Annotated in this window: 37 protein-coding genes (1 of these 37 running past the window's edge); 15 read left to right on the forward strand and 22 right to left on the reverse strand. The window is 57.6% G+C overall.

The window, feature by feature from the left end; all coding sequences use genetic code 11:
• A complete protein-coding gene (locus VEH04_03085) occupies nt 1-1317 on the reverse strand; it encodes an IS110 family transposase (protein HYG21741.1) in 1317 nt (438 codons plus the stop codon).
• An 804-nt stretch (nt 1318-2121) separates the two neighbouring features.
• Nucleotides 2122-5631 carry an ATP-binding protein gene (locus tag VEH04_03090; GenBank protein HYG21742.1) on the reverse strand — a complete coding sequence of 1170 codons (3510 nt, stop codon included), beginning with the start codon at nt 5629-5631 and terminating at the stop codon, nt 2122-2124.
• Nucleotides 5632-5924: 293 nt separating this feature from the next.
• On the opposite strand from VEH04_03090, the gene VEH04_03095 reads away from it, so the two are divergent.
• Complete coding sequence (locus VEH04_03095) at nt 5925-6848, forward strand: PEP-CTERM sorting domain-containing protein (GenBank protein HYG21743.1); 924 nt, start codon at nt 5925-5927, stop codon at nt 6846-6848.
• An 81-nt stretch (nt 6849-6929) separates the two neighbouring features.
• On the opposite strand, the gene polX is transcribed toward VEH04_03095, so the two are convergent.
• A complete protein-coding gene (polX, locus tag VEH04_03100; protein ID HYG21744.1) occupies nt 6930-8687 on the reverse strand; it encodes a DNA polymerase/3'-5' exonuclease PolX in 1758 nt (585 codons plus the stop codon).
• Nucleotides 8688-8823: 136 nt separating this feature from the next.
• On the opposite strand from polX, the gene thiD reads away from it, so the two are divergent.
• Nucleotides 8824-9624 carry a bifunctional hydroxymethylpyrimidine kinase/phosphomethylpyrimidine kinase gene (gene thiD / locus VEH04_03105; protein HYG21745.1) on the forward strand — a complete coding sequence of 267 codons (801 nt, stop codon included), beginning with the start codon at nt 8824-8826 and terminating at the stop codon, nt 9622-9624.
• 17 nt (nt 9625-9641) lie between these two features.
• On the opposite strand, the gene VEH04_03110 is transcribed toward thiD, so the two are convergent.
• The 9 genes from VEH04_03110 to VEH04_03150 form a co-directional block, all read right to left on the reverse strand.
• On the reverse strand, nt 9642-12107 hold the full coding sequence (locus VEH04_03110) for an alpha-L-arabinofuranosidase C-terminal domain-containing protein (protein HYG21746.1): 2466 nt from the start codon (nt 12105-12107) through the stop codon (nt 9642-9644).
• A gap of 40 nt (nt 12108-12147) precedes the next feature.
• Nucleotides 12148-13236 carry an arabinan endo-1,5-alpha-L-arabinosidase gene (locus VEH04_03115; protein HYG21747.1) on the reverse strand — a complete coding sequence of 363 codons (1089 nt, stop codon included), beginning with the start codon at nt 13234-13236 and terminating at the stop codon, nt 12148-12150.
• A gap of 41 nt (nt 13237-13277) precedes the next feature.
• Nucleotides 13278-15749 (reverse strand): alpha-L-arabinofuranosidase C-terminal domain-containing protein, encoded by a 2472-nt coding sequence (locus VEH04_03120; GenBank protein HYG21748.1) that lies wholly within the window; start codon nt 15747-15749, stop codon nt 13278-13280.
• Nucleotides 15750-15775: 26 nt separating this feature from the next.
• Nucleotides 15776-18208, reverse strand: a complete 2433-nt coding sequence (locus VEH04_03125; GenBank protein HYG21749.1) for a LamG-like jellyroll fold domain-containing protein — start codon at nt 18206-18208, stop codon at nt 15776-15778.
• Between the two features lie 134 nt (nt 18209-18342).
• Nucleotides 18343-21174: a LamG-like jellyroll fold domain-containing protein gene (locus VEH04_03130; GenBank protein HYG21750.1), complete on the reverse strand. Its 2832-nt coding sequence runs from the start codon at nt 21172-21174 to the stop codon at nt 18343-18345.
• Between the two features lie 52 nt (nt 21175-21226).
• Entirely contained in the window at nt 21227-21964 is a 738-nt protein-coding gene (locus VEH04_03135; protein ID HYG21751.1) for a prepilin-type N-terminal cleavage/methylation domain-containing protein, read from the reverse strand.
• Nucleotides 21965-22068: 104 nt separating this feature from the next.
• The gene (locus VEH04_03140; GenBank protein HYG21752.1) at nt 22069-23241 is read right to left on the reverse strand and encodes a DNA-binding transcriptional regulator; all 1173 of its coding nucleotides are present in this window, start codon (nt 23239-23241) and stop codon (nt 22069-22071) included.
• Between the two features lie 158 nt (nt 23242-23399).
• Complete coding sequence (locus tag VEH04_03145; protein ID HYG21753.1) at nt 23400-24668, reverse strand: MFS transporter; 1269 nt, start codon at nt 24666-24668, stop codon at nt 23400-23402.
• Nucleotides 24669-24785: 117 nt separating this feature from the next.
• On the reverse strand, nt 24786-24995 hold the full coding sequence (locus VEH04_03150; protein HYG21754.1) for a DUF2892 domain-containing protein: 210 nt from the start codon (nt 24993-24995) through the stop codon (nt 24786-24788).
• A gap of 114 nt (nt 24996-25109) precedes the next feature.
• Here VEH04_03150 and VEH04_03155 point away from each other — a divergent pair, with 114 nt between their 5' ends.
• The 11 genes from VEH04_03155 to VEH04_03205 all read left to right on the forward strand — a co-directional run bounded on the left by VEH04_03155 (nt 25110) and on the right by VEH04_03205 (nt 35580).
• On the forward strand, nt 25110-26006 hold the full coding sequence (locus tag VEH04_03155) for a LysR family transcriptional regulator (protein HYG21755.1): 897 nt from the start codon (nt 25110-25112) through the stop codon (nt 26004-26006).
• A 180-nt stretch (nt 26007-26186) separates the two neighbouring features.
• The gene (locus VEH04_03160; GenBank protein HYG21756.1) at nt 26187-26738 is read left to right on the forward strand and encodes a prepilin-type N-terminal cleavage/methylation domain-containing protein; all 552 of its coding nucleotides are present in this window, start codon (nt 26187-26189) and stop codon (nt 26736-26738) included.
• Nucleotides 26739-26751: 13 nt separating this feature from the next.
• Nucleotides 26752-27405, forward strand: a complete 654-nt coding sequence (locus VEH04_03165; GenBank protein HYG21757.1) for a prepilin-type N-terminal cleavage/methylation domain-containing protein — start codon at nt 26752-26754, stop codon at nt 27403-27405.
• Nucleotides 27402-29252 (forward strand): hypothetical protein, encoded by a 1851-nt coding sequence (locus VEH04_03170; GenBank protein ID HYG21758.1) that lies wholly within the window; start codon nt 27402-27404, stop codon nt 29250-29252. The genes VEH04_03165 and VEH04_03170 overlap by 4 nt, the downstream gene beginning before the upstream one ends.
• Nucleotides 29239-29856: a hypothetical protein gene (locus tag VEH04_03175; protein HYG21759.1), complete on the forward strand. Its 618-nt coding sequence runs from the start codon at nt 29239-29241 to the stop codon at nt 29854-29856. The genes VEH04_03170 and VEH04_03175 overlap by 14 nt, the downstream gene beginning before the upstream one ends.
• 159 nt (nt 29857-30015) lie before the next feature.
• A complete protein-coding gene (gene pilM, locus VEH04_03180) occupies nt 30016-31080 on the forward strand; it encodes a pilus assembly protein PilM (GenBank protein HYG21760.1) in 1065 nt (354 codons plus the stop codon).
• 1 nt (nt 31081) lies between these two features.
• Nucleotides 31082-31747: a hypothetical protein gene (locus tag VEH04_03185; GenBank protein HYG21761.1), complete on the forward strand. Its 666-nt coding sequence runs from the start codon at nt 31082-31084 to the stop codon at nt 31745-31747.
• The gene (locus VEH04_03190; GenBank protein HYG21762.1) at nt 31744-32340 is read left to right on the forward strand and encodes a hypothetical protein; all 597 of its coding nucleotides are present in this window, start codon (nt 31744-31746) and stop codon (nt 32338-32340) included. Before VEH04_03185 ends, VEH04_03190 begins: the two co-directional genes overlap by 4 nt.
• Entirely contained in the window at nt 32337-32786 is a 450-nt protein-coding gene (locus VEH04_03195; protein HYG21763.1) for a hypothetical protein, read from the forward strand. Before VEH04_03190 ends, VEH04_03195 begins: the two co-directional genes overlap by 4 nt.
• A gap of 247 nt (nt 32787-33033) precedes the next feature.
• A complete protein-coding gene (locus tag VEH04_03200; GenBank protein HYG21764.1) occupies nt 33034-34683 on the forward strand; it encodes a secretin N-terminal domain-containing protein in 1650 nt (549 codons plus the stop codon).
• A gap of 21 nt (nt 34684-34704) precedes the next feature.
• Nucleotides 34705-35580 (forward strand): hypothetical protein, encoded by an 876-nt coding sequence (locus VEH04_03205; protein ID HYG21765.1) that lies wholly within the window; start codon nt 34705-34707, stop codon nt 35578-35580.
• 92 nt (nt 35581-35672) lie between these two features.
• On the opposite strand, the gene VEH04_03210 is transcribed toward VEH04_03205, so the two are convergent.
• Together VEH04_03210 and VEH04_03215 are read right to left on the reverse strand one after the other, a co-directional pair.
• A complete protein-coding gene (locus VEH04_03210; protein ID HYG21766.1) occupies nt 35673-36047 on the reverse strand; it encodes a hypothetical protein in 375 nt (124 codons plus the stop codon).
• Nucleotides 36048-36198: 151 nt separating this feature from the next.
• The gene (locus VEH04_03215; protein HYG21767.1) at nt 36199-36873 is read right to left on the reverse strand and encodes a response regulator transcription factor; all 675 of its coding nucleotides are present in this window, start codon (nt 36871-36873) and stop codon (nt 36199-36201) included.
• Between the two features lie 140 nt (nt 36874-37013).
• On the opposite strand from VEH04_03215, the gene VEH04_03220 reads away from it, so the two are divergent.
• Nucleotides 37014-39635 carry a glycoside hydrolase family 9 protein gene (locus VEH04_03220; GenBank protein HYG21768.1) on the forward strand — a complete coding sequence of 874 codons (2622 nt, stop codon included), beginning with the start codon at nt 37014-37016 and terminating at the stop codon, nt 39633-39635.
• Between the two features lie 20 nt (nt 39636-39655).
• On the opposite strand, the gene dnaG is transcribed toward VEH04_03220, so the two are convergent.
• The 3 genes from dnaG to VEH04_03235 all read right to left on the reverse strand — a co-directional run bounded on the left by dnaG (nt 39656) and on the right by VEH04_03235 (nt 43820).
• Nucleotides 39656-41461 (reverse strand): DNA primase, encoded by a 1806-nt coding sequence (gene dnaG / locus VEH04_03225; GenBank protein ID HYG21769.1) that lies wholly within the window; start codon nt 41459-41461, stop codon nt 39656-39658.
• Nucleotides 41462-41512: 51 nt separating this feature from the next.
• Nucleotides 41513-42121 (reverse strand): CvpA family protein, encoded by a 609-nt coding sequence (locus VEH04_03230; protein HYG21770.1) that lies wholly within the window; start codon nt 42119-42121, stop codon nt 41513-41515.
• Between the two features lie 67 nt (nt 42122-42188).
• Nucleotides 42189-43820, reverse strand: coding sequence for a tetratricopeptide repeat protein (locus tag VEH04_03235; protein HYG21771.1), 1632 nt, complete (start codon nt 43818-43820; stop codon nt 42189-42191).
• An 81-nt stretch (nt 43821-43901) separates the two neighbouring features.
• Between VEH04_03235 and VEH04_03240 the strand changes: the two genes are divergently transcribed.
• Complete coding sequence (locus VEH04_03240; GenBank protein HYG21772.1) at nt 43902-44912, forward strand: DUF362 domain-containing protein; 1011 nt, start codon at nt 43902-43904, stop codon at nt 44910-44912.
• A gap of 69 nt (nt 44913-44981) precedes the next feature.
• Here VEH04_03240 and eno read toward each other — a convergent pair whose 3' ends face one another.
• The 5 genes from eno to VEH04_03265 form a co-directional block, all read right to left on the reverse strand.
• Nucleotides 44982-46271, reverse strand: a complete 1290-nt coding sequence (eno, locus tag VEH04_03245) for a phosphopyruvate hydratase (GenBank protein HYG21773.1) — start codon at nt 46269-46271, stop codon at nt 44982-44984.
• A 344-nt stretch (nt 46272-46615) separates the two neighbouring features.
• Nucleotides 46616-47068 (reverse strand): 8-oxo-dGTP diphosphatase MutT, encoded by a 453-nt coding sequence (gene mutT, locus VEH04_03250; GenBank protein ID HYG21774.1) that lies wholly within the window; start codon nt 47066-47068, stop codon nt 46616-46618.
• A gap of 82 nt (nt 47069-47150) precedes the next feature.
• Nucleotides 47151-48440 carry a UDP-glucose/GDP-mannose dehydrogenase family protein gene (locus VEH04_03255; GenBank protein HYG21775.1) on the reverse strand — a complete coding sequence of 430 codons (1290 nt, stop codon included), beginning with the start codon at nt 48438-48440 and terminating at the stop codon, nt 47151-47153.
• 28 nt (nt 48441-48468) lie between these two features.
• The gene (locus VEH04_03260; protein ID HYG21776.1) at nt 48469-49197 is read right to left on the reverse strand and encodes a tetratricopeptide repeat protein; all 729 of its coding nucleotides are present in this window, start codon (nt 49195-49197) and stop codon (nt 48469-48471) included.
• 1087 nt (nt 49198-50284) lie between these two features.
• Nucleotides 50285-57671, reverse strand: partial view of a tandem-95 repeat protein gene (locus VEH04_03265; GenBank protein HYG21777.1) — the 3' portion only. It continues 7193 nt past the right edge of the window; only the last 7387 of its 14580 coding nucleotides appear in the window; the start codon falls outside the window, past its right edge — the gene reads right to left on this strand; the stop codon is at nt 50285-50287.

The raw sequence follows: 57671 nt of genomic DNA on the forward strand, positions 1-57671 counted from the left end.
TCATGCAGCGGGTTGGTGTGGAAGAAGGGCAGCGTAAAGGCTCTCGTAGAGTGTGACTCCGCGGCGCTGCAAGCTCCGCAGGTATCTAGCCTCGTCGTAAGGGGTGTTTTCTTTCCAACAGCGGAAAATGATTCGCAACCACTTGAAGGCGACCATTCGAATCGCGGCGAATTTGCTCTTTCCATTGCTCAACTGGTCTTCGTAGAGAAGCCTCGCCCAATCACAGAAGCGGATCGAGCATTTGGCAAACTCGATGATGCTTTGGTGGAGGAAGATCGGTCGCGCTCTGCGAAAATGAACGGTTTGTGTCTTTCCGCTTTGCTTGCGCACGGGCGCCACCCCGCTCCAGCACTGCAACTGGCCCGCCTCCGTCCAGTTCTCTCGCCGCGTGCCGAAAAAGGCCGCCACGCGCGGTGCCAGCACCGCTCCGGCTCCCGGCAGCGTGTCAAAGATTGTCCTGTGGCTGTATTGCTGGAAGGTGTTTGAAATTCGGGCGTCAAACTGGGCAATCGACGCTTGCACAGCGGCGATTTGCCGGAGCAGACACTGCATTTTGAGTTCCAAGGCGTTAAGGATCGCTGGATCATCGGTCAGGCTTGCGGCGCTTTTGATCGCATCCAGACGTTGCTGGATTTTTTCTTCCGATCGGCTGTTATGCTTGTAGAAGAAGGCGCGCAGAGCGCTCGGCTTGGCGCGTCGCAAGCTGGCCAGGTTGGGCCACCGGCGCAAAAACTCAAGTGCCATGGGACCTTCCAGTTGCTCCCCGACCAAATCCAAAGCCAGAGGATAGTAGCTCTTGAGGGTGGATGTGAGTTGGTTCATGCAAGCGGTTCTTTCATCCACAAAACCTCGTCGCGCTTCGACCTCCAGGCGCAACTGGCGTGTGATTGCGTCCTCTGGTTGCAGCGGACGCAAACGATCATGGTGTTTGGCTCCCAATTCGCAGAGCAGATCCGCGTCACGAGGATCGGATTTGGCTCCGCTGATTGTGAAGGCCCGGCGGAAGTCAGCCAGACTGCGTGGATTGACCGGGTAGATGACCACAAAGTCATACTTCATCAGCGCGTAGATGACCGGTCCTCGGGCCTGTTCGATGCAAACGCCCAGCTGGGCTTGCGAATGTTCCGTGTGCAGTTTCAGGAAGAAGGCGTCCAGCGATGCCGGCTTTTGATCGACGAAATGACGCGACAAAGCGCCGGCATTTGGAGCCTGCACCACCAGGCAGTGCTCCTTGTCTGCCCAATCCAGGCCGATCCAAACCACCGGTTTGACCGGTGCATTTTCGATTGCTTTGTTCGATTCAGAGTTGCTTTGCATCTTTATTGTTCTCCGTGCAGTTTGTTTGAAGCGCCACGCGCAACCTTGCTCCAGCGAAAGCCTTATAGAGGGCCGTTTGGTCGGCAACCTCTGAGTATTCGTCAAAGAGCAAGGCGCAGGGCTGGGAGCGAAAGTCTCTCCCGATTCGTCGAGCGACATGGGTGGGGTGATTCGTCTTCCCGGCCCGCGCGTGGCGCTTCTGTTGAAGAAAAAATCCATCTTGTTCACAACTCGGAAATTTCCCGGCGCGAAAGTTGTTCACATCGGCTGCGGCAAGCTGATCCAAAGGCTTCCTCGCCGATATTGAATAACTTTCGGAACAGCTATAAGGGTGCGCTGATTCCTTCTACAGCGTGACGTCGTTCCCAAGCTCAAACGCGCCTCCTCTCCCCAGCCCTCTCCTCCGCTCGGAGCGGAAGAGAGGGAGTTGAATGGGGCTTTACACGCAGATCAGGGCGCTCGTTTTCAGGCTGATTTTCTCCCCTCGCCTGCGACGCAGGAGCGGGAGAAGAACAGGGGGAGAGGGTGCTCTGATTCGTTCTACAGCGTGACGTCGTTCCCAAGCTCAAACGCTCCTCCTCTCCCCGGCCCTCTCCTCCGCTCGGAGCGGAAGAGAGGGAGTTGAATGGGGCTTTACACGCAAACAGGGCGCTCGTTTTCAGGCTGATTTCGGGAGCGTAAATTTGATCGCGTTTGCTGCACCCGGGACGGGGCACTCCGGGAATCTCGCGCCTGGGATGGTCCATATCGGGCACCGCAACGCGCGAGAACCCTGCCTGGAAAAGGGGGAACGGCCGGCTTGGATCAAGGTCGCTGCGCCCGGGGACGAGCGGACTCCTGCTCAGAAGTCTGTTCCACGGGAATCTCCAGCGTAAACGTCGCTCCCCTGCCCTGCCCTTCACTGGCCGCGCTCAAGCGCCCGCCCAGCTCCTTGGCTGCAATCGCCGCGCTGTGCAATCCAAAGCCGTGCCCATTTTTGCGAGTGGTAAACCCGTGGGAGAACAGGCGTTTCATGCTTTCGGGCGAGATGCCCACGCCGTTGTCCGCTACCTCGATCACGACAGCACTTTTGCCATTCGGCTGGATTTTCACCGTCACCTGTTTGTGCTCAGCCGGACCTTCATCGCACGCGTACTTGGCGTTGTGCAACAGGTTCACAAGGATCTGCAGAACCTTGTGGCGGTCAGCGAGGACGAGGGGCGCTGACTGAAATTCGCGCACGAGATGAACCTGATGCCGCGCAAAAGCACCCGCATGCATCTTAATCGCGCTCTCCACAAGCTCGCGGGGATCAACCTTCTCCAACACGCCGGAAACCCGCGCGTATGTTTGCTGCATCGCAACGATCTCTTTGATGTGTTCCACGTTCTCGCCGAGATCCTTCACTTCCGTGAGCAATTCCTGTCGCTGATGGTCCAGGTGCGTCGCCAGTTTCTCGAGGTAATCGGGCACGCGGCGCAACGGATCGTCCGCGGCCAGTTCCACGCCCAGGTTGGCCGTGCGGCGAGTCAGGAGTTCAGCGGCTTTGTTGACGTTGTTGATCTGCCAGCCCTGCAGGCGGCTGATCAACAGCCCGCTCGAAACATTCACGCTATTGAGCACGTTCCCCACGTTGTGCAGCACGCTCGACGCAACCTCCGCCTGCCCCGCCTGGCGCGACGCCACCATCAATTGCCTGTGGATCGCTTCGACCTCCACTTCCATCCGCTTGCGTTCCTCGATCTCGATTTCGAGTCGATTCTTCTGCTCGCCAAGTTCGGCATGAAGCTGGATGCGCTCCTGGATCTCCTTCTGCAGTTCGCCCGTGCTGCGCTGAAGATCTTCCTCCGTGCGTTTGCGGGTTTCGATCTCGTCCCGCAACTCCCGGGTGCGCAGATCAACGCGGCGGCGCAACGCCGTGATCCAGACAGAGGACAGCACCAGGAACAGGGTCATCGCGCCCATTGCCAGCAACGTATGCTGCAGCGTCCACCACGCAGGTCGGCTCAACACTACCAAATCGGATGGCGAATTCAGGAAGAGTTCGAAGGGCTGAGGTGAATTGGAATGATTCGCGTGGCCTGCCAGCAGGGAATACAGCCCGGAGATTCTGACCTGGCTTCCCATCGGCACAAGCGGCAGGAATCCTGACTGGTTGTTGAGCCGCGCGGTGAAGGTGTGGGAATCAGCCTGCAATTCCAGCAGGTAATCCGATTGATTGGTGCGAATGTTCAACAGCGTTGCCTGAACGGCGACCAGGGTCGAATCATGCGCGCGATTCAGCAGGTCGTCGCCCGCGAGATCCTGGAACTCCGGCAACGGACACCTGCCGGCAGCCTTCACCAAACTCTGGCGCATCACTGGCGCAAACCCTTCCGTTTCTGGAAAACCAACCACCTCCACGAGATCGCCCACCGAAAACTCCTGTCCCGCCCGGGCAACGAAACGCATGCCGTTGGTCCCATCCATGATGTAGCCCATTCCATCCCGAACGTGCACAACCTGCCCATGGGTTCGCACCCGGTACAGGGAAGCTGCATTGGGATCGAAGAGGAACAGATCCGCGATGCTGCGGCCAGGCGTGGTGAAGGGATCGGCCGGGGCGGAATCTTCAACCGTGATTTGGGCGGGTGACGTGACCTGGAGCAGAACGCGTTGCAGCTGGCGTTGTGATCCCGAAAACGCGCGGACAGTGCCGCGAACACGAATCACGGAATCGAGAAGTTGCGTCAGGTCGCCGCCGGCCGCATCGAAAACTCGCGCCGTGACTTCGCCGCCGCGCACGCCCAGGATCAATTCGGGACCGTTGACGCGCAGAACCACGCCCTGCAGTTCTATCCATTGCGAATCCAGGCTGCCGTTCATGAGACGACTCCAATCCGGACGCAACGGTTCCGGCATCTGGCCCGGCCCAAGAACAGTTCGCTGGCGATAGGTGACGACGGGTGAAAATGCGCCGCGCGATGAATAGCCTTCGAAATCACACAAATCGCCCACGCGCAGAGGCTGCGGTTTGTTGTTCACACATGACACGTAAATGCCTTCTGCATCACCCTGAACATGCGCGCGCAGGCCGCCGGGAAATACGAAGGTGACAACCCCCTGGAATTTCAGCGGATACGATTGCGTCACCTCCTCCGGTTTGAGACGCCGAATTTGTTCGATGGTCGTGAGCGTCGGCAGCGCGCCCCGCTGGAGCGGCTCCGGCTGCGCATCCTGACGCACAGCTACGTGCGACATTCCAGGCGCAAGCATCCACCCGGCCATTCGCCCCCCGCTGGGTGACGATACCGCCCGGCACAGTCCCGTGATTCGGACACGGCGGTTCAGGAGCGCGGAGGCAGCGTCCGCGGCGGCATTGGCGATGATGACTTGAATCCGGCCGGTTTCGGCGGTGACTTCAAGATGCAGGCGGCCTTCGAATGCCCCCGCGTGCCTGACAAAGCCCTCGATTTCTGCCCAAACCGATTCAGGACGATTATTCCAAAGCTGCCCCGGCACGATCCTTGTCGGCCCGGCCAGCGCTCCGCCGCCAAGCACTTCAATTTTTGTCTCGGACGGTTGCTCCAGTTCGAAGCGAAGGCTGTCATCGGCCCGCATTTCAAAAACATATTCGCCGGGGTCAACGACATCCAGGAATCCGGAGAACCGCAGCACGAAATTGGAAGCCGCCGAGGCGACGTTTACGTCAAATTCGCTCGTGATACCAGCGCTGGAAGGCGACGTCAGTTCCCAGCCGTTGGTGACGTTGGCAAAGGCGGCATACTGAAACCCTGATTTCCATGTGCCCGTGGTTTCATCTCGACGCTTCAGGAACGCGGACGGGATATTGGTGAGCTCCTGGCCGGGCAGTTGCACCTTCACACTCAGATTCATCGGACCGTCGAGTTGCCGGTAGAGCAGCGTGAAGGGATGCTTGCCTGTGTCCAGAAACACGCGACAGCGGTCGAGACCTCCGCGCGTGTTGTGGGGTTGATCGATCAATTGGGAAGACCCGAGGATTACCCGTCCATCGCCAACCACGGCTTTTCCGCGAAGAGAAACGAGGGAGCCGGTCTCGATATGCGGCGGGAGCATGGGAGCTTCAATCCAGAGACAACCGGACGAATCCTGGACAGCCAGCGCTCCATGGACAGCATCGACGCCTAGGACTGTTGCCGTGAGATGGATCGGGACGAGTTCCTTTACCTGGGAATTGGCGAGTGCGTGAACGTCCGAAATCGCGGCGATCTCCTCGGCGACTGGAGCGGCCATGAGCGGAGCCGATGCAGCCGTGGTGAAAAGAACCGCGACTGCGCTCACTCCGAGGTTGCAAAGGCGGATCAGAACAGGCATCCCGTGCTTATCGGTGCCGCCGCGGCCGGGCTTGAAAGAAAGAAATGTTGCGGGAGATGCGGAGGGACGCCGCTATACCCAATCACGCGATCCGTTTACGTCAAAGCGATGTTCGAGCGAGTCCATTCGCCGGCGGATCTCCTGCGGCCGTATTTCCCCGGAGCATTTTTTTCAATCCTCTTTGCAGAATTTAACAATGCTCCAGATGGGAGCTGGATGATACAAAACACACAATCAGTTGAACCAAAACCCGGAATAAGCGTTTTTAACGCTTATTCCATCCAAGGAAACATATGACGTTCAAACGTGCGGTGCGGTATTCGGCAGCGGCAATCGCGTTGGCGGCGGCAACTACTCCAGTCTCATCGGCGCCCTTCGCCGGTTCTGCCCGTGAAGATTTCAATTATCCAGCCGGAACTGCCATCACGACCACCACGGCTTTGAACGGCGGCACAGGGTGGAACCCGGCCGGCAATTCAGGCCAGGCGAACACCACAAGCTGGGGCGCCACGGTCCCGAACAATGCGAGCGGCAATGGAATCAGCGTGGCGGCGGGAAGCCTTTCGTATGCCGGTCTCCTTACAAGCGGCGGCAGGGCTCTTGTTGATGCCACAGGCGCAACGACCGCCATCGGCCGCCTGTTTGGCGAGAATGTTGATTCCGGCACCTTCTACTTCAGCTTCCTGATGTCGAAAACAGTGGAGACGGAACGAACCTTGAACGTTTCGTTCTTCAGCCACGCAGACGGCACTGGCACGCCGAACGAACGATTCGCGATTGGCCAGATCGGCGGCGGCGCGAATGACAGCGATGGGAACTTTGCGGTGTTGGTGAGTAATTCCGGGACGGATAACGGTCTGCGTCTGGCGGCCACGCCGATTGACCTAGGGCTCGATACAGCCCATCTGGTTGTCGGACGCCTTGATTTCAACGTTTCTGGAATTACCGATCGTTTGTCGTTGTTCATCGATCCGAGCCTCGACGCCGAGCCGGCAACGCCGTATTTAACTGTTGAGACTGACTTTCAGGTTCTGCGCGGCTTCCGCATGTTTGCCGGCGGCTCATCCGCGCCGTTCACACCCGCCGCGCAAGGGGCGTTTGACGAGTTCAATTTTGGAACATCCTGGGCGGCGGTAACGCCCGTTCCGGAGCCCGGAACTTTCACGATCCTTGGCTTCGGCGTATTTGCACTGCTCGCCATGCGCCGCCGGAATTAGCAAGCGCGGACCCGAACCTCATTCCTGTCGACGCGCCGATTTCCCGGCGCGTCGATGACCAGTCGAATAGCGGAAGCCGCACTAAGTGCGAGCCCGTTTGCGTGCAAGTTCCTTGATTAGGCGGTCGAACGGCAATGTGTTTACCACATCAGCCTTCGTCAGCCCCCCTTTCCGCGCCACATTAGCGCCCAGGCGCAGGAACCCAACATCTTCGAACCGGTGCGCGTCGCAGTTGATCACGCACTTCACTTTTCTTGAGCGGGCATAAGGCCAATGCCGCCAATCCATGTCGAGCCGATCGGGCGAAGCGTTGAGTTCAATCCACGTGCCCGTTTCCGCGCACGCATCGATCACGGCCTGCACATTCACCTTCTGGGGCTCGCGGGCGAGCAGCAGGCGGCCCGTTACATGGCCCAGCATGTGAACGTATCGATTCTCGGCCGCACGGATAATTCGCCTCGTGTTCTCCGCCTCGTCGAGCGCCAGCCGCTGATGCGCACTTGCCACTACAACGTCGAGTTCCGCAAGCAGGTCGTCAGGAAAATCGAGACGGCCCTCTGACAGGATGTCCACCTCGGTTCCGCTCAGCAGCCGGAAATCGATTCCCTCGTTCGCCATCCGCTCGTTGATCGAGCGCACTTCCCGAATTTGTTTTCGCAAGCGAGCCGCGTCCAGGCCGTTCGCCTGGATCGAAGATTTCGAATGATCCGTGATCCCCCAATAGGAAAGTCCCATTTCCATCATGGCCTTGACGATTTGTTCCAGGCTCAGCACGCCGTCGCTCCAGTCCGAGTGGTTGTGCAACGAGCCCCGCAAGTCGCTCCATTCGATCAGGCGCGGAAGCGGTCCTTCCTCGGCAATGCTGAATTCGCCGCAGTCCTCCCGCATCTCCGGTGGAATGGAGTGCAGGCCAAGTTCCTGGAACACCTCCTCCTCCGTGTTGCAGCGCACGAGCAGCTTGGGATCGCGCGTCTCCTCGCTCGAACGGAACAGACCATATTCGTTCAGCCGCAACCCGCGTTCGATGGCGCGCTGCCGCATGACGATGTTGTGCTCCTTGCTGCCAGTGAAATAAAGCAACGCAAACGGAAATTCCGCGTCAGTGACGACGCGCAGGTCGGCCTGTATTCCCCCTTCGACAATGACGCTGGCTTTCGTGGGGCCTTTTGCGAGAACGTTCAAGGTTCCTTCCCGCGCGGCGAAAAACTCGATGATGCTCGCAGGGTCCTTTGAAGAAACCACGAAGTCCATGTCGCCGATCACTTCGCGATTGCGACGCAGGCTCCCCGCGGTGCTGCATCGAATGACGCGAGGATGCGCGCGCAAGTCGTCAAGGATTGATGCCGCCACCAGCAGCGCGTCACTCAGGAGGTGCTTCGACGCGTAGGCCCGCCGGCGCGTGATCCCTTCGCAAATATTGAGAGCTGTCTTCTCACCGAAACCCTTCAGCTTTCCCACCCGTCCGTCTTTGCAAGCCGACTCGAGTTTATCCACGGAATCGACGCCAAGCTGTTCGTAGAGCACCTTGATCTTCTTTGGACCGACGCCAGGCACCTGCATCATTTCGAGCAGCCCGGGTGGAACCGACGCCTTGAGGTTCTCGTAATACGGGAGGCGCCCTGTTGTGACAAGTTCCGCGATCTTTTTCTGCAGCGCGTCACCGATTCCAGCGAGGTCGCCGAGGCGATTTTCGGAGACAATCTTTTCGATGGGTTCAGTGAGTCCTTCAAGAACCCTCGCGCCGTTGAAATACGCCTTTGTCTTGAAGGGATTCTCTCCTTTCAATTCGAGCAATGTGCCAATCTGGTTGAGAACGTCAGCAACCTGATATTTATCCATGGCGCCCAATATGCGATGGCGCCCAGGGAGTTCCAAGCGGGGATACAGCAGACTTGGAACTTTGCACTGCCCTTGCGAGGATTCTTCGACGATGGCGGCCGGGAATCGCAGCGCGCCAGAAACAGAATCAAATGGCATGAGAAAGAATCAGCGGCGACGCATGCAGGTGGCACTAACCATTGCCGGCTCTGATAGTGGCGGCGGCGCGGGGATCCAGGCTGACCTGAAAACCTTCGCGGCGCTAGGCGTGCATGGGACGACGGCAATCACCTGCCTGACTGCGCAGAATCCTGCGGGCGTCGCCGCCGTCGAAGCCGCGTCACCTCACCTGGTGCATCAGCAGATGAAGGCGGTCTTCGCCGAACTGCCGCCTGCGGCTGTCAAGACAGGCATGCTGTTCTCTGCCGAAATCATCAGAACCGTGGTGGAGTTCTTCCAATCAGGAGAACGTCCGCCGCTCGTGGTTGACCCAGTGATGGTCTCGACTTCAGGTGCGCGTCTGCTCCAGGAATCCGCAATTGAATTTCTGGTGGAGCGACTGCTTCCGCTTGCGACGCTCGTCACTCCGAACCTCGATGAAGCGCAACTCCTGGTCGAAGGCGAGCTGAAATCGATTGAAGACCTGCGCGCGGCGGCACGGTTCATCTACGAGCGCTGTGGATGCGCGGTGCTGGTGAAAGGCGGTCACCTGCGCGGTGGCAAAGAGGCGGCGGACATTTATTACGATGGGAAGACGGAACTCCTTCTTGCGGCGCCTTTCGTGCGGGGCGTCAGCACACACGGAACGGGGTGCACGTATTCCGCGGCGATCACCGCCCACGTCGCGCGCGGTGCAAACCTGCCGACGGCGGTTCAACTCGCGAAGCAATACATAAGCGCCGCCATCGCACAGAGCCGCAAGGTGGCTCGGCACTCAGTGCTCGACCACTGTGTTTGACCGTTCGCCCGCCTCGCTCACCGCTCCGGAATGCGCAGCGTCGTGAGCGAAAACGGCTCAATCGTAAACGAGAACTGAGCTGATATCCCCGAAAGCCCCGAGGTCTTTGGAGCAACGTTTTCGGGGCGCTCCAATGTGTTCTCTGCTTCGAGGCTGGAATGCGCAAGCGTTGTAACGGTTGCCTTCGATCCCAGCTTCCCGGCACCCGCCAACTCGATGGATACAGGCATGGCGGTGGCAAACGGGTTCACAAGTTGCATCACAACTTCGCGGGCGCGATTGTCCCGGCCGGCAACAGCGTAGAAGGACGCTGTTGATTTCGTGTTCACATCGTGCAGCAGCTTGCCGTCGAGGTAGGCTTTGATTCTTCTTGCAATCGCTTCTATGCGGATGTCATACCAGCGGTTGTTGTCGATTCTCCCCTGCACGCGCTGTTCCGTGACCGAGTCGCCCTGCAGGCCGTGCTCCGTGTTGCGCCAGCCGCCGAGGTTCCACCACGTGGGATTCTCAATGCCCGGTGTCTGGAAGAGGATCAGGAATCCCTCGTCGCCACCGACCTTTCGTGCCTTCAACGTCAACGTATAATCCTTCCACGAAGGATCTCCGACAACTGCACGGATGTCCTCGCCGCCCGCGCGCTGGCGAAGCACTCCATCCGCGGCGACCCAATCGCCGCCGGACGTTTGCCATCCATCAAGTCCGCGGCTGAAATCGCCCTCAAACAAAATGCGCCCGTCCGCTGCCGTCACCTTGATGTCCTTGTACTCCGCCTGCGTGTTCCACGTTCCCACACCGATCATCCCCGCGGGCGCACTTTCCAACGTTGGCGCTTCGAGCGTGACGGGCAGGACGACATCGGGAAGGTTGCGTCCGAATTGCGCCTGCACATGATAGGACGGCGTCAGTGCGAGCCGGGAGTTGTCGAACCAGATCAAGTTCGGGTGCCATTGCGAGCGGCCGATCTTCCCGAGCAACGGAGCATACGACGCCATGATTACGACATCGGAATTCTTCAACAACCCTGTCATGTAAGCCGCCTCAGCGAGACCCGCGCGAAGATTGTTGCGCTTCGCCCTGCCGTCGTGCGCTGCGAATTCACCGACAAAGATCTTTGGGCCGTTGCGATCGAAGTTCGCATAACGATCCACGTTGTTGAACAGCCAGGTGGGTGGAACGTAGTAGTGTTCATCAACCACATCCGCAGGCGTGCCCGTGCGGAACTTCTCCCACGCGAAATGCCAATGCTGATCGCTCGCAGCCGGGCCGGAACTGCTGATGATCTGAATCTCCGGATATTTGTCGCGGATGGCTTTGTGAAATAGTTGATAGCGATCGAAGTAAACCTGCTGCCATTGCTCGTTGCCCACGGCGAGATGCTTCATGTGGAACGGCTTCGCATGGCCCATGGCTGCGCGGCGGGCGCCCCACGGGCTGGACGCCGGGCCGTTCGCAAATTCAATCAAATCGAGCGCGTCCTGAATCCACGGCCCAAGCTCATCCATGGGCACCACTGGACCTCGCCGGGCCTGGCAGCTCATGCCGCAATTCACCACAGGCACAGGCTCCGCTCCAATGTCTTCACAGAATTGAAAATACTCAAAGAACCCCAACCCGAACGTTTGGTGATACTGCGGCGACTGGCCGTTCTGCCAAAGGTTATAGTTCTGCTTGCGCTCAGCAACGTCGCCAATCGTGTCCTTCCATCGATACGCATTCTCACAATCGCGTCCTTCCACGATGCAGCCGCCCGGGAAGCGCAGGAACCCGGGCTTCAGGTCCGCAAACGCCTGGGCGAGGTCAGGCCGCAGCCCGTTCTCTCTGTTCTTGAACGTCTTTTGGGGAAACAGCGAGACCATGTCGATATCAACCGTTCCGGGGCGCGTCGTCGCAACTGCAATGCGCGCGCTCGTGACATCCCGATTGCCGGTGAACTTCACTTCGTATTTTTTCCAGGCCGTGGTGAGTTCCTTGATCGTTTGTTTCGTCAGAATTTCCCCCGCCGAATCCTCAAGCCAGACCTGCAGGCCGTTGGAGTCTCCGGCGCGAATGCGCGCGTAAACGCTGAAGCGATAGCCGTCGCCATCGCGGATCACGATCCCATCAAACCCGGCATTCGCCGCGCCGAAACCCGCGCGCGCCGCGTGCAGACGAAGGAATGCCGGGTTGTTTGCGTTGAGCGGCATCTCGGATTCCACCGTCAGCCGGCCCTTCGCGCCATCCTTCGTCGATTCGAACCATGAATACATCGGATTGGCGTGTTCGAAGGAACGGTTCTGCACCAGTTCGGCGTAAAGTCCGCCATCGGCAGCGTAGTTGATGTCCTCGAAAAACAACCCGTGCATGGTGCGCGCCACGGGCTTTCCCGGCTCATCCAGACGCACCGTCAGACGCACGGAATTGTTGGTGTCCGCTCCGCAGGTTGTTGCAATTGTCGAAAGGAGGGCAACGACACGGAGAACAGGATTCGCAAAAGTGTGCAGCATTCGGGGTTCAGGTCGGATCATAGAATCGGGAGGACAACGCTCACGGGTTTGCAGATTCCACGCTGGCGGACGGGGCGGTGAACTGCACTCGCGGCCAGCCATCCACCCACTGCAAGGGATGCAGCGAAAATGTGGGCGCGCCGCGGCGCGAGCCATCGTAATAATGGCATCCAAACCAATGGGTGCCATTCTCAACAAAAATGCCTGCGTGACCCGGCCCAATGAACTGGTCCGCCGTCTTCAGCACCAGGGTGCCACCGCCATCAGCGAGGTCCTTGCCGTCCGCGTCAACATACGGACCAGTGATCCGATCGCTTTTCCCAACGCGGATTTCATAGGTACTGTTGACGCCGCGGCAGCAAATTCCCCAGTTCACAAACAGGTAATAGGCATCGCCGTGCCGATGAATGAAAGGCGCCTCTATCTCCGAAGTGCGCGCGAGTGAATACAGCGCGGAATCGGGCGCGATCCGCTTTCCTGTCTTTGGATCCAATTCGATCATTTTGATTCCGCTCCAAAACGACCCGAACGACATCCACACTTTTCCATCTTTGTCCTGGATCAATGCGGGATCAATGGCGTTGAAGCGATTCGTTGAAAACGAGCGCATCACGACGCCGCGATCGGACCATTTGAACGATGGATCATCAGGGTCAAGCGCAGGATTCGTTGCGAGGGCGATCACCGAGTGATTCTTGCCGAAGCTGGAAACCGAATAGTAGAGGTGATACTCGCCGTTGAGATGGATGATGTCGGGCGCCCAGAAATGCGAATTGCGATTCTCGGGAACTTCGCTGCTCACCCACTCAGGCGGATCGGTAAACACCCGCGGACCGGGCAGCCAGTTCACGAGGTTCGTGGAGTAATATGACATCACGCCGCGTCCCGTGTGAAACACCCAATAGCGATCCTTGTCCTTGATGATTGTCGAAGGATCGTGGGCTCGCACGCGGCGGCTGTCCGTCGCGAATTGGCGTCCGGCCGGATTCGAATTGGCCGACGGCGCGTTCGACGCAGTTTGAGCTGACGCGGAAGCCGCGAACACAAGTGCTGCGATGGTTGCAATCCGAAACGATTGCTCGACCGCCACACACAAGCTCCGCACGTAATGGATCTTCAAGGAAGGCATCGAGCCAATCAGACGAGACGCATGCATTCAAGTTACAGCGGCTAGCGCACCGGGATGCGTATCACCGATAACGAACGAGCGGGGCTGTCGTAACGAAATCTTGGCCCGTTCACAGTCACCGACGCGGTTCTCGGCGCAATGCGATTCGGCTCGTCCAGGGTGTTTACTGCGTCACCCGACTCGCCCGTCAAAACGGTCGCCCGCGCACCCGCGCGCACCTGCGCCAGGCCGTCGAGATGGACCTGCAAGGGGTTCACCTGTTCCCCCGGATTGACAACCTTCAGGATGATATCGCCGGCTTTCTCGTCCCGGGTGGCACTCGCGTACAGCCTCTGCGTCTTGACTGGCGGGAGCTCAATGCTGTGAACGAGTGAGTCATCGAGGAAGCAATCCACCTGCGAACCTTTCAGCTGAACACGAATGTCGTACCAGCGATCGGGTTCAATCGAACCTGGAACCTGAGCCTTCAAGTGATCCTGCTGGCCGAGGCGGTGTTGCAGGCTGTGAAAGCGGTTTCCAAAACTCCCCAGGTTCCAGACGATGCAGTTTTCGCTGTCAACCTGGCGGACCGTGATGAGAAATCCTTCCGCGCCGCGGTTTTTCCTGGCCTGCACGTTCAGCGTGTAATCCCGCCAATCTGTTTTGCCCGCGGAAATCGCGGCGGGCGCGCGAGTTTCAGTCTGCTGCAGGACGCCATCGCGAACCCGCCATTGTCCGCGGTTTGTAGACCAGCCCGCCGTGTCGTCAGAAAAATCAGATTTAAGAAGTGTATCTCCGTTCGCGGTGACCGCGAGATTCCGAAACTCAGCCGCAGTGTTGAACGTGCCGAGTGCGATCCCCCCCACGGGGTTTGAGTTCACATCGACACCCACCAACTTCACTGGCAACACCATCTCGCCCCGATTCACGCTGAACAACTGCTGCACGTAATAATTGGGCGTCGGCTGCACGCGCAGATTGTCCGCCCAAATCAAATTGGGCGTCCATTGCCATGCATCCACATGGCCGAACAACGGAGCGTAGGAAGACATGGTCACCACATCCGCATTCCGCTCAAGGCCCGTCATGTACGCAGCTTCCGCGATCGCACATTCAAGATTGTTCCTGTTGTCGGGACTCACGATGGCAACACTTTGTCCTGCGTATTCACCCATGAAAATTTTCGGTCCGTTGCGGTCGTAATTGTCGTAGCGGTTTGCATTCGCCAGGAACCAGATCGGATTGCCGTAGCAATGCTCGTCAATGATGTCGACCTTCAGTTCAGCGAGCTTCGGCGCCAGGTAAACGTAGCGATCATCGGCGGGCGACGGGCCTGCTCCGGCAATGAGTTGGATTTGGGGATACTTGGCCTTGATCGCCTTTGCGAAGATGGGATACCGCTCGACAAATTGCGGGCCCCATTGTTCGTTGCCGATGCCTAGCATCTTGAGATTAAAAGGTTCAGGATGTCCCATGGCCGCACGCTTTGCACCCCACGTGCTGGTAACCGGGCCGTTCGCGAACTCGATCAGATCCAGCGCGTCCTGAACGTACGGATCGAGTTGATCGAGGGGGACGAGTTGCCCCGTGTTGAACTGGCAGGCCATGCCGCAATTGAGGATGGGCATCGGCTCCGCGCCAATGTCTTCGGCAACCTGGAAGAACTCGAAGAAGCCCAGCCCGAACGACTGGAAATAATCGGGTGTGGGACGATGCCGAAATTCATAGTTCCAACGATTGATGATCAATTTGCGTTCCTCCACGGGCCCGATCGTGGTCTTCCACTGGTATCGCTTTTCGAGGTCGCTGCCTTCAACAATGCAGCCGCCGGGGAATCGCAGGAAACTGGGCTTGAGGTCCGCAAGCATCTGAACCATGTCGGCACGCAGTCCGTTTTTGCGGCCCTTCCAGGTCTTCTGCGGAAATAATGAGACCATGTCGAAATCCACAGCGCCGCCGCCGTCCACGGTCACGATGAGATGTCCCTTTTGGACGGTGGAATTCGGCGTCAGCACCACAGTTTGCCTGGACCACGCGTTCGTCGCAGCCGCCAGTTGCGCGGAAGCGACCACCTTGCCATTTTCGTCTGCGAGTTCGACGCGAATCGCCGGAGCATTGCTCACCGCCCGAATCTGCGCTGAAAAATCATAGGCATCCCCCTGTTTTAGGCCGATGCCGCGGAATCCCTCGTTCGCTATTGAGGCGCGACCGCCCGAGGGGATCAGCCGCAGGTAATGGGGATTTGCCGCTGAAAAAGGATTAGTGTCCTGGATTTCAGCTGATCCACTTATCTTGCGCCAGGCCATCATGCTGTCCGGAAATTCAAACGAGCGATTCTTCACCAGCTCCGCATAAAGGCCGCCGTCGGCGCCGAAATTGATGTCCTCGAAAAACACTCCGTACATCGTCTCGCTGATCCGTGCGCCTGGACGGTCAACACTAACCGTGAGTGTGGGAACATCGGCTGCGGTTGCGTGCGGAAGACCAACCGCAACCGCAATGGCTGCCATGAACAGCTTGGGGTAGTTCATCATAGGGTCTGGAATCAATGTCGGATGGTTCATCGTTTCAATCGGAAATATTGCGAATCGGGGGCAACCGGCAGGTTCACGCGCCATTCATCGTTCACCAGCGTTGGCTGTCCTCCCACAGGCTGCCAATCGCCATTAACCGCCGCCGCCGATTCCAGCGCAAACCCTATACCATGGGAAGCCCATGCGAGTTCGAAGGCGCTTTCTTCATTCGAGAGTGTCAGTAGAAGGGGCAGCGCCAGAGTATCGGGACCCGCCGCGAAGTTCGCAGCGACCTCATCGGGCGTGAGGCGGCCGTCATACAAACGGAATTCATCAATGTCGCCATCGAGCCAGCCATCAGCGCTGAAAAGGGAACGGCCAATGAAACCCCACGTTCCATTGACGCCCGTGAGCGGCGGCAGGTTCGCCGGCTGGGTGACCTGCAATACTCCATTCGTGTAAGTCGACACCACCCCGGCGGCTGGATCGAAAACACAGACCACATGAACTGTTCGGTTATCCAAAGGAACGGGCACATCCGCGGTGACGGTGCGCACGCTTGTGCTGATCTCCATGCGTTGCCCGCCACTGTTATTCTTGGCGCTGTAAAAGACGTAGTTTTGTCCGAGCGTTCCATTCACGCTGCCGAAATCGAACACTCGCGACCACGTGCCATTCACGTTGAAGCTGGCCCAAACTTCCGCCGTGAGCGCGCCCTGCACAGAAGCCAGTCCGCCTGGCAGCTGGACGAATGCTGAGGTTCCGGGAAGTCGCAACACTTCATTGGTAACCGAGGCATCACCCAATACCAACCCGTGCGCCATCCCAATCGAATCCCTGGCGTCCACCTTGAAACTATATCTATGCGCCAGGCCGGGTTGAGCCCAGGCGAGCTCCCGGATTTCATTTGACGAGAGTGCACGCCCAAACACTCGCAATGAATCGATCCTGCCATTGAAGCCGGGATCGTTGGTGAACTGGCTGGCCCCCAGGTAATTGCTGCGGGCAAAGAGCTGCCATGGACGAATGGCAATGTTGTTTCCCGTCGCAACTGGGTTCCCATTCAGGTAAAGCGATGCCCGCGTGCCATCCAGCGTCACGGCGACATGCGCCCATGAATTCGTGGGCAACGCCGCTGGCGCGTCGACAACCTGTTCCGCACCTCCATTGCGCAACGCAAGCCGCATGCGGCCATTGCCCGCTCGGGGCGTGAGAAACAGGTACTTGGTCGTGTTGCTGCCGAAGTCGAGAATGCGTTGCCAATCACTGCCGCCATTCCACTTGACCCAGGCTGCGAAGGTGTTCGCGTTCGGAATCGTCAGCGGCAGTGTCACTCGATTACTGCTGCCATCAAGGTGCAGCACGCCGCCGCGCCCGGGCACATTCTCGATTGTCGCGCCGTTTCGCAACGTGCCGTTGAACTGGCCGCGATGTTCGCGCCCATCCGCGTCGAAGGTGTAAAATGCCGACCAATCGTTTGTCAGAACCGGCCATCCATCCGACCCCCAACGCAATTGCGCGATGCCGAATCGCGCCGTGCCGCCGCCACTGGTGCCATCGTAGTAATGGTAAGTGAACCAGTTCGTTCCATTGTCATCCATGATGGATCCGTGTCCGGGGCCGATGAATCTACCTGTTGTCTCGAGGAACATTGTTCCCCCGCCAGTCAGCATGGTTGCGCCATTCTTCGCGATATAGGGTCCTGTGACATTCGCGCTGCGGCCTACACGAATGTTATAGCTGCTGTTCACGCCTGAGCAGCACCCGCCGAAATTCAGGAACAACCAGTAGTAACCTCCCCGCTGGTACACGCTGGCACCTTCAGTGGTATTGCTGAAAAAGTTCGGTCCGTTGTTGGCAATGCGCGTGATCGGAGAGGTCGGTGTGATCCGCTTGCCTGTTGTCGGATCCAGTTGCATCACAAGGATCCCGTCCGAGTAGGATCCAAACACCATCCAGATCGTTCCGTTGGTGTCCTGAAGAATACTGGGGTCGATGCAGTTGTAGGCCGTGAGGTCCGTATCGGGACCCGCCTCCCATGTGGCATCCGACTGCACCACTTTGCCGTGATCCGTCCAAACGGGCGAAATAAGGGAAGGCGTCGTCACCAATCCAATCGCAGAGTCGATAGTGCCCCAGGACGAAATTGAATAATACACATGGTAACGGCCGTTGAAATACGCAACATCCGGCGCCCAGATATTCCCGTCAAAATCAGGAACGGCGTTCGTCGTCCATGCGGGTGGCTGGCCCACCGGAAAAACGGTGCCTGCGGAATTCCAGGTGCGCAGGTCGGATGACCAGTTGATGCCAATACCCGGCGCGGTGCGAAAGAAATAGTAACGATTGCCGTCTTTGATCAATCGGGACGGATCGTGGGCATTGAAGTTGCCTGAAAGCGGTTGGAACGCATGCCCCGCACCCTGCCCAAGAAACGCGAGTGCGAGATGCGCCATCAGGAGTTTACAGGTCAAATTCACATTGAACGTTGCTTCAGCCAGCAAACAAAAAGGGCGCGTCGATCTGGACGCGCCTGTGTCAATCGAGTCTCAGCAGCATTCTCCAACGATTAAACGGCGGGCCTCTCCTGCGAGAGAGGCCCGCGCTGAATTTTTTACTGAGTGAGGCGGAAGAACCGCGCATCACCTGTTGTGGGCAGGGTCAGCTGATAATTCTGCCCAACCACGGCAGGTGCTCCAGCACTACCCCATGATTGCCCAGTGCCAAGGGCCGGGGACGACTGAAGACTATAGGCAGCCGTTCCATTCGTGGTCCAGCGGATGACGATATTACCGCCGCTCAAAGTCGCCGACAACATTGGCGGAGTGACGATCACAGGCAACGTATTCGGACCTGCAGTCAAGCTCGCCTGAACCCGAGCCTGCGTGAAGAGCCCAGAATAGATGCGAAGCTCGTCGATGTTCGCAATGGCAAACGGATCGGCAGCAAACTGGGATCGGCCTATCCAATTGTTCGTCGATACAAACGTCGCCAACGCGGTGGCGACGGCAGCGCTGCTCCCGCGCAACACTCCATTCACGTAAATGGACGCTCCATTGTTCGCATCGTCATAAACGACCACGATGTGTGTCTTTTGTCCGTTTGTGAGCGGGACGCTGGAATTAACGAACCCGCTGGCAAAGTCAAACCGCGGCTGTGCCGCTCCCGAGAACTGGCGGGTGAGGAAGATCGTCGGTTGTCCCTCGCCGTTGCCGAAATCCAGATAGCGCGCCCAGGTCGCGCTGCCGTTGTCGGTAACCCACAACTCGAACGTGGCGTTATCCGCCAGTGATGTCAGCAGGTTATCCGGAAGGTCGACATAACCCCCTGCTCCCGGCAAGACCAGCTCGCCGCCAGCCACTGACGCTCCGCCCTCGAGGGTGCCATGAGCCGTTCCCACTGAGTCGTTCGCATCTGATGTGAACGAATAGCGATGAACCAGGGTGGGGGCGGGCGGGTTCACCACGGTAATCGCCACGCTGTTTGTATACGAATTAGTCGTCGCACCAACAGCGTAACGGTAAACGGCAGTCAGGGTTGCCGTCCCAAGGCCTGTCGAGCGAACCACGCCGGCCGGGCTGGTGATGGTGAGGATGTTTGTGTCACTCGACGTGAGGCTCAGGTTGTTATCTGCGAGGACGCTCACGTTCGTGGCGAGGCTGAAGTTCATGATGGCGGAGACCTGCCGTGACGTATCCAGCGGAATTGTTGCCCCACCCGTTTCGAAGGCGAAGCTCTGGAACGTGCCAATGCTTAGGTTTGTACTCCCCGGGCCGGCCTGGGCGCTGGCAGCAATCTGGAAGCGGTCCAACTCGCCGTCATAGATGCGAAACTCATCAACCTCGCCCGTAAACATGGGATCCGCCGCGAACATGGCTCGCCCGATCCAGCTGAACTGGTTGTTGATCGTGCTGAGGCTGTTGATCAAAGCCGTGTCCGTACCCGCCAGAACACCGTTTATGTATAATCCCATGAACTGACGCCCGGGATTTGGATTGAAGACACAAGCTATGTGAACATTCGTAAATCCCGCAAGGCTGCCGCCCTGGTTTGCCTGGTCTTCAGTACCAACAGATCCGATGGCGAAACGACGAACAGCGCCGCCGGCATTGGGGCTGAAGAATGCGTAGTTTTGTCCGGCAGTCCCCGCGATGTTGCCGAAATCAAACAGGCGAGCCCAGGTTGCCACTTGCGGATAGACAGTCGCCCATGTTTGGATCGTGAACGCATTGTTCTTCAGGTTGGTTGCCGCAATCAGGAAGGGTGGCAAATCCACATACGTCGGGGGGGCAGCACTCCCATCCATGACCACCCGGCCGTCTTGGATCATGGCGTTTCCCTGAAGGGTTCCATGGGCCGTTCCCACTGAATCGTTCGCGTCGCTGGTGAAGCTATACCGATGGACGAGCGACGTCGGAATCGCAATCACCTGGACAGCTTGTGTGGCGGACACCCCGGCGTAGGTCGCAATGATGTTCGCTGTGCCGGATGAAACAGCTGTGACGTTGCCGTTGGTATCAACCGTCACAATGCCGGAGTTGCCGGTGGAAAACGAAATCGGCAGGTCTGTAATGGTGACCGAGTTCGTCAAAGCAGTGGTTTCGCCAGTAACGACGGCCTTCGTACCGGAACCGATACTCAGCGGTGAATTCACCTGGAGGTGGATATTTGTGACTGTTCCCGGATTCGGGTTCAGCGAATCAGGGCCTCCCTGATGATTCGCCGCGACTTCCAAAGGATTCAACGCACCCTCGTAAATGCGGAACTCGTTGATGGAGCCGATGAAGTATGTATCGCCGTTTAAGAACTGCGAACGGCCGAGCCAGTTATTCGTGGTGCTTCCCATCTCCGCCGGCGTGTCTGTGAAGTTGTCATTTGAGCCGACCAGCACTCCGTTGATGTAGAGGCGCCCTCGTGACGTCGCGCCATCCACGGTAAATACAATGTGGCTTTCGGTTTGATTGGCGAGCGGCGTGCCTACAATCAGGCTGCCGCCACCAACGGGAACGACGTCGACCCGCACAGCTTCCAGGCTGTTGCCGCTGCGCATCCACATGAACGGTTGAATACCGGCAGCCCCGTCCGTGTTTCCGAAGTCCCAAATTCGATTCCAAAACGCGCCGCCCGTGAAGTCGTCGTGGGTCGGTGTCACCCACACTTCCATCGTGATCGAGGAATAGTTCGTTACGAGGTTGTCAGGAAGATCCACATACTTTCCGTTTACATCGCCGGAAAGGACGCCGAAAGCGTTGTCCAGAAGCACCTGTCCATCGGCGATGGAACCGTTCACAACCGTTCCGTGCTGTCCGCCCACGGAATCCGAAGCATCCGTGGCAAACGTATATCGATTAGTAAGAGTGGCTCCCCAGGCGGAAATCTGGAGTGCACCGGCTGCGGTGGCACACCAGATCGCCAGCTTGAGCTGCCGTAAGGATGAGGTTTTCATTGTTTCGTTGGTTTTTGGGTTTTGCGGAAAAGTGTTTGTGCTGCTGCGCTTCTCAAAATTGGAATCGGGGATTTCCGAACGAGTTCGTCATGTTTCGGAATTGCCGCCACTCGACGTGAGCATCCAGGAAGGCAATGTTTCCGCCATCAGGGCGGCCGCCATTCAAGTGACTCGTTCGCTGCCGCACGGAAGCGGGCAGACCCCCAACGGGTACGTTTGCATAGCTGCCGTTGAGGCTGATGACAACATCCACAATGTACTCCGTTGTGCTCGGGGGGTGCCTGGAATCGCCGGCGAGCGAACGCGGGGTGTAAACCACGTTTGTGGGCAACTGCGGGATTCCATTCATCAGCCAGACGTATCCAGTGATTCGAAAGCCATTATTCGGAGGCGTAAAACCGAAGTTCCACGTGTTCGTCGTGTTGAACTCCTTGTTGGCCGCACAAAAGAACACATCCTGTTTTGCACCCGCTTCGATCAGCTTATCCACAAAAATGACGGGGAGATCCCAACACCAGTTGCCGGGCGGAATGTATTGCGGAGGATATGAAAACGGCAACGCTTTCAAATCTGGCAACTTGTCCCGATTGTCGTTCGCGTACATATGCACGGCGATCATCAACTGCCTTTGATTGTTCACGCACGCGATCTTGTTCGCTTTGGCCTTCGCCTTCGCCAGCGCAGGCAACAGCATGGCGGCTAAAATTGCGATGATCGCAATCACCACCAGCAGCTCGATCAGCGTAAACGCGCGCGCAGCAGCAAATCGGACCGCCGTGTTCTTCTTCATGGAATGATTGTTCATATGGGTTCTGGTCGAAGGGCGATTGGCATCAACAGTAGAGAGTTCGTCGGATGGGAAACAACGCCAGTTTGCGGAAAAGAATCTCCATTTCACGCCTCTCTCGCAGCAGTGTCGCGGAAGCGTTTCCGATACTCGCTCGGACTCACCTGCTTGATCGAACGAAAGTAACGGGAGAAGTGTTGGACCTCTGCAAAACCGAGTTCGGCAATTTCATTGATCGGCAAATCCGTCTCCACAAGCAGCCGCGCAATCTGGTCGGTTCGCACGCGCCGAATCTCCTCCAGGATCGACCTTCCAATCGCTGCACGAAATCGTTTCTCCAGCGAGCGCCGGGAAACACCGGAGTTGCGGGCGACGTCGTCCACCGAAATGCTCGTGCGTGCATTATCCCGGATAAACCTCAACGCTTTCCCCAAATGCGGTTCATCGGCCGCAACGAAATCCGTCGAACGCCGCGCCACCACCTGCGTCGCGGTCGCCAGAATGCGCCGCGAGATCCCGTCATATCCGCGCATCAATCCGGACAGGGCATGCGCGGCTTCGTAGCCCGCTCTTTGGAAATCAATGGCAACGCTTGAAAGCGGAGGGTTCGTCAGTCCGCAGACGATTTCATCGTTGTCGGCGCCGATGACACCTGCGACATCCGGCACCGCCAGGCCTGCGGCTTTGCACGCCTCCATGACGCGCTGGCTGCACTCATCGTTGCACGCCATGATCCCGATCGGTTTCGGAAGGGTATGCAGCCAGTCGGCCAATGCCCGAAGCTCGTCACCGCGATCATGGCCCGCTCGCGAAATCTCGTAATGTGAGACGACGGTCATCCCAGCCTGATCAAGCCGGCGTTGAAAGGAAATCTTCCGCAATCCCGACCATGCGGTGTTCTCGTATTCGGTTCGCGCGTATCCGCAGTAGGCAAAATGCTTGAATCCGCAGCTCAACAGGTGCTCCGCCGCCATCCTGCCAATCGTGTCAGAGTCCGTAATGACGTTCACGACACCCGGGACCTCGCTCTTCCGGTGCCCGATCACCACCGCAGGAATTCCACAATCCAGCGCTTCCTCAAGCTTTCCGGTGTCGCGAAGAATGATGCCGTCGGCTTCCACATTCCTCAGCATCTGCGAACCCTCTTCAAGACCGCCGGGCTCCCAATAAAATTGCCACGGGCCATGGTGATGGGCGTAGTTTGCGATGCCGCACAATAATTCGCGGCCAGACGCCCGCGACGATTCAATCCACAGGATGACTTTTGGAATGTTCGTCATGGGCGTTCAATCAACAATGCGCCGTCAATCTCCAAAACCCGACAGACTAAATTTGAAGAATTCGTGCAGGAAGGTTCCCGTTCGCGAAAAGACGGCGCAGCACCAACCCAAATACGAAACGCGATCGGGAGACAGGAACGGAAACGAAAGGGGTGAAATCAAATCCAGCCGCGCGGACCGAACCGCAACCACAGCCGTTGCGAGGGTTGGATCAGAACCTCCCGGAGGAGTTGTTCCATGCTGGCTGCTTCCGGCTCTTGCAGTCGCCGCGCCAGAAACAAGGCGGCCAGGAATGCCATGGATGCGGCGGCAAAGAAAACCGTGTAGCGATTCCAGGAAATGCCCATCCAAACCGCTTCGCGCCGGCCGATGGCATCGATCAGCAGCCCCCAGCCAATCGGCGCAAGTCCAAGCGTCACGTTGGCCAGAACAGAATACAGTGCGAAGAAATGGTTCCGGCCCATCTTCGGAATGACAGCCATTGCGAGGCGGCTGTTTGCCATATTGATCAGAGCCGCCAGCAGACCCATGCAAAACTGGAGCACGGCCAATCCAACCAGCCGCACATCCATCACTTTTCCCGAGAACGCCACCCAACCGGCCAACACCAGCATCCAGGCAGCGAGCGAGAAGGTCAGCACGGGTTTGCTTCCGAGCCGGTCCAGCCGGTGGCCGATGAAACCCAGGCTGCTCAGGCCGCCGAGAAATGCCACCGAGGTGATGAGCAGGATGCGTCCCTCACTCAAACCCACTTCCATGCGAAGGTACGCAACGGTGAATGCCGTCATGCCGCCATAGGCCACAGACCAGGCAACCACCGCGCTCAACAGTTTTTTAAACGGCGGAAATCGCAGCATCTCGACCCACGGGATTCGGGCGTTCGAAGTCCTCGGAGGCTCGGAGATGGGCGCGTCGGGGATGCGTTTCAGGAAGATGAGGCTCGTTCCGCCTGCCGCGGCGCTGAATGCAAAAAGGAGCGAAAACTGCCACGAATGGGTTTGTCCACTAAGCAAGGCCGCCGCAATCAGGAACGCAACGAAGCACCCAAAGTTTGTCGTCGCCGCATCCCGGACGAGGTACCTTCCCCGCAGCGGCTCAGGCACCAGTTCCGTGATCCACGGCAGCCATGCGCTGCTTGAAATTCCTCGCGAAAGGTTGAAGCAGAACAACAGGGCAATCGTCAGGGCCAGCCGATTGTTCGCATCGAGAAAAGAACTCGCAAGCGGGACGAGCGCGATTCCAATGATGAAGAACACCCGCGTTCCCCACCCAGCGTACACGAATCGCTTGTAGCCGATGCGATTGATGTAATTTGCAGCCGGAATCTGGGAAATGACCAGCAGAGGCATCATGCCAGCCACGATGCCGAGGACCGTTGCACTGGCTCCCAGCGATTTCGCGTAGAGCACCATCGGGCTGCTCTGCATGATTGGAAACGAAAGTGCATTGAGTGCACCGAACCAGAAGGCGTTGTGCAGACCTGCGGGAAAGCTTGGAGACGGGGGCGGTGATAGGGGAACGTTGTTCAAGCGAGCGTGCGGCGATCAAAGCTTTGTCCGAATGCCACAGGCACGAGCCAGGCACCAGCCACGGATTGCCTCAAACAAAACAAACAAACCCACCGCAACCAGGCCCAGGCAGATCCACAGATGAAAATCCGCGGTGATGATGCCTGCGATCAACAGCACCGATCCCAGCACGCCACGAACAATGCGGCCTTGAAAACCGATATTTCGATCGAAGAAGCGACTCATACGCTGAAGGGTACTTAGCATATAACCAGCCCGAGGCAAAATGGTTCTGCAAGACTGGAGCGCTTGCATGCAGGATGCGAATCCGCAAAACTGCGCCGCCCTGACTCTTGGCAAATGAACATTCACCACCTGGAACTTTTCTACTACGTCGCACGGCACGGCGGCATCATGGAAGCCGTCAGAAACATTCCGTATGGAATCCAGCAACCCGCGGTCAGCGGACAGGTGGCGCAATTGGAGCAGTTCCTCGGAGTCACGCTATTTCGGCGCCGCCCATTCGCTTTGACAGCCGAGGGGCAGCGTCTCTTCGCGTTCATCGAGCCGTTCTTCGCGGGGCTTGACTCGATTGTCACGGAACTTCAGGGCGGACAGGCTCGACAGGTCCGAATCGGCGCGTCGACCATTGTTTTGAGAGATCATCTGCCGGCGATCATTCCATCCGTGAAAAGGAAGTTCCCCGGGCTGCGCGTGTTGTTGCGGAACGGCTATCCTGCAGAGTTTGAAACGCTGTTGCACAGCGGTGAGCTCGACCTGGCCATCACCCTTCTGGAAAAAAAATCCATGACGGGACTCCGGTCTGAGGTGCTCCTTGAGGCGCCGCTGGCGTTGCTCGTCCACCGCGATTCTCCCATTACCGCCGCGAACCAGCTGTGGTCGCAGGACAGGATCGACACACCTCTTATCTGTCTTCCGCCTGGCGAGCTTGTCACCCGCTTGTTTCAACAAAAACTCAGGCAAATGAAGATCGACTGGTTCCCGGCGATCGAAGCGAGTTCCGCTGACCTCATCGACACTTACGTCTCTGCCGGACTTGGAATTGGACTTTCAGTGCTGACGCCGCATTGGAAACGTCCCGCGGAAGTGCGAGCGCTCCCGCTGGACGGTTTTCCGCCGATTCTGATGGGAGCCTTGTGGCGGGGCAAGCCGAACAAAGTGATTGAATCCTTCGTGAGTGCCATGCGTTCGCGCGCGTCAGGTCTATCGCCAAAACCCGGCGCCATTAAGGCTTGAGCCGGCTGCCTCGGTTCAAGACACAGTGCGCGGTCGTGTGACAGGGCCCGCTTCAGCCTCCGCTCGCCGCTGATCCATTTCCGCACAAACACGCCGCTCCTTCCCTGTCAGCTGCGATGATCCCCTCTTTGGCAGCGCGAATGCTCCTTTCCCGGATGTTCAGTCAACAATCGGTTCATCATGCATTCTGACCGTTACAAGACAAACGCAGCCAAAACGCAGGGCGGCTTCACACTCGTTGAAGTCGTCATCGCGATCGCGATTGTCGCCACTGCATTCGCCGGCACAATCCTGTGCTACACCCAATTGGCCCGCCGCGCGCAATGGTCCGGATACTCCCTGGCGGCGCAGGCTCTTGCGATCCAGCAGATCGAGCAGGCTCGCTCGGCAACTTACGATCCCGCCCAGAATGCGACGGGCGCCAATCCGGACGGACGCAATGAGATCACGAATATGGTGCTGATCGCGCGGGCGCGCTCGGGGGAGACGGTTACGGGCTACACGACAAACATCCTTGATATCCCCTACTCCGGGAACAATTTCGTTTTCGCGACCAATTACGTGACGCTTAAACCCATTCCCGTCGGCACAGGCACAGGCCTCAGGGTGTGGATGGTGAAGGTCGACACCGTATGGCCATTTTCGTGGGCGAATCAAATAAGGCTGTTTACGAACTCCATTTCCACCTACTGCGCGCCGGACAATCGATCCGGCGACACCCTCTTCAACTGACTTTGGGAAGCATATGAAACTGTTTTCGAATCCAGGAAGGATGGGCGTTCAATCCCGGCCGGTGTCTCTCGCGGGATTTACCCTCATCGACATCATGGTATCGATGGGCATTTTCAGCATGGTCACGGTGGCCATGGTTTACGCCCATCTGTTTGGGCTTCGCTATAATCAACTGGTGGAGAGCAAGCTTGGCGCGAGTGATGATGCGCGGCGCGGACTAGGCGAACTTTGCCTGCACGTGCGAACCGCGAAGTTCCATTCCATCGGGAACATGGGAAACTCGGGATTCGAAGCGCTGGAGGACGGAGTCCAACAGCGTGGCAACGCGTTGCAACTGATTCTGACCACGAACCAGAGCAGCAGCATCACCTATTACTTCGAGACCAACACCCCTGGCAATTTCACCCTCCGCCGGATCCGGACCGGGAATCTTACCCCCCAAATCATTGCCAGCCACTTGACGAACAATTTCCAGAACAGCCTTGTCTTCATAGCGGAAGATCACAAGGGCGAACCGATCTATGACCTCTCGAATCGCCGCGTAGTGAGGTTCATTCTCGATTTCTGCCAGTATCAGTACCCGCTGACGCAGGTGGGTCCTGGCAATTTCTACGATCGCTACAAGATGGAATTCCGACTCACCCCGCACGTTCCCGAAGGCCGATGAAAACAAATCTCCGTCCAAATCGTCGCACACTGTCAGGCTATGCCCTGTTCATGGTGCTCGGTATCACCGCAGTCAGTTTCATTGTTCTGGCGTCCACATCGCAGCGAACCTACACGCTTTCCAAGCTGAACGACCGTCATGCTGAACTGATGATGTGCCAGAATGCGGCCGAAGCATCCGTCGAGGCGGTGTTTGCAAAGATGCAATATGACTTCCAGTCAGCGGGCGGACCCGGCACGGTCACAAACAGCCTGAACTCAATCCATTACCGCGGTTATATCCCGCGTTCCACGAACGATGCTTATTGGGCGCGATTTATCTTCTCAGATGGCCAGGGAAATAATGGCAAGACGTATGTCAACCAGATTGCCCAGTACACAGGGCAGTTGCCTCAAGCGTACGAAGGGCGCTACACGGCGAATGCTCCCGTTTATAGGATCCTTTCAAACGCGAAGCTCGCCAGCGGAGGCAACGGCGTCATCGGAACCGCCCAACAGGATGTGCTGCTCGCCCTCGTGCCGCTCACTGCCTACGCGATTTTCTACAACGACCTGCTGGAGTTCAGCACGTGCGCAACGATGGTTGTGAACGGACCTGTTCATTGCAATACCAACATCTATGTGGGAGCCGGGAGCGGCGCCACCCTGACCTTCAACACCACGGTCACTTCCGCCGGACTGATCACAGCGCCGCGCAACAATGGCACCACATGGACCGGGCCGACGAATTATAATACTTCCAACTGGCGCACCCGCTTCAATGGCACTCCAAAGTTCATCAACAACGTGCCGACGATCCAGATTCCGATCCCGATGACGAATACCTACAGCCTCCTGGAGATGCCGCTCAGCAATAACTACGCATCCACCATTGACCAACAACGGCTCTATAACAAGGCTGCGGTCATCATCCTGGTCAGCAACACGTCCGTGACCACAATCATCCAAAAAAGCCCGACAGCAGCAGGACTTCCGGCTGAGGACCCAAGCAAGGTTGTCCTCCGCTACACCAATCTCGTGGCATCGTCGCTCATCACAAACCTGCCATTCCTATCGATCTCGAACCGCTTTTACGATCGGCGCGAGGATAAAACGGCGTGGGTCACGCAAGTCGACATCGGTAAATATTCGCAATGGCTCAATAGCAACCCCAACGTGTCGGGTGTATCCGGCAAGTACCCGTCCGGCAGCGGCAATTATCCCACCATCCTTTACGTCGCCGACAATCGCACCACAAACGGACTGCTTTTCGGGGTTCGCCTGACCAATGGCATCGCCCCGCCCTCCAACGGCGGACAAGGCTTTACGGTCGCCACTCCGAATCCGCTCTATGTGCAGGGGCACTATAACTCTCCAAGCGCGCAGGGCACGACCAACACCTTCGCCGCCGGAACAGTTCCAGCGGCCCTCATGGCAGACTCCCTCACGATCCTCTCATCCCAGTGGAGGGATTCCCTGAGCTCTGGCAGTTACACGAGCCGCGATGCCGTCGATACGACCATCAACGCAGCCATTCTCACTGGCATCGTGCCCTCAACGGGCAATGGGAACACAGAATTCAGCGGCGGCGTACACAACCTGCCGCGATTGCTCGAAGACTGGAACTCAGACGATCAGGTTCTGACGATCAACACGTCCATGATCAACCTCTTCCGCAGCCGCAAAGCGACAGGCGAGTTCCTCAATCCAGGCACATACTACGATCCGCCCACCCGCCGCTTCAGCTACGATTTGAAGTTCAAGGATCCGGCGCAAACTCCGCCTGGAATTCCCTGCGCGCTGGTGGCGCTCCGCTTCGGCTGGGCGACCCCGCCGCCCAACACCCTCACATACAATGTCGCGCCTTAAGAAAACGTGGGCAGCCACGCTGCTCGGACTGGCTCTGTTACCTTGCCACGGGCAGCTGCCCTTCCTGGCGACCAACACGCCGGCGCTTCGGGTTGAAATGCGCGCCGGCGAAACGGTGGGTGCCGAACAGATCCATCGCGCGTTCATCTCACTTGGCACAAACAAGCTGGTTCTCAGGGTTCCCGGCGGTTTTCAACTCGATGCTGCCGATCCCGATCGCGTTGTTGTCTCAAATCTTGAACTCGGACAATACATTTCGATTCAGCTGGTTCCACGTTCTCAGGCTGGAGACGCTCCTGCGAGGGACGCATGGAAGCAACGTGCGTTGCGGCTGGGCCAAAATCCGACGATCGTCGAAGAGCTGACCGAATACGCCTTGAATCGAAGTGGACCCGGCTTCGATCTTCGCTGGATGCAGTCCGGCGCGGAACAGCGGGCCCGCGTTGTCTATATCCCGACTTCGAGCGGCACCCTTGAGATCTCGCTCTTTGCAAGCGCCGCCCAGTTCGATCGGGCCCGATTGTTCCTGCGCATTGTCCTGGCCAGCATGCAAACCGACGAACACGGTCCGATCGTCATCACTCCGCTCCCTGACTTCTCCTGACCGGGAGATTTTGCCCGGCAGAAATTTCTCAGCGCCAGCTTCGATCACTTCCGAACCGCCGCGACCTGGCGCATTACCCCCGGCACGGTATCCTTTTCAGTCCCGGTAAAAGTTGGCGAAGAGTTTGCTTACGTAACGTGAAACGAACTGACGTTTATCATGGCACTGCCCTTTTTTAACAACTCACATCGAAGGAAGCTGGATCAAATCGTTGCCATAGACCTGGGCAACCGCTTCACGAAAGCCGTACATGTGCAACGCCGCAGCGACGGGCTCGCCCTCGGCGGATTTGCCATTCTCGATGCACCTCTGTACGAAAAGACAATGCCCGTCGAGCTCCTGAAGGAACATCTCGCCGCAGTCCTGAAAACGCTCGATACGAAGGCGAAGCATGTTGCACTGACTGTCGGAGTGAATGACGCGATTGTCAGACACGTGGACATGCCCGCGATGCCCGACGACGATCTCCGGCAGATTCTCAAAAACAATTCACGAACCTATCTTCAACAGGATCTCAGCGGCTATATCTTTGATTTTTTCCGAGGCAACGCCACAGCGCCCAAAGCCGACGCCAAGAACCCTGGCTCGACAAAGCAAACAATTCTCATCGCCGCAGCGAAGAACCAGCTCGTGGATGACTACTCGAAAGCCACTAAAGGAGCCGGACTCATCGCCGACCACATAGTGCCCTGTGTCATTGGACCTGTGAATGCCTTTGAAAATGCCTTTCCGGATGCCTGGAAGAACGATGTCGTCGCGCTGGTCGACCTCGGCTTCAAGTCGTCCTCGATCTCGATTGTGCGCGAGGGCGAACTGGGCTTGAACCGCGTCGTGGGAATCGGCGGCGACAAACTGACAACCGGCCTTGCCGATGCGATGAGCATCAGTTACGCGGAAGCCGAGGGCATCAAGATCGGCATGCCTTCCGAGGTGAATTCCGTCCTGGAGGCGTTGCTCATCCCGCTCGCCCGCGAGCTTCGTGCGTCGATGGATTTCTTCGAACACCAGCAGGATCGAGCCATCTCACGAGTCCTCATTTCGGGCGCCACTGCCAAATCCGAATTTGTGCTGCAGGTCCTCCGCCAGGAACTTGGCGTCGAATGCACCACTTGGGACTCAACCCAATCATTCAAACACGCGCTTCCTCCTGAACAGCTTGCCGAACTCGAACAGGTCCATCCGCAGCTGAGTGTTGCGATCGGAACCGCGCTTACCGTCCTTTGATATGCCCATCCGCATCAATCTTCTCGCCGAAGCAAAAGCCCTTGAGGATCTTCGCCAGCGCGACCCGGTAAAGCGGGTCATCCTGGTTGGTGTGATTCTCCTGATGCTCATCCTCGCCTACAGCAGCTCCCTCGTCGCGCGAACGTTAGTATCGCGGAGCGAAGTAAGCCGGCTGGAAGACGAAATCAAATCCCGTGAATCAGAATACGTCGGAATTCTTCAGAGCCAGAAGGACCTCGTCGACCATGGTCTCAAGCTCGTGGCTCTGCACAAGCTCTCCACAAACCGCTTTCTAATCGGTAATCTGCTTCAGACGCTTACCGAGCCTGTCTCTCCCGATGTCCAGCTCACCAGCCTTTCTGTCAGTCACAGTTACGCGCAAACCCCGGAGGTCAAGTCGAAGCCCGGCGAACGTGTGACGCCAAAGCCCGCGACATCGAAGGAACGAATCGTCCTCACGTTGCAGGCCCGCGACAACAGTGACAATCCCGGGGATGCGGTTCAGATCTTCAAGGAGAAGCTGTCCACCAACACCTATTTCTCGACACTACTGCGCCACACGAACGAATTTCGGCTGGTAACCCTGGGTGCACCCCAGGCGGACCCGTCCGGAAAACCCTATCTTAGCTTCACCCTCGAGGCCCGACTTCCGGAAAAGATGCGATGAGAAAGCTCAGCCAAGCAAAAAGAAATCAAGTCATCCTGACCTGCATCATGGTGTTGCTGGTCCTGTGCGGCCTCTGGTCGTTCCTGATCCGTTACCAACACAGTGTGATCGATCAACTCGACGTCAAGAAAGCCGCGAGCGAATCGAAGAAACTGCGCGTTATGCAGATCATTGCGAGCAGCCGCGCCATCGAATCCGAACTTGACCTGATCGATCAGAAACTCACCGAACACGAGGACCGGATGGCCAGCGGAGATCTCTATTCTTCAATGGTTTCCCTCGTCCGCGGATTCAAACAGGATCACAACATCGACATTCCCCAGTTCATGGCAGGCAATGAATCGCAAGTCGATATGCTTCCCCGTTTTCCCTACAAGCAGGTCAGCCTCACGATCTCCGGATCAGGCACCTATTTCGACATCGGGAAGTTCATCGCCGATTTCGAGAACCAGTTTCCTGCCGCGCGAATTCAAAACGTCAACCTTGCCCGCTCATCCGCGCAAAGTCCTGAAGATCGCGAAAAACTCGCGTTTCGAATGGAAATTGTGTCCTTGGTGAAACCGCCGCAACGGGCGTCAACGAAACCGCTATGAACCTCCACTGCTTTCGATCACTTCTTCTGGCGACGCTGTTCCTGTTCCTCCTCTCGCAGGAGGCAGCAGAGGCACAATCGCGGGCCATTCCACGATTGCGTCCGCTTGACCTGATCACGAACGACGTGCCCAAATCGGTATTCACAATACCTTCGCCTGAGAGCCAGGCTCGTGATCCATTTTTCCCTGAGTCCGTCCGCCTCAAACCCGGAACCAAGACATCGGCGCCGCGGCCTGCAATCAAGCTGCTCTATAATGGCCTCTCCGGAACAGCCGAGAAGCCGCTGGCAATCATCAACGGCAGAACACTTGCCCCTGGTGAATCAACAGAACTTCGGGCCGGTGCGGCGCGGGCCACGCTGCGCTGCGTGTCAATTCAGGGCGAAACGGTCGTCGTGGAAATCGACGGACGGCAGATGACCCTTCGACTCGGCGACAAGAAATAGCCTCGATCCCCAGCTGGATTCGTAAACTCTTCTGTCTCATGCGCATTCCGCATGAGACATTTTTTTTCACGGTTTCAGCGGCAACGTTGCCTCGCCGGTAAGTGACGTTTGTCCAGAGGTAATACAAATAACATTCTTACTCCGCTGTTTACCAGCGATCCTCCTGCTAACGATCCATTGGCACTGCGACTGCTCAATGCACAATAGAACGTCCGAAGCACCTTTGGACAAACGGAATCTTAACAACATGAAACGTAACCTCGTTTTCCTGATTGCTGCCGGACTAATGATCGGCCGGTTGGCTGTATGCGCCCAGGACAATCCACCTGTCTCAGAAACCCCCAACGCAGCTCCAGCTGCTGATGTGACTGCGCCTGCTGAAACAGCAACGACAGCCGACAGCACTGCCGCTGTCGAAGTAAACGTCGAGAACGAGCCTGTCAGCAGCATTTCCCCGGCGTCGGATCACGATGCCGCCCCTTCCGCCACAATGTCGGCGATCATCCCGTTGATCGTCATGGACGAGGTTCCGCTAACCGACGCCATCAAGAATCTCGCGCGCCAGGCCAACATCAACTACATGCTCGACCCGCGCCTTGTGTTCGGCCAGCCGGGAGCTGATGGGCGTCCCGTGCCGCAGCCAAACGTTTCAATTCGCTGGGAAAACATTTCAGCCGAACAGGCGCTGAACGCGCTGCTCAACAACTACACTCTCCAGATGGTGGAGGATCCCAAGACACGCATTGCACGGATCACCCTCAAGGATCCCGCCGCGCCCGATCCCTTGCTCACCAAGATCATCCAGTTGAAATACGCCAGCCCCAGCAATCTCATCACCTCGGTGCAGTCTGGTTTCGTCGACCGGCGCAGCAAGGTGATCGCAGATGTGCGCACGAGCCAGATCGTCGTCGTAGCGACGGAGAAGGAACTTCGCGCGATAGACGAAATGGTGCTGCGCCTGGATCTCCCCACCCGCCAGGTGCTGATCGAAGCCCGCCTGCTCGAAACCTCGATGAACCCGAAGACAGTCAAGGGACTCGATTGGACAGGCACGCTTCAGGCCCAGAAGTTGAGCTTCGGAAACAATCTCCAGAGCCAGCCGCAGGACTCGGGACAGTCCGACAACAAGCCGCTCGCAAGCGCATGGCCCAAGATGATGTTTGACACAGCACGAGGCTTCAATCCCGGCACGGCGTTCCTCGACGCAGACGGCGTCAGTGCGGTGTTCGCGTTCCTCAACAAGAACGCCGAGGCCAAAGTCATCTCTGCGCCCCGCACCGTGACCCTCGACAATGAAACCGCTAAGATTGATGTCGTTCGACAGATCCCGATCATCACGACTTCGCCGTCCTCAGCAAACACCCCCGGCGCATCATCGATCACCTATTCGAACGTCGGCGTCATTCTCAATGTTACTCCCAGAATCTCCGCTGACGACACGGTTAACCTGAAGGTAACTCCGGAAGTCTCCCGCGTATTCAGCATCGATGAGGTCCAGAGCGGCGGCGCACAGAACACAGTCTATACATTCGACAAGCGCGTGCTCACAACAACGGTGGTCATCCCTAGCGGAAACACCCTGGTGTTGGGCGGTCTCGTGCAAGACGACATCCGCACTGGCAACACGAAGGTTCCAGGCCTCGGCGACATTCCCTTCCTCGGCCGCGCCTTCCGCACGGACAGCAAGGAGCGCTCACAGAACAACCTACTGATTTTCATCACCCCGACAATTGTGCAGGATTCAGACTATCAGCCAACGCAGACCACGTTCCTCCGCAACCCCGTGCCCAAGGAAGATTCAAAAGAATGGTCCTCGTGGGACAGCGGCAAGCCCAAGGATTGGAGCCGTCGAAACAAGTCGGACGCCAAGTTCCAGGACTTTTCCAGCGCCAACTGACCCCGACCTGAAAGCAGCGATATGAAACACTCGATCGGTAAACTCATGCTCTGTCACGTCAAGTGGCTCGCAGTCCTCGTCGTCGCGACGATGGCGGCGACGGTGGCCCACGCGCAACGCAACTCGCCAGTTGGTTCCTGGGATGTGGTCGCCTCCGGCGGAGGCCAGGCTGCCTTGATGATTCTGGAGTTCGGCGCGGACAATACAGTGTCCGGTTACGCCCTGTTCTCTGGAGTTCAGAAGAAGGCTCCCAAGGATAATGGACGTGGCGTGCCCGCGTCTCGCGATGGATCTGATGGTGCGAGCACGAACGCACAGACCAAGCGAACCAACTGGTTCGGCTTCACCCCCATCTCTGGAACCTGGATGATGGATTTGAAGGGAAATACCGTTGGCTTCTATACATTCATCGGAGCCGTCGGAGGCGAAGAGGTGGTCAACTCCGTCAGTTTCCGCGGCAAGGCGCAGGCTAACAAACGCCTGACCCTCGTCGCTTCAACGACCTACGGCAAGGTAGCCTTCCGTGGCATTCCGCTTCGAACCGTCACGCCCAAAGGCGGCGGGACATTCGATGCCTCAGGGTGGTATGGAGCCAGGAAAATAAAGAACGTCGTGGATCAGGAGTTCTTCTCCCTCGCCCTGTCGGAAGTGCCAAACGTCTATATCATCGAAGGAAGCGGGCCTACATACGAATACCCTTACGAGGGAGGAAGCGTGGCCATGATCTCTCGACAAAAGAAGATTGGTTTCGCCATTCAGGAAAGGACGGGGACAAACGACGTTCTGCGAGCATCCATCGGGAATTTCAATAACGGCAAGAAAACCTCCGCAGTCACCAAAGGGGTTATTCAAGCGAGCGATTCCTATTTCGAATTCAAGGCGGTGCGTTTCGAATAACGAGTCCGCGACAATCTGATTCCTTTTCTCAAAGCGCCGCCCTGTTTGGGCGGCGCTGTTTTTTCACACCTGCGATGTCCAGGTTCAATCCGTCACTCCACGTTCAGAGCTCTTTCAAGGAACTGCTCCAGGTGCGGGAGGATGGTGGTGTCCGCCGTGACAAGGGTGGCACCTGCCGCACGGGCGGCATCCTGCAAGCCGCTGTCGGCGTCCGAGGCAAATGCAATGATTGGAATATGCTTCGTCTCCGAGGTGTTTCGCAGTTCGGCAATGGCTGAACAGGCGTCGGAGGCCTGGCTGTACAAGTCAACGAGCACAACCAGCGGACGGCTCTCCAGCGCTTTTTTGACGAGTTCGTGCCCGATGGGAACCACCTGCACGCGGTAGTTGAGATCCCGGAGCCGATTCGCCACCTGTGTTCCAGGCAGCAGCTTCTCGTAAGCAATCAGCGCCAAGGGTTGAGTCATGCCTTTAGGATGAAAGCCGGGGCTGAAAACTGCAAAACGATTTCCTTCCGAAAACCTCCGGACAGACCCGACAGTTGGGAACCTGCGCTACGAAAATGGCAGAAGAATCTACAGTATCAGCGCAATCACAATTCCGTCAGCGCCTCCCGCTTTAAGCATTCAATCCGGTATGGCTTTCAATGATGCCCTTGGCAATCGCGTGCCGGGTTAATCCAGCGACGTCGTGAATTCCCAGCTTGTTCATCACCTGCTGCCGATGCTTCTCAACCGTTTTGATGCTGATGCACAGCTCAGCAGCGATCTGCTTGTTTGCGCGGCCTTCGGCAATCAACTGCAAAACCTCTGCTTCGCGTGTCGTCAGGTGATCCGTCCGCCGCCGTGCGGGCTGGCCGCTCGCGAATGCCTCACGACACTGGTCCCGCAAACGCTTGGCGATCGACGGGCTGAAATAGGCATTCCCGCGATGCACCTCCCGGATGGCCTTCAACAACTCGTTTGCCGCCGTTTGTTTGATGAGGTATCCCGCTGCCCCAGCTTCGGTTAGCTGCTGGACATATTCATCATCGCTGTATGAGGAAAGAACCAGAACCTTCGTCGCCGGCAGCGCGTGCGCGATCTGCCGGGTGGCCTCCAAACCGTTGAGTTGCGGCATGGCGATATCCATCACAACCACGTCAGGCATCATTTTTTTGACATTCTGGACAGCAGTCCTGCCGTCCCCCGCTTCTCCAACGATTTCAATGTCACCTTCCGCAATCAATAACGCCCTCAACCCCTGCCGGACAACCGTATGATCATCCGCAAGAAATACCGTAATTTTTTGCATACCTATGTCGGTGTGTACTCTCGTTGTAAATTCACATCGAACCTAACGCGAGATCCGGTTTGTGCCAGACGCATTTTGGAAAATCTTGTTCGGGAAAAACCCCATGAACGGGCCTCTCGCACAGCGGCAGTATCCGCCCGATGTTGAGACTTCGCCTTATTCCCGTGCTCTGTCTGGCCGGATGCCTGCACGCCGGGGCGCAACCTCTGGCCTCCGAGGAACAGCCGTTGCAACTTCCGGCGGCCGGTGCCCTCAGCGCGCGCCTTCTCGCGCCCCAGCTCGTGGAAGTCACACTGGTCAACTCGAAACCAAGCCAGGCGGCCCCTGTCACCCAGTGGAACTTTATCGGACGAGACGGACGCGCACGCCTGCCTGCACCCGCCGATATTTCCGTGACTGCTAGCGGCCGATCTATACCCGTTGAGCAGGTTGGGTTCAGGAGACGTGTGCTGTACGCACCCCTGAAGGAACGCGATCTGCGGATTGGAAATCACCTCTTCGTTCAGCTGGGCACCGCCCCTGGGTCGAACGATGTGATCGAAGTCCGAATCCCGGGCGCCCGGGGTGGAACCGGTCCCACCAGATTATCCACGAAAGCCACGCCAGATCGCTGGTCGCCCGCCATTCACATAAATCAGATTGGCTATCTTCCGCGGCAGCACAAGGCCGCAATGATAGGCTACTATCTCGGTTCTCTTGGCGAACTTGACCTGGGCTCTGTATTCAAGAATGGAACACCCGTCTTTCATCTTATTGACCCCACGGGCGCTTCAGTGTTCCAGGGTGAACTTAAAACACGGCTGGATCGGGGCTTCCCGTTCGCGTCGTACCAGAAGGTTTACGAAGCCGATTTCACACAGTTTGAGAAACCCGGCACGTATCGGGTGTTCGTGCCGGGATTAGGCGTGTCGTGGCCGTTCCAAATCAGTGACGATGCCGCCGCCGCGTGGACCCGAACCTACGCGCTGGGACTTTATCACCAGCGTTGCGGCACAGACAACGTCCTGCCCTTCACGCGCTTCACGCATGGCGACTGCCATGCGGCGCCCGCGGAAGTTCCAGACCGTTCGGCACGGTTCGAAAATGTGAATTATGTCCTGGAACAGGAAACAGAAGGCGCGCGTGAGGGACGTCATACCGCGCGTCCATTGAAGGATGTCGCTGCCAGCCTGTACCCGTTCATCAACAAAGGGCCGGTCGATGTTCGGGGCGGACACCATGATGCCGGTGACTACAGCAAATACACCGAAAACAGCGCGAACCTGGTGCATCTGCTGGTCTTCGCAGCCGACAATTTCCCGGGCGTCGCCGATTTGGATAATCTCGGCCTGCCGGAGAGTGGCGATGGAAAGAGTGACATTCTTCAGGAAGCAAAATGGGAGGCGGATTTTCTGGCGAAAATGCAGGATGCGGACGGCGGCTTTTATTTCCTGGTGTATCCGCGCGAGCGCCGCTACGAAAACGATGTCACGCCCGATCACGGCGATCCGCAGGTCGTGTTCCCGAAGACAACCGCGGTTACCGCAGCCGCAACAGCCGCGCTGGCACAATGCGCCTCGTCTCCTGCCTTCAAACGGCAGTTTCCGGATGCCGCGGCACTGTATCTTGTAAAGGCGCGCAAGGGATGGGAATTCCTGGAGAAAGCCATTGCAAAACATGGAAAGGACGGCGCCTACCAGAAGATCACGCATTACGGGAATGATTTCATACATGATGACGAACTCGCCTGGGCTGCGTGCGAAATGTTCGCAGCCACGGGAGAAGATCGCTACGCGGAACGTCTGGCGGAATGGCTCAATCCCTCGGATCCTGCCACGCGCAAATGGAGTTGGTGGCGCTTGTTTGAAGCGTATGGCCATGCCATCCGAAGTTATGCTTTCGCTGAACGGAGCGGGCGCCTGAAGGCGAATCAACTCGACCGCTCCCTTGTCGCGAAGTGCGAATTGGAGATCGAGACTGCGGGAATGGATCAGTTGCAACGGTCCGAGAACAGCGCCTATGGCACCAGTTTCCCGATCGAAACCAAACGCACACGCAGCGCGGGCTGGTATTTCTCGAGCGATGCGGCTTTCGACCTCGCGGTGGCCTGTCAGCTGAAATACCCCGTGATGAACGATCCTCGAAAGCAATTCATGAACGCGATCCTTCGCAACGTGAACTTCGAGTTTGGCTGCAACCCCGTCAACGTGTGTTATCTCACCGGGATCGGATGGCGTCCTCAACGCGAGGTCGTTCATCAATACGCCCAGAACGACCGCAGAATTCTTCCGCCTGCTGGAATCCCGCTTGGGAACATTCACGATGGATTCGGCTGGTTGGATCACTACGGAAAGGAACTCGGGGAAATCAGTTATCCCGCGGACGACGATTCGATCGCGCCTTATCCCATGTACGACCGCTGGGGCGACAGCTTCAACCTGAAGCAGGAGTTCGTCGTTTCAAACCAGGCGCGAGGACTCGCGGCACTTGCGTGGTTGATGGCGCAAACCCCGTTGAAAGCCCAGCCATGGAAACCTCAACTGGCCCGCATCAGCGGCATCCCCGCAGGCGTGCGCGCGGGGCAGACGAATCGATTAGAGCTGACCGTGGACGGCGTCGATCTTTCTGAGGCACGGACTGTTTGGGAAACTGGCGGAGAACCCTTTATCGGAAGGACGTTTGTGTTCGAACCCGCGAAATCGGGAAGACAATGGATTGACGCTGAAGCGCTGCTGCCTGACGGGCGCCGCTTCGTCGCTGTCACAAACCTCATTGTTCGTTGAACGATATTCAGCCGCGTCTGTTAAGTTACCACGGGCAAAGGCTGCCGCTTGAGTTGACGAAGATCCTGCTGTTGGCGAAGCAGCTCATCGCGCTCCGCATCGGAAATTTCCGACAGCCCCGCGCGCCGGCCGAGGGCCTGCATCTGCCGATCAAAAAATTGATTTCGCAAACGCGTCGCAATGTCCGCGAGCTGCTGCGCGGGATTCGGCAGCGGTCGATCTTCAGCCGCGGCTTCCGTGATAAGGCTGCGCATCGCGGCATCCTCCAGCTGGCTTAAAAAATCGCCAAGGTTCCTCCACGCCTCGCCCGTTTCTAGCTCCACCCGCTTCGCAATCGCCGCGCGAACGTGGTCGTGTTGAATCCAGCGAAGATCAAGGTGCGATGCGCACCAGCGAACGAGGTCTTCGTGTCGGAAAATGACTTTAAGAAGCCAAAGCTCCTGCGTCGTCGGCCTCGGCATTTCCGGCTCCTCGTCAGGCGGCCCCCCGGCCGCTGGCTCCCGATCAGGCAACTTGTAACTCAGGCCTGACTTTTTAAATTCGGCTCGCACCGATTCGGCGGAAACTCCCAGGTGCAGCGCGGTCTTCTGCGCGTATTTATCAATCAATACGTTGTTTCCAGTCTTATACACGGCCTGCGCCATCTCCCGAAGCACCGCAAGCCGCCCTTTGTCAGTGCCGACGTCGTGCAGTGCAGTGAGCCTCCCGAGGTAATAGTCAAAGAATCCCTGCGCGGCGGCGATCACGTTTCGAAACGCGTCAGCGCCTGACGCCTTGATCAGGCTGTCGGGATCATGAGGCGCCGGAACGATCGCCACGCGAACAGCAAACCCGGTCTCCAGCAAGCCGTCGAGCGCCCGAACCGTGGCGTTCTGGCCCGCGTTGTCGGAGTCGAAACACAGCACGACCTCGTCGGTGTAACGCTTCAGGATGCGCGCGTGCTCATGGGTGAGGGCTGTTCCCTGCGGCGCCACGATGTTCTCCACTCCCGCCATAAAACATGCGATCAAATCCAGCTGGCCTTCGCAGACGATCGCGAAACCGCCATCGAGAATCGCGCGCTTGGATTTATCGAGTCCAAAGAACACTTTGCTCTTTGTGAAAATCGGCGTCTCAGGCGAATTGACATACTTGGCCGACTTCTCGTCGCCAGCCAGCACACGCCCGCTGAATGCAATCACCCTGCCCTGCTCGTCGCAAATCGGGAACATCAGCCGCCCGCGGAACCGATCGTAGAAGTGATCGCTGCCCTCCTTGCGCAGCACGAGACCGGACTTCTCCATCATGTCAGCCGCAAACCCCTTGCTGCGGCCCCAGTTGACGGTGTCGTCCCACGCGTCTGGCGCACAGCCAATCCGAAACAGCCTGATCGCGTCAGCCGTCACTCCCCGTTTTGCGAGGTAATCGCGCCCCGCCTGACCGGCAGCTTCGTTGGCAAGGCAGTTCTGCCACCGCTGCGTGATCTGCTCATGAATCTGCAGCAGTGTGTCCTTGAGGTGGCGGGACTGAACCTGTTCCGCGCCTTGCTCAAATTCCAGGGGGATCTTCGCGCGGTCGGCGAGCCGCTTCAGAGCTTCAGGAAAATCCACGCTCTCGTATTCCTTGACGAACGTGAACACGTCTCCGCCTTTGTGGCAGCCAAAGCAATGAAAGATCTGGCGGCTGGGATTGACGTTGAAGCTCGGGCTTTTTTCCTTGTGAAACGGGCAGAGGGCGACGAAGTTCGCACCCGCGCGTTTCAACGGCAGATACGATCCAATGACGTCCACGATATCACTGGCGGCACGAATCCGTTCCAGGGTGGCGGGAGCAATGAAGCCCGGCATGCGGGCAGATTATTCAGCGGCGGAATCGAAACAAGGCTGATTGCAGGGAACTCAAGGGGTGGCGAATTCTCGCTGCTGGAATTCCTTCGACTCGGGCACCGTCGGCTTGATCAGGAGAAATCCGAGCTGACCGCGAATGAACGAGCCGGTCAAGGAGTGCTGAAAAACCTGGGACTGCACCTCGTAAAGGCTTGGAAAAAAATCGCTTCCGTAAACCTCATTCTGGTACCTCTCGGCAGCCTGGATTTCAGCGGTGCTGTAAGCGCGGGCGTTCAACAGGGCGAGGCTGGCGATCAGCACGCACCCAAGCCGCACTACTCCCGCGACCATTCCGAGGTAGAATTCACTGCTGCCGAACGCATCACTTCCAATCAGCTTTCCGCCAGCCGCCTTTTTCAAATAGGAAAAGCCAATGAAGAACACCAGGCCGAGCGCGACGTACGCCATGAGGTAGCTGGAAAGCAGACTGAACACGGAATGGTCGGCCAGGGCAGACCCAACCTGATGATAAAGGAATGCGCACCCGAGCGCGATGGCCAGCCACTTCAGCATGCTCATCAGTTCCTCGGATAACCCGTGCTTGCGACCCTGGCGCACACCGAAAAGGAGCACCATCACAGTGAGGACATCAAACCAGTTGATTGGCAGTGTTGCGTTCATTTGAGACACCTGGCGCTTAAACGCAGGTCATCCTCCCCAAACAAGCCGTTTCCGTGCCACCCGGGAATTAATGGGAACTCAGCCAGAAGCGGATGTTCGGCGCCTGCGGATTACGGGGATCGAGCTGAAGCGCCGTGAGGTAATGCTCCTTCGCTTTCGCGTTCTGACGCAGTTGCTGTGAGTAAATGTTGCCGAGCAGCACGTGCACCCGGGATTCCCGCGGATAGCGCGCCAGGATGGTTTCGAGCTCGCGAATCGCATCAGAAACGTAATTACCCTGCTTCAACGCAAGCGCGAAGTTGAAACGCGCGTCCAGGGAGTCGGGCCGAATTGCGAGCGCATGCTCATAGGCTGTCAAAGCCTGAGACAGATTACCCGTGGAAAGGGATGCCAGGGCGAGGTTGTAGAACGCTTCGAAATTTGCAGGATCGAGCCGCGTGGCTTCGCGGTAAGCCTGGATCGCCTCGGTGAGACGCGTCGTCTGGTGAGCGCGGCTGCCAATCTGAAACGCGCGCTCGCCGGCGGCCGTATCACCGGGTCGCGGCTTGGGCGGATTCTGGTAGCTGTAGCGCGGGAACCCAGCCGCAGTTGGCGACGCTTCGCTTTCCACCCGCGCACGCGCAACCGGCTTCGGCGCATCAGAAGCGCGCGGTTCATCTTCACCGCGATTCCGAATCACTCGCATCGGATTGATCCGCTGCAAAAACCCAGGTTGATTCGTGCGGGCGGCGGGCGTTTCAGCGCGGGCCACGGGAGCGGGTGTTCGCGTCGAAACAGAAGCGCGCGCAACAGACGTCGTGGGAGAACGTGACGCGCTCGCGCTCTCGGCAACCGCGGTTGGCGGGGGCCGCACGGGACGTGCTGTGTCCGGTTCCTGACCCGCACTTCCGATAATTGCCGCCGGTGTTGTCGCTCCCGGAGCGGAGCCGCTCTCTGCCTGTGCCGCGGGTGCCAGTTCGGTTTCCAGCAAACCTGCCCATTGTCGTGCTGCCTTCGCTTCCGTTGTTTCCCCGGCTGCGGCCGCGTACTCCCGATAATACTGCAGTGCGACGGGGCGATTATTGAACTGTGTGTGATTGAGGACGGCAAGATTCAGCAACGCGGGTGCATAATCCGGCTTCTGCTCAAGCGCATCGGTGAAGCACGACACTGCGCGCCGGAAATCCCGGCGCTGGGCATGAAGCAAGCCCAGGCTGTTGAGAGCCTCCAGATGCTTCCCTTCCAGCCGCAAAACCTCCTCAAAACAGCGTTCAGCCTGCGGGAATTCACGGAGCTTCAAGTGGGCAGTTCCGAGCCTAAGCCAGCCTTCTGGAACAGTTGCTCGAAGCGATGTGAACACCACCCACGCCGATCGCGCTCCCTCAAATTGCTCGTTTTCGAAACGCAGGCATCCGAGGTTATAATGGGCTTCCGCGAGGTTTCGATCACTTGTCAGCGCCTTCACGTAGGCCTGCTCGGCATTTGTGAACTGTCCCGTGTGGTGGTATGCAAGCCCCAGCTGATTCCAGATCACTGCGTTCGTGGGCATGAGACTCGCCGCCATTTCCAACTCCTCGACTGCCTCAGCAAACCGGCCGTCTTCCATCATCTCGCGAGCCTCGAGAAACGCACGCGTTCCTTTCGGAGCACATCCGCACAGTCCTGCCACCAGCAGCACGAACACGAACGAGGCTGCACCCCAATTTTTGATGATGCGCATGTGAACTCGTGGTACCATTCGCATCCGAACGTGTCAAGAAACGCACCCGGAAATACAGGTTTGTGGTCGCAATGCTGTCTCGTGCTGAGACTGGCGCTTGCAATCCTGCTCACGCATCATGTCTCAGGCATGCCTGGTGATCCCAATCTGGGGCGGCCGGAAGTTTTCATCGTTGAGGATCCGGCCGCAACCGTGGCGTTCCGCCCCGTGGAGGAAGTCATTGATCGGATGCTGCTGCGCGGTCTTACAAATCTCACCACCCAAACCAATCCCAGGGATGCCTGGCTCAGCCTGGTCCGAACCCAGGACGTGATCGGGATCAAAGTCTTCACCGAACCAGGTCCCAATAGCGGCACGCGCCAGGCGGTCGTTGCCGCCCTCGTGAAAAGCCTGCTGGCCGCCGGAATTCCTGCAAAGAACCTCATTGTTTGGGATAAACACATCATTCACCTGCGCCTGGCCGGCTACGGAAAACTCGAAAGCCGGTTTGGGGTTCGCCTGGCAGGCAGCGCCGATTCGGGATACGACCCTGCGACGTTCTACGAAAATTCGATCCTCGGAACGCTCGTCTGGGGCGACTTCGAATTTGGACGAAAAGACGAAACGGTGGGACGCCGTTCTTACGTCTCCAAACTCGTCACGCAGGAGATGACCCGCATCATCAACGTCACGCCCATGATGAATCATAACCAGGCCGGCGTCGTGGGGGCTCTCTACAACCTTGCGATCGGAAGTGTCGACAACACCCGGCGTTTCGAAGACGAATCCGCGCGCCTCGCAACGGCCGTGCCTGAAGTCTTTGCGTTGCCTGTGCTGGCCGATCGTGTCGCGCTCAACATCGTCGACGCCCTCGTCTGCCAGTACGAAGGTGAAGAGCGCAGCCTGCTTCATTATTCAGCATCGCTCAATCAGCTGCGTTTCAGCCGTGATCCCGTGGCACTCGACGCCCTCTCGCTGCAGGAATTGGAACGGCAACGGCAACTCGCAAAGACGCCGCGTCTCAAGCCAAACATGGAACTTTATTCGAACGCTGAACTGCTTGAACTCGGCGTAAGCGACCCATCCAAAATCAGGATCACGCACCTGAAGTGATGGCGGCCTCCTAGGAAAAAACAAAGCGCCGCAAACCTTTCGGGTCGCGGCGCTCGAAGATCCTGTTGCTTAGCGGCCCTTGGGCAATGCCGTCATGCCTGCATATACCGCATTGCTTCCCAGCATCTGCTCGATGCGCAGCAACTGATTGTATTTCGCCAGGCGATCTGAACGGCTGAGCGACCCCGTCTTGATCTGACCGCAGTTCGTTGCGACCGCAATGTCAGCAATCGTTGCATCCTCGGTTTCGCCCGAGCGATGGCTCAGGACTGCGGTGTAGCCGTTGAATTGCGCGAGTTGCACAGCGTCAAGGGTTTCAGTCAGCGAGCCAATCTGGTTCACCTTCACCAAAATCGAATTCGCCGTGCCTGTGTCGATGCCCTTCTTCAGGAACTTGGTATTCGTGACGAACAAGTCGTCTCCAACCAGCTGCACGCGGTCGCCAAGCTTCTCGGTCAGCAGCTTCCAATGTTTCCAGTCGCCTTCTGCGCAACCGTCCTCAATGCTCACGATCGGATACTTGCCGCACAGTTTCACATAGAAATCCACCAGTTCCTCGCCCGAGAGCGTCTTGCCTGTGCTCTTTTTGAACGTGTAGGTGCCGTTCTTGTTGTAGAACTCGCTGCTCGCGACGTCGAGAGCCAGAAAGATTTCCTTGCCCGCCTTGTAACCAGCATCCTTCGTCGCCTGCAGGATCGATTCAAGCGCGTCTTCAACACTATCGAGCTTCGGCGCGAAACCGCCTTCATCACCCACCGCAGTGCTCAATCCGCGTTTCTTCAGGACAGCCTTCAAGGCGTGAAAAATCTCGGTGATCGCCCGCAGCCCTTCGCTGAACGTCGGCAGCCCGTGCGGCATCACCATGAACTCCTGGAAATCAATCGGGGCATCGGAATGCGCGCCGCCGTTGATGACGTTGGCCATCGGGACGGGCAGCACCTTGGCGTTCGGTCCGCCGAGATATTTGAACAGCGGAATGCCCAGCGCTTCCGACGCTGCTTTGGCATTCGCCAGTGAGACAGCGAGAATCGCGTTGGCGCCCAGCTTGGACTTGGTCTCGGTTCCATCGAGATCAATCATGGTCCTGTCGACCGCAAGCTGATCCAGCGCATCGACGCCTTGCAGGGCGGGAAGGATTTTTTCCGTGACGTTGTTCACGGCTTTTGAAACGCCCTTGCCGAGGAACCGCTTCTTGTCGCCGTCGCGCAGTTCAATAGCTTCGTGTTCTCCCGTGCTGGCGCCCGACGGAACTGCCGCCCGGCCGACTGCGCCGCCTGCCAGAATCACATCAACTTCCACGGTCGGATTACCGCGTGAATCCAAAACTTCACGCGCCTGAATATCATAGATCGTGCTCATTTTCGTTTTCGTATCCACAAGACTAACTTAAAGGCTGGAAATAATAGAATGGAGCTCCGGGGAGTCAAGGAATGCATTGCCGCCGCTGCCGCCGGCGATGAGCCGAGGCGCATCCTGAGACTGTTCTCGATCCGCGGCCGAGCCTCGCGCTGGTGCGTCGCAACGACACGAGAAAAGCTCCTTCTCTTCCGCTCGGAGCGGAGGAGAGGGCTGGGGAGAGGAGGAGCGTTTGAACTTGGAGACGGCGACGCTTCGGAATGATCAGAGCACCCTCTCCGGAGCCCCTCTCCGGCTCCTGCGTCTCAGGCGACGGAGAAACCGCAACCTTCCCGCCGGAATTCAGTTCACATCCAGAGTGCCGGCGAACTTCGCAATTGATCGAGCAGCTGCACATCAGCCGCGGGAAATCTGTAATGTTGGAACTCGTCCGCCCCAACCCAGCGAAAGTCCGCGCATCCCAGCGCCTGCGGTTCGTTCGCCTTCCAACGGCAACGAAAGAACTTCAACTGAACTGTCTTTTCCGGATATGAATGGGTGATCCCCGCAATCGCTTCCTCCACTTGCACATCGATTCCAAGTTCCTCCCGGAGTTCGCGGGCGAGGCACTGCTCGAATGTCTCAGTCGCTTCGCGTTTCCCACCAGGAAATTCCCACAATCCTCCGAGATGCGCTTCGGGATAGCGTTGCGTGATCAGGACTTTTCCGCCTCGAAAAACCAACCCCGCTGCCACTTCAATCACCGGGCTGCGACGAGTCGTTCCGTGGCGGTCGGACGGAAGGTCAGCCTCGCTGTTCATCGCACGCAAAGGGCGGCCGCTGTCCCGCAAACAACCAGAGTGGCAAAACGTTCCAATAGCCCGTCCCTGTGTGTTCCCATCGTTATCGCCCGATGCTCTTGTAAATGAAACCGAGCTTTTCCATCTCCACAGGATCAAACAAATTCCTGCCGTCGAACATGATCGGATGAGACATGCCGCGGCGCGCCTTTGCGATATCCAGCTGCTTGAACTCCTCCCACTCCGTGGCAATCACCAGCGCGTCGCAACCTTCGGCAACGCTGTTCATGTCCTCCACGTAGGTGACATCCCTGAGCACCGCCTTCGCCTTGTCCATTGCCTTTGGATCATGGACGCGCAGTGCAGCGCCTTCCTTCTGCAATCGCTGGCACAGGTCAATTGCCGGCGACATGCGCACGTCATCCGTATTCTGCTTGAAGGCGAGTCCGAGCACGCCAATGGTCTTGTCCTTCAAGACCCAAAGCGTTTCCGCAATTTTTTTGAGGAATCGCTCCATCTGCTCGGCGTTGATCTTCTGCACCTCCTTCAAGAGGCCGAACTCATAACCCACCTGCTCCGAGATCTTGATGAAGGCGCTGAGGTCCTTTGGAAAACAACTGCCGCCGAACCCGAGCGATGCGTCTAAAAACCGGCGGCCGATGCGCGCGTCCATGCCCATCCCGTTCGCAACCTCAGTCACATTTGCGCCCGTTGCCTCGCACAGCACCGAAATCGCATTGATGTAGGAAATCTTCAGCGCCAGGAACGAGTTGGAGGCGTGTTTGATCAGTTCCGCGGAGTTGATGTCCGTGACGATGATCGGCGCGTTGAACGGCTGATAAACCTCCTTCATCGCCGCCACTGGCCGGTCACTCTTCACTCCAATCACAATGCGATCCGGATGCATCAGGTCATCGACCGCAAATCCTTCGCGCAGGAATTCGGGATTGCTGACGACATCCACCTCGACCTTCGCCTTGCAATAGCGCTTGATGGTTTCGGCCACCTTGTCGCCCGTCTTGACCGGGACCGTGCTCTTGTCGACGACGATCTTGTAACTCGTCATCGCGCCGGCGATTTCGCGGGCGACCTTTTCAATGAAACTCAGGTCAACGGCGCCGTCGGGTTGTGGCGGCGTTGGGACTGCGATGAAAATGATGTCCGATTTCTCAACGCCTTCAGCGGTGCTGGTCGTAAAGCTGAGCCTGCCTTCCGCGACGTTCTTGCGCACCATCTCTTCAAGTCCAGGCTCGTAGATCGGAATGCCGCCCTCGCGAAGCGTCTTGACCTTGGCAGCATCGTTGTCGACGCAGATAACCTGGTGGCCAACCTCGGCAAAACAGGTTCCCGTCACGAGACCGACATAGCCGGTGCCGATTATGGTGAGCTTCATAGAACAATGAACTCGGACGAAACCCGAACTACTGAAGCTGCAACACCGGACCGTTCGTGCCCGTTCCACCGGCGCCAGAAGTTGCTTCGGGCGGCGTCACGGGCTGATTCAGCTCTGGATGCCGTCGCATCATCATCTGCAACTGCATCATCGCTTCCTGTGCCAGCGAGCCGTACTCGGGCCGGGCCATCTGGCGATAGGTTTCCTGTGCCTGCGTGAGGTTGCCCTGGGCCTCGTATAACCGCGCCAGCGAAAGCTTTGCCGATGGCATCACGGGGTCGGTCGTCCGCCGCTCGGTGATTTCCTTATAGGCTTTCAACGCCTCGTCGGTTTTCCCCTGCGCTTCAAGCGAGGCGGCGACGCCGAGGGACGCGGCTCCGGCGAAGTCGGAACCCGGATGCTCGCGCAGAAACCTGCGAAACTCTGTTTCAGCCTGGGTGAATTGCGATTCGGCGAAGAACCGGGCGGCACCGATGAGCAATGCCCTTTCGCCGGCGCTCGTGCCTGGGAATTCGGACGCGATCCGCTGGAATGCGTCAGGAGCGGCTGGTTTGCCGGTGAGCGCGCTCTGGCTGGAGATGCGGGACAAGGCCTCGCTTGCGGAGACCTGTTTTTGATGCTTCTGCGAGAGATAGAAGCCGGCGACGCATCCTGCAATCAACAGACCGCCGACCGTCCACAAAATTTGTTTCCGGTGCGATTCGGCCCAGGCCCATGCCCGGAAAAATGCGGCAGATTGCGTGACATCAGATTCCATATAGGGGGTGCAATGTTTGGGTGACACCCCGAAAACGCAAGCTTGAAATCAGCGTTTTCAAGGCCGAAACACGGCAGAAACACGGCGCAAGCCCGTCGGACTTTGTGAAACCCAAATTCCGAAAACCAAAGGCTCCTTCCAGCCCAGGTTCCAAATAATGCAGCGGTCTGAAAACCACCCAAGCGGCAGATCACACTCTGCAATGCTTTTCCGCTTCAACAATAATCCCGACGTTCTGAATGCAAACGTACGAAACATGCAAAATGCCTACGCTATCGTCCGGTAGGATTAACAGGACCTTACGCAACCACAAACGTTGTAATCGGTCCCCTCCGGTGCACGGATATTGCCCTCGCCGAACCCGCCGAATTTGCGTCACCCGAATGGCGGAAACGTGTAGCTGTATTCGTCTCTTTTACCGGGATTCGCTCAACAGTTTTGGATCACGTTTGAGTTTAAGCCCTGGGAGTCCGTTCTCAACGACGAGGTCGCGGCCGTCCGCAGTTGCGCCAGAAGAAATGCAGTGTTCAGCGTTCGAGTAAGCCCGCATCAGGGTTGCAACCAGCGCACATCTGCAGCTCAGGAGCAAGCCACCCCGTCGGAGATTTACGATCCATCCCGGATCTCCGTGATGGGCCTTATACCTTACCGTAATAGAAATTTTGCACGCATGCTTTCGAGGTACTCCGCACTACCCGCTGAGGGCCCACACATAACCGCTTCGACAAACTCTCCGGGCGGTTGGTATCGATGATCTCGAACGTAATGAAATACCATGTTTGGGGCGGCATATAGCTTTCCTGATTGCCCTACCACGCGGATTTCGGCGTTGCCCAGCTTTAGCTTTTCTCCTTCGAAAGTAATCGCGAGCGGAAATACGGGGTCGCCACATAAACTGCAAGTGTGGTAGCCTCTCAAGGCACAAGTCGGAACCTTGCAGAACTCCCACAGATTCCGTAAAAATCCGGCCGGCACGGATCCCGACTGGAAATCAGATTCACCTTCCAGCCATCCAACATTAACGGTGCCAGGTCGGGCACACCTCGAGTAGTATGAATAAGGAGACAAGTCGGCGTAAAAGGCCATATCAGTTTCGCATAGCTTTACGAAGGTCCTTCGACCTTTCGCTCACACACCACGCGCATATTATCCTTCCGTCCCTGCTAAGGACAATTCGTAATTGACGAGGGGACAACCTGGTCACGTCGATGACTTTAACCTTATCGACGCGATCCCGCCATTGTAAGAGGTCTTCGTCGAAAAAGGCACGTTCTGCAATTAAGTTCCCAAACTTGTCGCCGTGGGTTCCGGTCAATAGTGTAACATTCCCTTTCAAAACACCAGCTTCGACCAATGGCGCGAAGTCCAATTGTGAGACGACTTCAACGGAGACCCATATTCTTCCATTATTGGAGTTAGGAATCGAGTAAAACAAAGGTGCGTTACGACTATAGCCGCGAATGCCGTCCGTTTGTATTGCCGACCAGGCCTTAACCCGTGGTCTCCACGGAGGCTTTTCGGCAATGTTTCGTGAGCATGCGTCAACTGGCGTAATCCATCGTGGTGGTTTCGGTGTGTTCGGAGTTGCTAATCGCACTCCCAAACCTTCGGGATTATAGCCCTTCAGCCCTCCGGCGAGGGTTGACGCGGCTTGGGACAGTGCGGCGAAGCCGCGGGACCAGCGGTCGGAGGAATCCAGCATCTGCAGTTCGTGGCGGTCTATGCCAAAACCACCTTCCAGCGCTCCATTGTAACCTATCAGATCGCCGACCAGGCTCGACAGTCCCTGCGCTCCCGCCCACGCGTCACCCGAACCTGAGTCAAATTCTCGGAGCATGACTGAGTGCGCCCTGTTATTGAGCTCGCGATAGCCGTCAACATAGCTTTGCGGGGTCGCCGCATTCGCTGCGATGCCCACCAATGACGCCTGCATGTTCTGCAGGAAATTCATTCCGGTGCTTGTTGAATCCTCGCCAGCCGCAGCATAGGAGGCCGCGACGGCGCGGAGAGTGGCGGCGAGAAGCGATCCGTTCCGCACATCGGTGAGTTCGCCCAGCAATTCACCGGGTTGCAGTTCAAACATCGGATGTCGCGCAGCGGGGCCGTAGACCGGGGCGTCCAAGTCGAACGTGATGCATTCGTAGCTGCACGGCTTAGCGGCGGTAACCACGTTCGGGTTTTGCGCCAGAAGAAATGGCGCGCCACGGACTGTTGCCCAGAACTCCTCCTTGCCGCTTTGCCAGCCCGCACCACGAGCCAAACTGTCGATCATGTACGCTTCCGCGCGGCTCGTCGCCTTCAGCGCACTACCTCCAGCCAGCCCGTGCGAATAATGGTTCGCTCCGTCGAACACCTGCAAAACCATCCCTCGAACCATCGGGGCGAGTGCGCTCACCATCAGGTTCTCGCCCAATGAAATATGCCCGCTCGGGTCGCTGCGGTTTACGGGATCGTTTTGGTTGAAGGCATATCGATGCCACGATGCCGGTTCGCTCTCGAAACCTTCAAAGGTGTCCGCTGTCCAGAAACGTCCCCGCCTGGGATCGGCATAGCGCGCTCGCAAGTAGTAGAGCTGCAGTTCAGGATCAAACTGTTCTCCGCCGAAGAGAAATAGATTTGCGGTAGGACCCTTGCGACGGATCACGTTGCCAAATGCATCGTAATCCCAGGTATCCGTGATTTCGCCGTCTCGCCCGGTCAGGTAACGCACACTTCCTTGAGCGTCAGTCCCGAAATAACTGGCAGTCCATTCACCGGCGGAAACCTGTTCCTGGCTGATCCGGGTCTTTCCAACACTGTAAACGCGAGTCACGGTCGGAATGGGGAATTCCGGCGTGGCAACAGCCTCCTCCAATACCTGCGCATAGCCTGTCGGATTCTGGTCGTCGACGAGAAACAAGTTGGTCAGCGCGCCGGCCGACGACATCACCACCTTCCGCACCCTGTGGCCATCCCCATTGTAGGTGATGATGATCGTCGCCGGCTGATTGCTGATCGTTCCTTGCCGCTGAACAAGTCGATCCTCAAAGTCGTATGTGTCCTCAACGGATCCCGGAAGCCCCGTGCCCGCGTCTGCAATTGATGCTGCGAGGGTATTGCCGTTTGAATCGTATTCGTCGGAGGCAAGCCAATCGTTTAGATCATAGACGCTCGCGTCCGACGAAATCCCTGGAAACGTCGAGCGCTGCGCAAGCCGGTTGCCGACGAAATCGTAATCGTACTCCAATGTTGCTGATTGCCCATCCCGCTCGACTTGCTCGCGCTTGAGCCTGTAGATAGCGTCATACGTGTTCGTGCGCGCTGTAGAAATCTCGAGGTGCTCACCCATCGCGAACGTCTCCCTGACCGCAAGCCGGTGGCCCGCCAACCCAAGCGAGTATTGATGACGGCTGATGTTTTCGCCGAATCGATTGGTCGCGGTGACCTGAAGCAGTCGATCCACCGCGTCACGCCTGTAGTGCTGTGTGACACCATTTGGCTGTATCACCGCTGTGAGATTCCCCGCCGGATCGTGTTCGTAGTGCAGGGGTCCCAGCCGGCCGTCATCCACCGTCTTCAGCCGATTCACAGCATCATGCTCATAGGTCAGCAGCACTCCGTTGATGTTCGACGACTGAATACTCAGGAGATTCCCATTCGCGTCGCGGCTGTAACCAATGCTGCCTTCGGGAGAGACCTTTGCCGCAAGCCGATCCCGTAAATCGTACGAATACAGGGTGACTCCGCTGGAGTCGGTCATCGAAGTCCGCCTGCCTACGGGGTTGTAAGTAAACAGAACCGGCACAGAGCCCGACGCTTGCAATTCCGCATCCGGGATCTTCGCAGTCAACCGATCCAGCGCGTCGTACGTGAACTGAATGACGCGCCCGTTGAAGTTGGTCCTGAATGTAAGATTGCCGTTTGGATCGTAGGCGAGGCTCTCCGCCTGGCCACCGGGAAGCACCCGCAGCGTTCGACGTCCGCGTGAATCGTATTCGAAACGCGTGGCCCGGCCGGCAGCGTCGACCCGTGTTGTGAGTCGTCCGTGCGCGTCGTATTGAAGAGTCGCACCCAATCCCAACGCGTTTGTGATCGCTGCCAGGCGTCCCGCAGCATCAAACGTGTAACGGGTGGCTTGTCCTGCAGGATCAATCTGCGCAACGCGGCGGCCGCTGGCATCGTACTCGAATTGCCAGCTGTATCCATCGGGGAGCGTCTCGCTGAGAAGATGGCCCCGATCGTCATAGTTGTAAGTCGTTTGGTGCCCGTTCGGATCGGTGACAGACGCGATACGTCCGAGAGAATCGTAGCTGTAATGCGTTGCATGTCCCAGGGCGTCGGTCTCCGCCAGCAGCCGATCAAGATTGTCGTAATCGAAGGTGGTGACGTTGCCACGCGGGTCAGTCCGCGAGATGCGACGGCCTTTGGCATCAAACGTGGAGCTCGTGGAAGCGCCGTCGGGAAATACCGTTCGCACAAGCCGGCCAAGCATGTCGTACTGAAAATGGGTTGTCCGATTGAGCGCGTCGGTCTGCGCAATCAATCGATCGATGGAGTCGTAAGCAAAATGCGTCGTTCCATTCAGCGCGTCTGTGCGGGACAGCAGCCGATCCCGTTCGTCGTACGCATAACGCGTGACATTGCCATTGGCGTCTCGGTCGATCACCCGCCTGCCCGCAGAATCAAAAACAGCGGAGGTTCCTGTGCCATCGGGATGGGTCATCCCGATCATCCGACCCATGCAATCGTAGTTGAAGATCGATGTGTGCTCCTCCGCGTCGGTTGTTGAAGCCAGGCGCCCCATTGGGTCATAGGTGAAGCGGGTGCGACTACCCAAAGGATTGACTACCGCAGTGGGCCGGCCGGCAGCATCGAATTCATGGATCGTCGTGTTACCCAGCGCATCGGTGGTCGTCACCGGATATCCGGCCTTGTCGTAATGGGTCGTTTCAATCGAACCATCTGGCAGCTGAATCCGAGTCACTCGCCCCATTATGTCATGTTCATAACGCGTCCGGTTGCCAGCCGCATCTATCTCCTCGATAAGCGATCCGACACGATCATAAACGCGCCGCTTTACAGCCCCCGCCGCGTTCGTGGTAGCGATCAAACGTCCAATGGCATCGTACCCAAACCGTTGCACCGAGCCCATCGGGTCGACTTCGAGGGTCACCCGTCCAATCCCATCATAGCTTCGGCGGATGCTGGTGCCATCAGGGAATCGCGTAGCGACCAAACGATTCAAACCATCGAATTCCCGGACAGTTTTCTGCCCTGCCGCATCCACCTCCGCTATTTGATTTCCAACGGCGTCGTACTGAATGCCGTGTTCGTTTCCCAGAGGATCAATGATACGCGTCACCCGGCCTTTCAGGTCGTGCTCGAAGCGGGTTGTCCTTCCCCCTTGATCGACTGTCGACACAAGGTTTCCTGCAACGTCATACGAGTTTGACTCCGCCGTGCCGCATGAGAAAAGCGTCCGAGTGAGACGAGCCAGTGAATCGTATTCGTAACTCGTCACGCTCGCGTTCGGATCGACCTGGCTGAGTTTGTTGCCGCCGGCGTCGTAGGTGTATCGTGTCACCTGGCCAAGCGGATCCGTCGAAGCCACAACGTTATCGGCCGCGTCATACTCGTAGCTTCTGATATCCCCCAGCTGATTCGTTTCGATCAACAGCCGCCCCGCGGGATCGTAGCAGCGCCCTTCCGTGGAAGCGTCTGGGTGGATCGTGCGAATCAGACGCCGCATTGCGTCATATTCAAAATACGTTGTTCGCCCAAGCGCGTCGGTCTGTGATGTCTTGTTGCCCTGCTCGTCATATGTGAATCGCGTCACTGCACCGAGCGCATCCACAACAGCCACAAGATTCCCAATCTGGTCGTAGGTGAAGTGTGTGACGTTTCCATTCTGATCTGTTTCGGAAGCGACACGTTTCCCGCTGAACGTGGCCGATTTCCGCGCGCCGTCGGGATAAATGTGCGCCGTGTTGCGCGCCAGCGAATCGTACTCATACCCGTTTGTCCGGTTCAGAGGATCTGTCGTTGAAATGACATGCCCGCGATAGTTGTACTTGAAGTGGGTAATTCCGAACGCATCGATCACCCTGATTCGATTCCGATTTGAGTCGAGTTCGTAACGCGTGACTTCGCCCGACTTGGAAGTCTCGGATTCCAGCGCTCCATCAGAATAAAAACTGGCACGCACCTCCGAACCGTCGGAAAACACCGTGCGAACAAGATTGCCACGCAAGTCGTATCCGAAACGAGTTGTGAACCCCCGTTTGTCCACGGACTCGATCAACTGCCCTTCGGCATCGTAATTGAAGCGTTCCTCTGCTCCACCGGGATGAACACGGCGCGAAAGGAGGCCGGCAGAATTATACTCTGATGAAGTCGTTCGCCCGAGTTGATCAGTGCTCGAAACCACCCGTCCCGCCTCATACCCTTTTGAAGAACTTGAGCCGTCGTAGTAAAGCGTGCGCAACGGCAGGCCACCGGGAGTGTACTCGTAACGCATCGCCAATCGATGGAGATTCGTCACCGGTTCCGGCGCCACCGAGGCCCCAGCTATCAACCCTCCCCGCCTGAACGAATCGCGGGCAGCGAGGCCCGTAATGCGCGTTATTGCAGCCGATTCACTCAGCAGGTTGCCGTTGGCGTCGACTGTGAATTCGGTGACGTGACCGAGGCCGTTTGTTTGGGCAATCAAGAAGCCAAAGTCATCGTACCCAAACGACGTGGTCCCTTTGGAATCCGTCATTGAGACGACCCTCCCGAGTGCGTTGTATGTAAACACGGTGACCTGCCCTGCGCCGTCGCGAGTCGCCAGCAAGTTGCCTCCCGCATCATACGTGTTGGTTGTGGTAAAGCCTGTGGGTTCACGCGCGGTAAGAATTTTCCGAAGTGAATTGTATGTGTAAGCAGTTGTGTTTCCGGCAGCATCGATCTCAAGAACCCGGTTATCAGCGCTGTCATAGGCGTATCGCACAGCGCAGGCACAATCGACGCCATTGCTCCGTGAGAGAAGATTTCCGTTTGCATCGTATTCGAACGTGCTGAGAGCGCCGAGCGGATCGGTTGTTCGGATTACATTCCCATGCTCATCGAACTCCTGAAGCGTCACCGCTCCAACGCGATTGGTGACGCATTGAATTCGATCATCAAGCCTATGACTGAAAGTCGTCGAGCCACCGTCGGCATCGGTGGTCGAGACGAGCCTTCCAAGACCGTCATAGGTGTTTGCCATCACCACCAAACCCCTTGCATCCGTGATCGAAATCAGGCGATGGCCTGCGTCATACCCGAAGGCATTCGTACCTCCGTCCCGATCAGAGAATCCCACCAGGTTGGAATTCGTGTCGTAGCGGTAGGACATCGCGTTTCCTGCCGCGTCCACAATGTTGGTGATCTGCCCAAGAGCGTCGCGTTCGAAAGCGATCCGCAATGCATTCGTACTCGCGGCGGCGTTTTGCCAGGTGATTCCGTTTGTGCCCACCACCAACGCGTTGCCATTCAGATCGGATACACTCTGCAACCCGAGCCGCTCGTCGATGACGTAACGAAAGCCTTCGGGCGACGTGTAGCGGAACAAGGTGGGATAACGTTCGAGATCCGCCTGGCTGATCGATGAATCATCGAGGGCCGCATAGAAGTAATTCAGGTCGTACAGGTCAGCTGTTCCGGGGATTTCACCTGCAAAAAACAGAAATGATCCGTCTGCTTCATCATAGGATGCCGGCACAAGCGATCCGCGCGTGTTCCCCAACGGAACAAAGCGCCAGCGCGGATAGCTGATCGGAATCAGCTGCTGCTGCATCGGATCAGGAAGCAATTGGAACTTCTCCACCCGCCCGTCCGGGAACGTAATCGTCACCAGGCGCGGTGTGACTGAATCAAGGTGATACGATGTGGTGAGTTGAAATGGATCTCCGGAAGCAGCCTGTGTCCAGTTGCGGCTTAGGGAGCGGTTCTTCTGCAAACGCACATTCCGAATATCCATCGTCCAGCCGATCCCGAAATCTCCCCGAATGCCCGCCGCGGCGGCGCGAGTATCATACGTGCGCGTCACCTGAAGGGGCAGCCCTGGGACTGGAGTAACGAGGTCAGCAAATGAAACCGTGAAATGCCCCAGCTTGAGGTTGCGATCCATGATGATCGTAATCGCGTCCGTCTCAACGACTCGTCCCAGGCGGTCAGTCGCCGTCAGACGCACTTCGTATAAACCGTTCAACAGCAGCGTCGGATCCAGCCGGGCTAATTCCCCGTTCACCACTGAACTAGTGCCTTGACCTATTACCGTCCAACTGGCCGTGTTCTCGGCTGAATCTTCCGGGGACTTCATACGAAGCTCTGCGCGATACCAGGCCATTTCCGCGCTGTGAGCTGTTCCCAGAATCTGCATTGGAGCCGTGATGACGGTTCCATCCCGAGGCGAATCGATGCGCGCCACCGGCGGCGGAACGTGCCGTGCAACAATGCGAACCCGGTCGAAGTTC

The sequence above is a fragment of the Verrucomicrobiia bacterium genome, from assembly GCA_035629175.1.
Taxonomy (GTDB): domain Bacteria; phylum Verrucomicrobiota; class Verrucomicrobiia; order Limisphaerales; family DASXHY01; genus DASXHY01.

Excerpts from the sequence above, each read along its gene's own strand:
- VEH04_03085 (HYG21741.1), bottom strand. The coding sequence starts at position 1,317 with ATGCAAAGCAACTCTGAATCGAACAAAGCAATCGAAAATGCACCGGTC.
- VEH04_03090 (HYG21742.1), bottom strand. The coding sequence starts at position 5,631 with ATGCCTGTTCTGATCCGCCTTTGCAACCTCGGAGTGAGCGCAGTCGCG.
- VEH04_03095 (HYG21743.1), top strand. The coding sequence starts at position 5,925 with ATGACGTTCAAACGTGCGGTGCGGTATTCGGCAGCGGCAATCGCGTTG.
- polX (HYG21744.1), bottom strand. The coding sequence starts at position 8,687 with ATGGATAAATATCAGGTTGCTGACGTTCTCAACCAGATTGGCACATTG.
- thiD (HYG21745.1), top strand. The coding sequence starts at position 8,824 with ATGAGAAAGAATCAGCGGCGACGCATGCAGGTGGCACTAACCATTGCC.
- VEH04_03110 (HYG21746.1), bottom strand. The coding sequence starts at position 12,107 with ATGCTGCACACTTTTGCGAATCCTGTTCTCCGTGTCGTTGCCCTCCTT.
- VEH04_03115 (HYG21747.1), bottom strand. The coding sequence starts at position 13,236 with ATGCCTTCCTTGAAGATCCATTACGTGCGGAGCTTGTGTGTGGCGGTC.
- VEH04_03120 (HYG21748.1), bottom strand. The coding sequence starts at position 15,749 with ATGATGAACTACCCCAAGCTGTTCATGGCAGCCATTGCGGTTGCGGTT.
- VEH04_03130 (HYG21750.1), bottom strand. The coding sequence starts at position 21,174 with ATGAAAACCTCATCCTTACGGCAGCTCAAGCTGGCGATCTGGTGTGCC.
- VEH04_03135 (HYG21751.1), bottom strand. The coding sequence starts at position 21,964 with ATGAAGAAGAACACGGCGGTCCGATTTGCTGCTGCGCGCGCGTTTACG.
- VEH04_03140 (HYG21752.1), bottom strand. The coding sequence starts at position 23,241 with ATGACGAACATTCCAAAAGTCATCCTGTGGATTGAATCGTCGCGGGCG.
- VEH04_03145 (HYG21753.1), bottom strand. The coding sequence starts at position 24,668 with ATGCAGAGCAGCCCGATGGTGCTCTACGCGAAATCGCTGGGAGCCAGT.
- VEH04_03150 (HYG21754.1), bottom strand. The coding sequence starts at position 24,995 with ATGAGTCGCTTCTTCGATCGAAATATCGGTTTTCAAGGCCGCATTGTT.
- VEH04_03155 (HYG21755.1), top strand. The coding sequence starts at position 25,110 with ATGAACATTCACCACCTGGAACTTTTCTACTACGTCGCACGGCACGGC.
- VEH04_03160 (HYG21756.1), top strand. The coding sequence starts at position 26,187 with ATGCATTCTGACCGTTACAAGACAAACGCAGCCAAAACGCAGGGCGGC.
- VEH04_03165 (HYG21757.1), top strand. The coding sequence starts at position 26,752 with ATGAAACTGTTTTCGAATCCAGGAAGGATGGGCGTTCAATCCCGGCCG.
- VEH04_03170 (HYG21758.1), top strand. The coding sequence starts at position 27,402 with ATGAAAACAAATCTCCGTCCAAATCGTCGCACACTGTCAGGCTATGCC.
- VEH04_03175 (HYG21759.1), top strand. The coding sequence starts at position 29,239 with ATGTCGCGCCTTAAGAAAACGTGGGCAGCCACGCTGCTCGGACTGGCT.
- pilM (HYG21760.1), top strand. The coding sequence starts at position 30,016 with ATGGCACTGCCCTTTTTTAACAACTCACATCGAAGGAAGCTGGATCAA.
- VEH04_03185 (HYG21761.1), top strand. The coding sequence starts at position 31,082 with ATGCCCATCCGCATCAATCTTCTCGCCGAAGCAAAAGCCCTTGAGGAT.
- VEH04_03190 (HYG21762.1), top strand. The coding sequence starts at position 31,744 with ATGAGAAAGCTCAGCCAAGCAAAAAGAAATCAAGTCATCCTGACCTGC.
- VEH04_03195 (HYG21763.1), top strand. The coding sequence starts at position 32,337 with ATGAACCTCCACTGCTTTCGATCACTTCTTCTGGCGACGCTGTTCCTG.
- VEH04_03200 (HYG21764.1), top strand. The coding sequence starts at position 33,034 with ATGAAACGTAACCTCGTTTTCCTGATTGCTGCCGGACTAATGATCGGC.
- VEH04_03205 (HYG21765.1), top strand. The coding sequence starts at position 34,705 with ATGAAACACTCGATCGGTAAACTCATGCTCTGTCACGTCAAGTGGCTC.
- VEH04_03210 (HYG21766.1), bottom strand. The coding sequence starts at position 36,047 with ATGACTCAACCCTTGGCGCTGATTGCTTACGAGAAGCTGCTGCCTGGA.
- VEH04_03215 (HYG21767.1), bottom strand. The coding sequence starts at position 36,873 with ATGCAAAAAATTACGGTATTTCTTGCGGATGATCATACGGTTGTCCGG.
- VEH04_03220 (HYG21768.1), top strand. The coding sequence starts at position 37,014 with ATGTTGAGACTTCGCCTTATTCCCGTGCTCTGTCTGGCCGGATGCCTG.
- dnaG (HYG21769.1), bottom strand. The coding sequence starts at position 41,461 with ATGCCGGGCTTCATTGCTCCCGCCACCCTGGAACGGATTCGTGCCGCC.
- VEH04_03230 (HYG21770.1), bottom strand. The coding sequence starts at position 42,121 with ATGAACGCAACACTGCCAATCAACTGGTTTGATGTCCTCACTGTGATG.
- VEH04_03235 (HYG21771.1), bottom strand. The coding sequence starts at position 43,820 with ATGCGCATCATCAAAAATTGGGGTGCAGCCTCGTTCGTGTTCGTGCTG.
- eno (HYG21773.1), bottom strand. The coding sequence starts at position 46,271 with ATGAGCACGATCTATGATATTCAGGCGCGTGAAGTTTTGGATTCACGC.
- mutT (HYG21774.1), bottom strand. The coding sequence starts at position 47,068 with ATGAACAGCGAGGCTGACCTTCCGTCCGACCGCCACGGAACGACTCGT.
- VEH04_03255 (HYG21775.1), bottom strand. The coding sequence starts at position 48,440 with ATGAAGCTCACCATAATCGGCACCGGCTATGTCGGTCTCGTGACGGGA.
- VEH04_03260 (HYG21776.1), bottom strand. The coding sequence starts at position 49,197 with ATGGAATCTGATGTCACGCAATCTGCCGCATTTTTCCGGGCATGGGCC.